This is a genomic window from Acinetobacter lactucae (genome assembly GCF_013344765.1).
GTDB classification, from domain to species: Bacteria; Pseudomonadota; Gammaproteobacteria; order Pseudomonadales; family Moraxellaceae; genus Acinetobacter; species Acinetobacter lactucae_A.
This window is the reverse complement of record NZ_JABVBF010000002.1, coordinates 1-57,671: the sequence shown is the minus strand read 5'-3', so window position 1 is coordinate 57,671 and position 57,671 is coordinate 1. Positions and strand designations below refer to the sequence as shown.

The following is a 57,671-nucleotide window of genomic DNA, read 5'->3' as shown; positions in this document are numbered from 1 at the left end:
GTTTATAATCTCAAAAACGTGGGGTGTACTCTAGCAGCAAATATCTCGAATCTATGTAAGCTTTTTCTTACAAGGGTAAAAATATTAAGTTTGGCTTAACGAACTAACCGATTAACTTTCTGAACTAAACCACTTTTTCGTGTCGTACGAACTGTAAATGACTGTAGTAAAGCTTCGGGATGAACCAAAAGACTCACCACTTTTTTAGCACGTGTAATCGCAGTGTAAATAAGCTCTTGGCTTAATAAATTCTTTGCAGCCTGATCCAGAACGACAGCAGTGTGTGTAAATTCAGACCCTTGCGATTTATGAATTGTTAAAGCGAATGCACTTTGAATACTCTTAGGTAATCGATTTGCAGCAACCCATTTATTCAAACTTGGAAAATATACTTCAAATTGCTGTGGCTGAGTTCTATGTTCAAAACACAAACCAATGTCACCATTTGAAATACCGAGCTGATAGTCGTTATAAGTCATCATTACCGGACGGCCCACATACCATCCTCCGACAGTCACGATTGAAAGTTGCTGCTGTAACCAACGCTGCGCATATTGGTTTAACTGCTGCAAGCCGAACGGGCCATGACGAACAGCCGTTAAAATCCGATAATCATCAAACGCTTTTACTACATTTTGGACCTGTTCAATCGAACGCTCTTCTTTTAAATAATTTTTTAGAGTCTGTACATACCCTTGGAACCCGAGCATTAGCTTTTGATAATAGCTATCTAGGTCTAATTGATTCCCTTCTGGTAAATATTCAAGCTGAACCACATCAGGCATATCTGTTTGTAAAAGTACGGGCTTTAATTCTGAAACTTGAACAATATCAACTTCAAATCGCTGCAAAACTTCTACATGATTTTGTTGATGTGTTTGCGCCTGAATAAATTTAGCCACTTGCCCAATCAGTGCCCCTTCAGCGAAACGGCGACTGGTTTGTAATTGTACTCTGTTGTCAGCCAACGCCTGTATTTGCTGTAAATCTGCAAGAACCGCTCCGACGTCGACGGAAGCGAGCTGATTTGCATCTCCTAATAAAATAATTCGACAAGACTCTGGCACTGCTTCGAACAGAAGAGTTGCCAGATTTAAATCCAGCATGGAAGCCTCATCCACCACAATTACATCGTAAGGAATCGGTTGTTTTTGATGAAACCTTGGTGTCTGGCTATGCCCTATTCCCAATAAACGATGAATCGTTTGTGTTCCCTGATTCCTTAGTTCTTCACTCACTAATCCGGACTCAAGCAACTTAGGGTCATTAAACGAGTTTTGTAAGGCCTCTTGCATTCGCTGTGCTGCTTTACCCGTTGGAGCAGCCATCGCCACACGAATATTTGGAATTGCTTGACTCAGCACAGCAATAATACGTGCAAGTGTATAAGTCTTACCTGTACCCGGCCCTCCCGTAATAATACTCAAGCTCTGCCGAGCAACCATTTGTAAAGCTGCCTGTTGATGAGGATCAGCAAGTAGGTCTAAATAATCATCACAAGAGACAGGTTGAATTAATTGTTGCTTTAATCGACAAATTTGTTCTGCAAGTCGTTGCTCTAGATGCCAATATCGGTATAATGCCAACCCCTGCTCATCATAGACGCACGGCGCAACTTTTGAAGTTGCTTGATCGGCAGATATAACAAGCTGACCAAGTGCTGCAATTTGCTCTGAACTGATATCGATACAACTATCGCCTTGTAAGCTCGCTTCAATAAGCTGCTGCAAGTAAGAAGTGGCTTCTGACACTTGCGATTGCTCAGTAAATGGAGCCTGATTTAAGAAGTTACTCCACGTTGTTAACCAGCTTAAATCAGCTTGTTCAGGGCTATTTAGATTGTCCACACACTTATCCACCTAGTTTTCCACACGCTTGTCCACATGGTTATAGACAGGCTTATCCACATGTCAAGTATTTGTTAATATTGAAATTACATACTTTATCAGCATTTTTCATGCAATTTTATCCTCAGCAAAATACCCCAAAATGGCATCAAGACGCAGAATAAACTCGACACTAGGTTGCCAGTAATAATAGCCCTGCTCCGCTTCACCATTCATGCCACGTAAATAAAGATAGGTCGCCCCACCTAAGTGTTGCTCAATCTTGTAATCCTGCATTTTGACTTGCAAATAACGATGTAATGCAACGAGATATAAACCTGCTTGTAGCCAATAACTTGCTAAAGACATACTTTGGGCAATGCTGTCGCTACGATAATCTGCAAGATCATCGCCTAAGTAATTACTTTTATAATCGGCAATGTGGTAACGCTGCCCATCAAAATAAACCAAATCGATAGAACCATTGAGATAACGGGCCGAACGCGCTTCAAGTAATTCCGGCATATTCAACCCATACTCAGCGAAGAGCTGCTGAATACGTTTCATTGCTAAAACCCGATCTGAGAGTGCCAAATAAAAAGGAAACTCTGACAAATACTGATCTTGTTGGAGCTGATTTAGTTGAAAACCTTGAGAAAGCGGTGTTCGCAAAATATCTTTTAACCACTCTGCAACTGACTGGTAAAGCAGATTTTCGGCATCTTCCTCTTCTGGGAAACTCTCGTTATATTTACTGAGTAAATCTTGCCAAAGGCTACTATAGTCATTTTTAAAGCGACGACGTATTTCTATGACCCAGTCATCTGAACACTGAAAATCAATATGTTCAAATATTTCATGCAAGAAATTACCGGCAAGCGTTCCTCTAGGAAAGTTATTCTTTATCCAGTCAATCGGCTGAGCACTGATTGCTTCAGTAGAGTTGATTAAGTCCAACTCATCTTCTGCTAATACAGCATCATTGCTCTGACTCGCCAATAAATCTGTGCCCGCCTTATGTTTTAAATGCTGTGCCAAGTAACTGAAACTGGTTTTCCCTCTCGAATAAAAACGTTGTTCAGGAAACCGTTTTGCTTGTATTTCAATAACACTGGTTTGCTTGGTTAAATGAATTGCTTGTGGAATCTGTTCCAAAACCATTTCATCCGTACAGCAACGGTGTTGAAAAGGTTCAGCTCTATTTTTCCAGAAAGCTAAGCCTGAAACTGATTTACCATCAAGATCTTGTAAAACAGCATAGACGCGGTGGCTTGCTCGCGTTAAAGCGACATACCAAAGACGATTCTGTTCAGCGAGTGCTCGCTCTTCGTGCTGCTTAAGTTCTATTTCATTCAAATAAGTTTTGTCAGCAATCGCAACGACACGTTGAGTCAAAGTCTGGTTTGAGTCTGGTTTGACAATATCTTGGGTCGAAAAATTGAGTGTTTTATTATTTTCTCGAAAGGGCTTATCTGCACCTAATAAAAATACTATCTTAAATTCCAGTCCTTTTGACTGGTGAATTGTCATGAGCTGAACACCAGCTTCACTCGATAATTTACGTTCTAACTCCCAATCACGATCAAGAGGAGAACGCAACTGTTTGAGATACCAGTGATAGAGATTTTGCGCGCCTGAGTATTTCTCACTGTGCTGACTCAAAATTTCAGTTAAATGACGTAAGTTCACCACAACCCGTTCATTATCTTTACTTTGAGCTGCAACCAAATTTTGCCATATATCAAACTGGATGAGGCATTGTTGCCATGCCACTAAAAAGCCTTGAGCGGACCACAACTCTCTAATCGTGTCAAAACCAGTCATAAACTGGCTTAACCCTTCGGCTGTCTGCTCAAGTTGCAAGAGTTGTTTTAAATCCATGGCAAATAGACGGCTAATTAACGCTCGTTTTACTTTTGCCTCATCGTAAGGATGAAGTATGGCAGTCAACAAAGCACCCACGTCTTGAGCAATCGAGCAATCGAAAACACTTCGTTTTGATGGGCGATTAACCCGAATTCCTAAACGTTCTAGCTCAAATTGAACTTTATCGAGGCCATCATGATTACGAGACAATACCGCAATATCATCTTCATTTAAGGTTTGAGTCTGAGCATCTTTTTGAAAATATAGTTGTCCAGCATGTGACTGGTTAAGTAGATCTCGAATCTTCCATGCAACTTGCTGAGCCTCTGTTTCTTTATCTTTGAGCATGAGCCAGCGTAAAGGATAAGGATTATGATTGTTCTGCTCAATCAATACAGGATGAGGCCGAGTACCTGCTCGAATTGGGTCATATTGAACTTCTTCACCAAAGTCGATTTGCCTTTGAAATAAGGCGTCGACCACTTCAACTAAGTCAGCAACAGAACGATGGTTATGAATTAACTTATATTCACGACCATGCTTGGCTTGAATATCTTTATAAGCATTTAAGAAGGTGAGCATATCCCCACCACGGAAACCGTAAATTGCCTGTTTACGGTCACCGACCATAATCATGCAGCCTTTGTGGTAGCGCTCTGGATGGCGCCAAATGCTCGCCAGCATATCGTCTTGATCTTGGTTGGTGTCCTGAAATTCATCAACCAAGATTAAGGGATATCGAGCCTGCACAAATACAGCAAAACGTTGCCCCTGCTCACCTTTTAAAGCTTCAGAAAGTGTACGAATTTGCTGAGAAAAAGTAGTCTCACCTTTATTTTGCAAAACCTGTGGTAAGCGTTTTTTAACCTCTACACATAAATAGGCTTTTAAATAAATATGAAGCTGGTCGAACTGCTCGGCGTAGTTTTTCAGCACACCGAACAACTTCTGGATTTGCTGAATACAGGGATGCTGATAGAAACCCTCTGAGATTTCAGCAGGACATTTCTTAAAAACTTTTTGATCGGCAAGTTGACCTAAAAACTTAAAAACAAGCTCACGTTGTGCAGTCAAAGACCCATCAAAAACTAGAATACTGTCGCTTTGCGTTAGAACTTGCAAAAGCTGCGGTAAACACTCGCTAAATAATTTGTTAAACGCGCCATTTCGAAATACGGTCCCACTTACATGCTTGTAGTGCTCGCCATCAAGCAAGTAATACGACTCTAAAAGGCTTAAGTCAATTTCTGTTGCTAACTGTTTGAGCTGCGCAAGTTGTTCAAATTGAATAGTTGGTTTTTCGGGAAGTTTAAAATGAGCTGAACTAAAATTAAGTGAGTCTTCGACAAGTTTAACAAAACTATCAACACTCTTAAGCTCACCTGCCAAATACAAAGCATCAATCACGGTTTGAGGTTGAGACTGTATCCATTCACGCAAAACATCATGAATCAGTTGTCGGCTATAGGTTTTGGCATCATCGGTAATTTGAGCGCGTTCAATTTTGCCACTCTCAAAGGCAAACTCACGTAACAGTTTTTGGCTAAAGCTATCAAGTGTCCCGACAAATAACTCGTCTAATTGATCTATAACCAGTTTTAAACGTTCACACGCATAGGCAATACGCGTCGCAAAGCTTTTTAAAATATGTTGGAGTAATAAGTCAGGCTCTTGCTCAGCCTGCGTAAGTAGCTCTTGTTCTGTAAAACTGCGCTTGGTCTCTAAGTAACGGTACGTTTCGACCAGACGGGCGCGAATACGACTTTTTAACTCGGCAGCGGCAGCACGAGTAAACGTGGTTGCAATCACTTGTCTAGGCAAATACTTTTCAAGAAAGATACGGACCATCAAGCTCGATAAGGTATAGGTTTTCCCTGTACCTGCCGAAGCTTCAATTAAGTGTAAACCACTAAATTCAATATCAATAATAGGTTGATAAGACACCTGTACTCTTGAGTTCATGCCTTACTCCGAATGTTGAAATTGAAAAACAGGATGATACAGATCATACGCAAACTCATCACAAGCGTGTTGAAGTAAAGCCTGTGCATCTTGTTCTTGTAAAATAAAGCTCCAGTCTTGATGCAACTTACAAGCTTCATTTTGAGTCATATCCATTGTGGTAAATGACCCTGTTTCATTCCAGTATTTTAGCAGCTCAGCATAGCTCTTCTCATCCAGTTTTGCTTTTTCTGTCTGATTTGTTATTTTCCACTGATATGCTTTAGCTTTTTCTAGCGGCTTTAATAATAAGGCTGCTGGTAGAACCAAAGGTTGTTGCTGTGCATGGCACCAGATTTTAAACCATGGCTGTAAATATTGCCGAGCTTGCTCAGAACTTATGCCACTACAAATCACAGTTTGATCGCTAAAAACCACAATACGGCGTTTTTCAGCCCCTGCACTTCCTTCATTTAAGTAAGCTAACCAAAGTAGATATTCTAACCAGACTTTAGCACGTCTTTTTGCCCGAGCGCTTGAAGGCTCCATACTCACCCAATCCCGAGTTTCAGACTTCGGAACGGTAATATTCATATGCAGCTGTTTAGCAATTCGCCAAATACGCTGAGTCGTTGATGTCACTGCTGGTGCATAATTGTGAAGGCGTTCAAGCAAACATTCTTGCTCAAACACACCTTGTTGCCATGCGCTATATTTGACTTTACCTACAGGCAACTGATCAATTAATACTTCAGGTTGTGCTTGCTGTTCAGATTGTTGTAAAAAATGTCGGATCGTATAGCGCCCTAAACCATCTAATAATAACGGTTCATTTTGGTCTAGCACTCCGACACTTCCTAAGTTTTCTACCCCTAAAGTTTTCAAATATAACCGTGCAGGGAATGTCACATCCTGTATCCACTGCTGACTCTCTAAAACCAGCATGTCCGGTGCTTGTAGCGGATAGGTTGTGTTCGTCCAAGGTTGACGGCTTCCTGAAACTTGCTGAATTTGTGAAGCGACTTTAAACCAGTGGTCTTGGTAGCGAATAACACTTTTTTCTACAGTAAAACCTTTCGGGTCGAAGGGCTGTAAATCATGTAAGTGATAGAGTTGTTTTAACTGTGATGGAATTTCAATCCCTTCAACAACGAAATTTTCAGGTAGATCGCTTTCAGCTTTCACAATTAAAGCAAGATGCTCACGGAACTCTTGAAGAATACTGGAAGGTTCGCGCACCTCGCCATCGTTCACATCAAAGCCGTTATAAAACAGCCATAAATTTTCTTGAGCTAATAATAAAGCATCTAAAAAAGCACCTTGATCATCTTCAAGTCGAGAGCGATCGCCTAACTGTTGGCGCAGTGCATCCATCAAATCAAATGGAACGTGTGTATCACGGTTTGGAAATTGCCCTGCATCAAGATTTAACATGACCATTAAACGATAAGGTAACGGTCGAATGTGTCCAATTTGGGCAAAGGTAATTTGCCCTGTCGGTTCAGCTTGCGCACTTTGACTTTCTAATGTCCGTTGAATTTCTTCAATAATATAAGGCAGAGGCAAGGTAATTTTGCGCAAAGTTCCTGTTTCTGTCTCAGCGTAATAACTTGCGAGCGTTAACATTCGTTCTTGTTTTTTAACAATTTCCCGCACAGCTTTTAAAGCAGCAACACCGACCTGTTCAAACTCAACAATATCTTTGCCCAATACCTGAAGCCAATATTCAACCGTGTAGACTTTTCCTTGTTCATGCAGAGTCAGCCAATCACGGCGCTCATTCAAATCTTGATAAATCTGAATGAGTGTACCCACCAACTCGAAATCGCTCGGTTGAACTTTGGCATAACTCAACACCTGATTAAACGTCGCATGTACAGGCACAGCAATGCCAAGGGCCAATCGCTCTAAGGCAAATTTAAAGCTATATCGGTAATCATCATCGCCTTCACACAAACTGCGCTTGAGATGCTCTGCATCCAGCCCTCGTTTAAAGCCCGCATCGGCAAGTAAATTTAAAATTCGCTCAACCTGAACATACTCAAGTTCGTAACGTTGCTGGGTCGCATGCAAACTTAACCAGTCAGCAAAATCATCAAAGCTAAAACGCCCCTGCATCAGCTGAATACGCCCAATCACGGCACGCCAAGCATTAAGTGCATCGAGTGATGCAACACCTGCGATTTTCACTGGCAAATGTACACCTTGCTCAGTGGCAGTAGCGGGAAATACACTTCGAATTAGAGGCTCTATATCAGCCAAATTAGGAACTAAAACTAAAATATCGTTTGGACGGCGCGGTTGCTCATGTGGTTTAGCCAACCAACAGATTAATTGCTCTTTTAATACTTCAAGCTGACGTAAAGTTGAATGACAAACATGAATCTGAATCGAGTCATCGTCTGGAGCGAGTTCATATTGCTTAGCTTGAGGTTCCACTAAATGCAAAATATCTGACTGAACTTTACCGAGCAGACTTTCAGGAAAATCATCCACAAAAGCATCAACCCACTTACCTTCCTCACCTGTAGATAAATTTGATAATAGCGAAAAGTGGTCGCGGGCTTGTTTCCCTAATCTGGTTAAAAGCGGATGTCTAGACTCACGCGCTTCAGCATTAAAGTTGAGTGTAAATTTATTAAAGAAATCGCTAATTTCAGTGTCTGTAGCCTTTGGATTTTTCGCAATAAAACGCTCTTTTACCCCTAAGTCATAACGCTGTTTCCAGAGTGGATCGACACTATCGGCCCAATATTCTTGTGAAGGGTTATAATGCAAAATCAATACATCAATATATTGGCCTAAACGGCGCAAAAACTGTAATTGGCTTGGTGGTAAATCTAACAACGTAAAGATCACCACTTGATTAGGTAATCTTGAAATAGCACGCTTACTGCGTTCCGGATGATCTAGCTCTTGCCAAAACAACGCATCAATTTGCTGCATCTGCACAAAATCATCATGAAAATGTTGTTGCCACAACCAACGCTGCCAACGTTCCAGCTCTTGCGTTTGATGTAATGCAAAAGCAGTCACTTCTTCATCTTTCTGCACAATATATTTTTCAATATCGAGTGCTCGGCCCTGCCCCCAAGCAGACAACCAGTTTTCAGGACAGGTGCAACTATTTTCACAACCACGCTGGCACTGTCCCCGATAAATCATATAGTTGCTAAATAAATCGGCAACCTGCTCAGCAACCCAGTACAGCATTTTTTGTTTTTTTAATTGTTTATCTATACCTTGTTCGAGTCGATCTGCGCTGTCATAAATACGCTGAACAATAGAATGTAATGGATGCGACGTGTCGATGCTCATCGTTTCAGGTTGAATAAATTCGTGTAAAGCCTGATGCACCCGCCATTTAAAAATTAAACGAGGGATGTTCGCTTTACGGACCTGCTCTTTATGCGCAGTTAAAACTTGCTGATAGGCAAACCATTGGAAACCTCGTACCCGTTGGTGAAACTGGTAATTAGCACTCATGCCTTGCTGTTCTGCAAGTTTTTGTATCAGCCACTGCTCGACCGCAGGACTTGGAACAATAAAATGCTGGGTTTTCAAAACCTGTAATGGATGCGTTGAAGCTTGAGATGTAGACGCCAATACACCTTGCAACAACACATCAATACGTTGACTTTGAATAACATGAATCCCCATTTATTTCATATCCTGCTTGCATAATTTATGCACAAAATCATAAACATTCATTACTATACAACTGAATCTGACTATGTCACGTTGGTTTAAACACAGCATAATTTAACTTTAGGTGTCACTTACACTTGGTTTGAATGACGCCATCAAGAAACTCATACAGGTAGACATTATGAAAATTGACAAGATTCCTGACTATATTGATCCAAGCCTAAATCTGGAACAAATTCGCGATGAGTGCCATGATCTCATCAAAAAAAGAGCTTACGTCTCAGCTGGAGCGGCGATCGTGCCGATTCCTTTTTTTGACGTGGTGGTAGATTTGGGAATTTTGTCGCACCTAATTCCAGATATCAATTCCCGTTTTGGTTTAGCACCTGAACACGTAAGTGTTTACGACCCAAAAACTAAAACAATTCATTGGGATGAACTACGTAAACGCGGTTTTGAATTTTCAGGTTTTGTAGTCGCACGTACTACCGTTAAAAAAACATTTAACGGCTTTTTGGGCAAAATCGTAACGAAACAGGTAACTAAATTTATACCGCTAGGCGGTCAAATTGTAGCAGCAAGTTTAGGCTATTTCATGATGAAAAAAATAGCAGAAACTCATCTGAATGACAGTTACAATCTTGCAAAACGCATTCAGCAAAAAAGTCGTAGTACCATTGTAAATTAATGGTTGATCTTGGCTGAGAGCTTAGTCTGCTCTCAGCTGTTTTAAAATAGCCTTTAATACTTCCAGACGTGCAGTATATTTATCATCAGTTGCGACAATATGCCAAGGTGCATATTCGGTACTTGTTCGCTCAAACATATCAGCAGCGGCTTTTAAATAATCATCCCACTTATCACGATTACGCCAATCCTCTGCTGTAATTTTAAAGCGTTTATGCGGCGTTTCTTCTCTAGCTTTAAAACGCTGCTCTTGTTCATCTTTACTAATCGCTAGCCAAATTTTTACTACAATCGTTTGACTATCAAATAAATCTTTTTCAAAACGATTAATTTCATCATAAGCACGTTGCCACTCTAAAGGCGAAGCAAATCCTTCAACCCGTTCAACGAGTACGCGCCCATACCATGTCCGATCAAAAATCGTGATTTTTTCAGCTTCATTAATGCGGTTCCAAAATCGCCATAGGTAAGGATGTCGAGCTTCAAAGCGTTCAGGTGCACCAATACAATGAATATCATATTCTCGTGGGTCTAGGTTTTTAACAATTCGCTTAATAGCACCGCCTTTACCTGCGGCATCCATACCTTCAAAAGCAATCACGACATTACGTTTATCAAAACGCATGGCATCGGCAATTTTTTTACTCAGTTTATCGAGCTCTTTTTTATAATCGGCTTTTTCAAGTGGCTCATTAGAAGGTTTTAATAAACTCTCTGGAATTTGAGCCTGCTGCCATTTTCCTTTAACTTCGGTTTCATGCTCTGGAAGTTGACGCATGTGTTGTAAAAGGTACTGAGCAAAAAACTGGTCGCGTTGTGTTTCATCTTCGCCATCAATAATGTACCAATCGTCGGTAAAACGGCGGCGTAACTTTTGCAAAGTGTCATATTGTTTTTTATTACGCCAGTCTAGGCCATGAAGCTTATGCCAATGTTGTTCAGATGGATCTATCTTGTCTAAACGTTTTTGTAGTGATTTCCATGAAAGATCAAACCAAACTTTAACCACATCCACATAGTTGTTTTTTAAGTCTTGCTCAAATGCCCGCATATTTTCAACGTATTCATCAAAGCGCGCCTCATCTAAAGGTTCGGAAACATGCGTTGCTGTGACGAGCAAATCGCTATACCAGTTGCCGAACATCACCACAATTTGTCCTTCAGTCGGAATAAACTCCGAGTAAGATTGCCAAAATGCTTCTGTATCTGTCAGTACACGCGGTGCGTCTGCTTTGACTCGTAAATATCTTGGGTCTAGCCACTCACGAAGCTGCTTAACCGCTTCCCCCTTTCCAGCCAGTTCAATACCACTCATTAATATCAGTGTGCTTTTAGCGTTAGGTTTGCCCCGACTTTCTTTTAACGCATATTGTGCTTCAATCAAATCGACTGAAAGCTGTTCTTCATCACGAATCTCAAATTTTGGTTGTTGTTCACTCATAGTCCACGACTCTAATCTTTTATTGTTTAATTTCGATAATCTTTAACTTATGCGGTTAAATGATGAATTGCTATACAAATTATGTCATTGCGACAAAATTATGTTTAAAAATTGACGCATGAATCATTTTTTTTACATCTACTCGCCATAGTACAAGGTTACAATGCCTTTTATGATTTTTTGCAAATAGCCCAATATTAGAGTCTTACATGTCTAAACTCGCTGCTTTTGATGATCTTTTACAACAATATAAAACATTTAATTATCACGATAATCCAGTACTTGCCCAACGTTTGCAAGATGTACAAACATGGCTAAAAGAGCGGATGAAAGATACGCATCAAGACTTTTTTAATTTGCCAGCGCACAAGCTCATGTCAGAGTATTTTTTAAATCGTTTATATGGTGGCCCAGAGTTTGATGCTCTGGCAGCTCAAATCGAACGCCTCTTGAAATATGCGCATAAAGCCGAAAAAGTCTTACCTGAAAATGCAATTAAAACGGGTACTAAATCGGTAAGTTTGGCTGTACTTGCCACTCGACTTGATGAGCAAGTAGCAATGCAACTTCTTGAAGACTATCCGACAGATACAGTACTCACTGATGAGATTATGCGTTTAACCTTAATCAAGCTGGATCAGGCTGAGGCTCGTTACCAGCAGCTTGCTCTTCTTGATGATTTAGGAGCAGCGCTCGATAAGTACATGCGCTCATTTATGATGTTTACTGCTTTTAAAATGTGTAAAGGTATTGCACAAAAATATCACTTCGAATTGATGTATGATTTCATTCAAGATGGTTTTAGTGCGATGAAACCGTTAAAATCAGCCGAGACCTTTATTAAGACTTTTACTGAAAAAGAACGCCAGATTATTGAAAATGTACATTCAGGGCATCCGAATCCGTTTAGAGTGTGATAAGGTCGGCACATAGAAAAACTCAACCTCGCGAAGTTGAGATTTTATTCATTATATTTGCATGATGATGCCTGTAAAAATAGACAAAATCTGTCATCATGCAGAACTTATTCCGTTTCACTTGAGTTTGAGTCTAGGAGAGACAATATGTCTAACGAAAACCAAAAGCCAACATCTCCAACTGAGCAGGCACAAAGTTCAGACAAAGTTAGCCCATTCCTAAGCTCACCTTTACCGCAAGGTACCCCTCAAGGGCAACAACAATCTTTACAGCAAACCTTAACAGATACGCCTGTGAATGGTTCTGTACCAAAATATAATTTACCACGCGGTGCAGGTAACACTGGCAACGTTGGTGAAACAACACACTTTGGTTACTCAACAGTTCGCACTGAAGATAAAGCACAAAAAGTTGCAGAAGTTTTCCACTCGGTTGCAAGCAAATATGACTTGATGAATGACTTAATGTCATTTGGTATCCACCGTTTGTGGAAGCGTTTCGCAATTAACATGTCTGGTGTTCGCCGTGGTCAACACGTGTTGGATATTGCGGGTGGTACAGGCGACTTAGCAAAAGTATTTAGCCGTGAAGTTGGTCCGCAAGGCCATGTCGTACTTTCAGACATTAACGAATCTATGCTTAATGTTGGTCGCGACCGCCTCATTGACGCAGGCTGTACCAATGTTGATTTCGTTCTTGCCAATGCAGAAACTTTAGAACCTTTTGCAGACAACAGCTTTGATCTTGTCACCATTAGCTTTGGTTTACGTAACGTGACAGATAAAGATGCAGCACTTGCGTCTATGTTCCGTGTGTTGAAGCCAGGTGGCCGTTTACTGATTCTTGAGTTTTCTAAACCTGTATTTGAGCCATTTTCAAAACTTTATGACCTCTACTCATTCACCGCTTTACCGATTATGGGTAAATTGGTTGCCAATGATTCAGAAAGTTATAAATATTTAGCTGAATCAATACGTATGCATCCAGACCAACGTACTTTAAAAGGTATGATGGAAAATGCTGGCTTCCAGAACTGTGACTATCACAACCTTACTGCTGGTATCGTTGCCGTTCACCGTGGCTTTAAACTGTAAGGGATAACGATATGTGGTCGATTCTGGCACTCGGTGCAGTCGAACGTATCATTCATCATCTGATCGATCTGGATGCGGTTACACGCATTCAGCTTAATCAGTTACAGGGCAAAATGTTGCGTGTAGTGATTGATAGCCCGCAGCTTTCTGTCGATGTATTCTTTGACCAAGAAAAAGTACGTCTTGAACCTACTGCAACAGGACACAGCGAAAAGCCTTCTATTTTTGAACAGCGCCCTTTTGATGCCCAATTCAAAATTTCTGAAGCAACTGCCACTTTGCATGTTAAAGATGTCGTTGAACTTATTAAATTATTAGTCAGCGATCCAGATCAGATTGGCAATATCCCGCTCCAAGGTGATTATCACCTATTACAGGATATTCAAAAGATTATGCAGCAAGCTGAACCAGATTTAGCTGCGCATTTATCTAGATGGGTAGGTCCTCAACTCGCACACGAGATTGGCAAGATTCAACTTGCACCAACACATTTAAAACGCTCTCTTCAAAGTCATCTATTTTTTGCAGAAGACGCATTAAAAGAAGATAGCGGCCTATTTGCCCCTCGCTGGGAAATGGACGACTTAACTCAAGCCACTCGCAAGCTTAATCAAGACATTGACCGTCTAGAAGCAAGATTGCAGCAACTCAATGCACAACTACAACCCTCTCAAGACTAGGTAAGACTGTATATGATTCCGCACGTTTCACGTTTACTCGAACTTTGGCGTATTGCAGCGCACTATAGACTCGATACGTTGTTCCCTGCGGATGAATTACCAGTTAAAGCTCAGCATGCATTAAATATTATTAAAATGCATCCAGCTGCATGGTCGAGCCGTGAACGTAAAAATCCTTTAAAGCTCAAAGAAGCTTTAGAAGATATGGGACCACTTGCAATCAAGCTTGGTCAATTACTCTCTACTCGTCGTGACTTGATTCCACCTGAGGTGCTCGCTCAGCTGGTTCTACTTCAAGATCAGGTTAAGCCTTTTGATGGAGATGTTGCCAAACAACGTATTCAAGATTCGTTAAAAGCTGACGTAAATACATTGTTTGCTCGCTTTGATGATCAGCCATTAGCTGCCGCATCAATTGCCCAAGTGCATACTGCTGCATTGCATGATGGTCGCGAAGTCGTTGTTAAGGTCACTCGCCCTGATATTCGCAATCAAATTTTGCAAGACTTTGAAATTTTGGCATGGCTAGGAAATACATTAGAAAGCCGCCTTGAAGCTGCTCGTGCGTTGCATCTCACCGAAATTATTCAAGACTACCGCCAGATCATTTTAAATGAGCTAGACTTGAGTATTGAGGCAGATAACACCCGCCGTATGCGCCATTACTTTACTGGCTCAACCATGATGTATGTGCCTGAAGTGTACATGGACACAAAAGATGTCATGGTGGCTGAGCGTATTACAGGTGTGCCTATTTCAGATACGGCAACCTTTGACCGATTAGGCATGGATCGTGCACAACTTGCAGAAAAAGGATTAACTATTTTCTTTACGCAAGTCTTCCGCGATAACTTTTTCCATGCCGACATGCACCCTGGTAACGTCTTTGTCGAAACCATCAACCCAAACAATCCACGCTTTATTGCGCTGGACTGCGCGATTATGGGTGAGCTATCTAAACATGACCAAATGACGGTTGCCCGCATGTTGCTTGCTGTCATGAACAGCAACTTTATGCAGCTTATTCAAATTGTGCATCAAGCTGGCTGGATTCCACCGGGTACAGACCAAGACTCGTTAGCACGTGAAATGCGCCGTACTATTGGGCCAATGGTGTCTAAACCAATGGATCAACTTGATTTTGCTGGCATCTTAATTCAAGTCATGGACATTGCTCGTCGCTTTCATTTAGAAATTCCGCCACAACTCATGCTGCTACTCAAAACTTTAGTGCATGTAGAAGGCTTAGGGACTGACCTTTATCCGCAGCTCGACATCTGGAAATTGGCAAAACCAATTTTGACGGAATGGGTCAAATCCAACATGAACCCAGTCAAAAATGTAAAAGAGCTCGGCCAGCAGTTACCTGACCTACTTTTAGGCGCTCAAGATTTCCCAAGTTTAATTATTGACAGCCTAAATGGTTTAAAAAATCAATCTGCTTGGCAAGACCGCCAATTACGCGAAATTCAGCAACTTCGTTTGCAAATGGAACATCAGCAACGCCGTAGTTGGATGTTCGGTAGTAGCATGCTGATTTTACTGACCATTGCGATTATTAGCCCTTGGTTTGTTTCGATTATTCTAATTGTGCTGAGTACTTTATTAGCACTTTGGCGTATCTTGAAATAAATTCAAAATCCCTTGCAGTGCAAGGGATTTTTTTATGGAAAAACTCTAATATTTAAAAAAATTTATAGCTCAACTATTCGTTCATTGCTAAATTGAATCTATAAATGCTTCAAAAGAACAAACAATGAAAACACCTCATTTTGCCATTATCGGTGCTGGTACGGCAGGTTTAGCCACTGCGATTTTACTTGCCCGTGAAGGCAATAACGTTACGATTTTCGAACAAGTTGATGAGTTATCTCCGGTCGGTGCTGGTTTATTACTACAACCCGCGGGCTTAGCCGTATTTGAACACTTAGGTGTGCTCGACAAAGCCTTAACCTTAGGTGCGAAAGTCACAGGCTTAGAAGGACAACTTCCAGATAAGCGTCTTTTAGTGAACAGTCATTATCATGAAGCATCAGCAAATCTCTATGGTTTAGGTATACACCGTGCCACTTTATGTCATGTGCTTACTCAAAAGCTTAGTGAATATTCAAGCCAAGTTACTTGGCGTATGAACCACTCTGTTGAAAAATTTGAAGAATATAACGATGAAATTCGGCTATTCGGCATGTATCAAAACCAAAATTTTGATGCTCGTTTTGATGCCGTACTTATTGCCAACGGTGCGCGTAGTCAATTAAGGCCTAAAGCATGGGTAAAAGTCGATCAAGCCTACCCTTGGGGTGCGGCGTGGAGTATCGTGCCTGAGTGCCAAGTGCTCGATTCTGAAATTCTGCATCAATTTTATGATCGCTCGAAAATTATGATGGGAATTCTACCTACAGGAGCTATTCCAACCGAACCTCAACAGCACCTTTCAAGTATTTTTTGGAGCTTACCTACGCCACAATTACAAAGATTTTTGCAAGATGAGCACGCTAAACAAGCTTGGTTAAAGCAAGTCTCAGAACGCTGGCCCAAGGTTGCAGACTGGCTGAAAGAGATTTTGTATAACAGTCAAACTCAGCCCAAATGGTTATCTGCAAACTATCGTGATGTAGTGATGACCCAATTTGGTCAAGGTCGAATTGGTGTCATTGGAGATGCAGCTCATGCAATGAGCCCTCAGTTAGGTCAAGGGGCCAATATGGCATTATTGGATGCTTGGGCTTTCTCTCAATCATTGCAACATGCCCAAAAGAACCAGAATATTGATTGGTCTCTACTCTGGCAGCACTACCATCAGCTTCGGCGCTCATCCACCCAGTTTTATCAATTTCTTAGTCGTTTACTAACACCACTTTATCAATCTGACCATTGGTGGGCTGGTGGTTTAAGAGATTTAGTTTTCCCTTGGATGTATCAAATCCCCTATTTTCGAAAAGAAATGGCGATCACAATTTCAGGCTTAAAGACTGGCCCATTTCAACAACTTGATTATGATCGAGTAGCTCAATTACCTAAAGAAAACAGTACTTTTAATTTAAAAAGTGAATCTCTGTCTGACTTTTAAAAGTAATCGTATTCAAGCTACTCATTGGGCTGACAAAGACAAAAAGGACAAAGAATTTTTCCTAAAACTGACGTTGATACCGTACACTATACAAGCTATTTTTTAGCATCTGATTGAAATCAATTTATAGTTCATATTTCTTTGGTGATTCCTCATGAATAACACGCAATGGCTCGATGAAGTAAAATTTAACGAACAAGGTCTTATCCCTGCCATTGCTCAACATCATCAAACCGGACGTATTTTGATGGTGGCGTGGATGAACCGTGAATCACTTGCGCTCACAGCAGAAAAAAATCAGGCAGTTTATTTCTCTCGCTCTCGTCAAAAACTCTGGCACAAGGGTGAAGAATCAGGTCACTTCCAAACGGTTTATGAAATTCGTTTAGACTGCGATGCCGACGTCATTATATTACAGGTTGAGCAACACGGCGGGATCGCGTGCCATACAGGTCGTGAGTCTTGTTTCTACCGTAAACTTACCCCACAGGGCTGGGAAATTGTCGATGCACAATTAAAAGACCCTACTGCAATTTATGGTGACAAAGCTAAAACTGAAGCACACGATCATGCTCACACCACAGAACAAGTCGATGTACTTGCTCACCTAGGGCAATTGATGCAAGAGCGTAAGCAAGCTGAAGCAGATACTTCATATGTTGCAAGCCTCTACAAAAAAGGCATCAATAAAATCTTAGAAAAAGTGGGTGAAGAAAGTGTAGAAGCAATTATTGCTGCTAAAGACTTTGCCGCACAGGATTCAGAAGCTCACTTAAACGATCTTGTTTATGAAACAGCAGATTTGTGGTTCCATACTATTGTGATGTTGGGTTATTTCGATCTTAATCCACAACTTATTATTGACGAATTAGCTCGTCGTCAGGGTTTATCTGGTTTAGTTGAAAAAGCTAACCGCAACAAGGTTTAAAATCACTCAGTGTCGAATATCGAAAAACCTAAAGCCACCTATGAGCAAGCCATTGCCATAGATAACGGACGTCTTGGGCAATCATTTAAAGTGATTGCCTATGCGGGTACAGGTAAAACTACTACGTTACAAATGATTAGTGATGCCATGCCTGAACGGCGCGGTATGTATTTGGCTTTTAACAAAGCCATTGCGGGTGAAGCACAAAACAAATTTCATCGTAATGTAGATTGTCGTACTTTTCACTCACTCGCCTTTCGCAGTGTGCCACGAGGTGTGACCGATAAATTACGTTTACCTCGCTTAAGTCCAAGTTTTATCGCAAAAGAATATCGACTAGAGCCAATTACCTTACGGCGCATGATGGGTGGACGTTATGAAAAATACGTCTTGATGCCAAGTCGCCTAGCGAGCCTTGTCGCCAATGCAGTGAGCTATTTCTGTTCGACCAGTTCGCAATATCCCGCGCCTCGACATATTCAGGCGCCAAACTGGTTACATCCAGATGATATTACTGCACTTCAAACCCATCTTTACCCTGCTGTTGAACGCCGTTGGTTAGAATCAATCGATCCAAACCACCAAGCTGGTATTGGTCACGATATTTACCTCAAACTTTGGGCATTATCTGAACCTAACATCCCAGCCGATTATGTACTATTTGATGAAGCACAAGATGCTGACCCTTTAATGTTGGGTATTTTACTTCGTCAGAAAAATACTCAGGTCATCTATGTAGGTGATGCACATCAGCAAATCTATGCGTGGCGTGGTGCGATTAATGCCATGCAACAATTGCCCTTGCCAGAATCTCGATTAACCACTTCTTTTCGTTTTGGCGAAACGATTGCCGATGTAGCCAATGCACTGCTTGGCGGTTTAAATGAAACTGTTCCCTTGCTTGGTAATCCAAACCAGAAATCAAGTGTAGTGAATAAACCGCATACCAAAATGCGTGATGCGATTTTATGCCGTACCAATGCTCGTGCAATGGAACTTTTATTGGCAGGCTTAGTTCACGGCGATAAAGTAAGTTTGCAGGCGGATCATCAAAAACTAAACCGTTTTGTAGATGCCGCAAGCCTCTTAAAGCAAGGAAAACGGGTTACGGATGTTCCGGAACTGGCATGGTTCAATTCATGGCATGATGTCCATGAATACTGTGAAACTAATGAAGGTAGCGACATTAAGCCATTAGTAAAACTGGTTGATGATCATGGCACAGACCCACTAAAAAAAGCACTTGCAAAGATTACACCACTTGAGCAGGCTGACTATGTCATCTCAACCGCCCATAAAGCGAAAGGGCTAGAATGGAACCGTGTTCATATTGAAGATGACTATCAATTTAAAATTAATGGGTTAGAGCACAAGATTACCGATGAAGAATTAAGACTACTGTACGTTGCCTGTACTCGTGCTAAAGTAAGTCTAAATATCCATCATCTTTATGATCTGATACAACAATTAAAACTAAGGGCGCCTTTAAGTCTTCGTCAGTCGGTTGGTTGAAGCGCTCATATTTAGGTGAGCCTATGAAACTTGAATCTGTCCAATTTAAACATATTGCTCTGTTTCACGACCTTAAAATACATTTTCACTATGAAAAACAGCCAATCACCTTAATTTTAGGTGAACAGGCAACTGGTAAAAGTATGTTGCTCAAACATACTTACCATGCTTTAACTTGGTTGCCTGCTCGTCTTAAAGATTTACGCAGTCCGGGAATTGTCACTCCTGATCAGGACATTACTCAGTCGCGTCTCCAATCAAAAATTGAAGTGACCATCCAAGTTCCTTCTGAAATTGGCCATTTACCAGAAAGTACCTCTGCTCAACAGGTAGACTCTTCACTGTGTAGCTGGAAACTTTTTAAAACTTTAAATGCAAGTGGTATCGGAGTGAGCCAAGTTGAAACTCAGCAACTTGATCAAACCATAGCGCTTTATCAACAAGTCACAAAAAAAGATCCATTGCAAGGACTTCCCCTAATCGCTTACTACCCAGCCGAGCGATTTGTAAATGACATTAATCTGCTCAATAAAAATTTACCTGGTATTACTCAAGCTATTTCAGCCTATGACATTAGCCTAATCCCGTTTACAACTTTTACGCGCTTTTTTGAATGGTTACGAGAAATTAGTGATATCGAAAATGCTCAAGCTGCATATCTAGTACAACGAATTAGATCTAAACAATCAGATCAACAAGATCAAACAGAATTATTAAATGAGCTCCAAAAAGAGTTATCTAGTCAACCTAAACAACTCACTTCACCCAATCTCTACGCCCTCAAGAATGCATTAAATATAGTTTTGCCTGAGCTTAAAGACTTATATCTACAATATCAGCCTCGACTGCAACTTATGGTTGATTATGAAGGTCAGACCTTACCTTTTCAGCAGCTTTCAAATACAACAAAAACCTGGATTGCTTTAGTAGGCGATATAGCCCGTAGACTCTGTTTACTCAACCCTTTAAGCTTAAACCCTTGTCTTGAGGGCGACGGCGTTTTACTCATTGATCAGATTGATGCACAGCTCGACTCGATGCATTGCTCTGAAATTTTAAATCGACTTCATCAAGCATTCCCACGACTACAAATTATTGCAACAGGAAGTCGTGAAGAGCTACTCGAACATGCTTCGACCTATCAATGTCTAAAATTAGAGCATGGTAAAATTAGCCATCTTGACCTAAATACGACCAAGCAACAGCTTGAACATATCTATACCTTACTTCAAAGAAGTGAACCATTAACACCACCTATAGAAGCACAACCTCTAAGTTTAATAGACCCGACTCCAACGCCGGCACAGATTGAGGTTTTATTTCAGCAGATTCAGGGTTTAAATGAACAACAAAAAAATGAATTGCTACGCATGATCCATGCAGGAGACACACCAGAAGAAAGCCCTTCTGTTTGAATTTTATAATCCTTAGTCTCTCTTTTTATAATTAAAAACCTGACTCACAAAATATATGGTGGAGTGAGGTTTTTTAAGCACTAAAATAACTAGATGTTGTTACTACATGTAATAACATCAGATTTTTAATGCTTTTTTAGTGTACAATAAATTTCATTTTGCGTTTTTATTCTTCAAGTTGCGCAATACAACTTGTTTCTCGCTTTATTTTCTAATTTGGTTGGGTTTTCGGAATAATAAGCTTTGGAACTCTCTTTGAATTCCTATCTATTCTGAAATTAAAATTTCACTTTTAGGTTTCGGCCTAAATCACATATGGATACGAGTGTGCTACCGATAATTATCTTATTACCGTTAATATTAGGCACCACCCTTGTTTCATTGCTTCAACGGTTCTCGCGTGGAGTAACGGCTTTAGGGGCAATTGGAGTCAGTTTAACCAGTTTTGGTTTATTACTGACTCAAGCTAAAACTGTGCTTGGTGGTGCAAGCATTCAACAAAGCTGGGATTGGCTACCTCAATTAGGGATTAATCTAAGCTTCAGACTTGATGCGCTTGGTTTATTATTCTCTTTGCTTATTACCGGTATCGGTACACTCATTTATATATACGCCTATTATTATCTCGGCCCTAAAAACTCTTTAAGTAAACTCTATACTTTACTCATGCTGTTTATGGCAGCAATGCTGGGTATTTCGCTCTCTAATAATCTTATTATTTTATTAATCTTTTGGGAGCTCACTAGTATTTCATCTTTCTTATTAGTGGGTTATTGGAGTCATTATGAGGCTGCTCAACGTGGCTCTCGGATGGCACTCACTATTACAGGGATGGGCGGTTTAGCAATGCTAGGTGGATTTGTTCTATTAGGACAAATCACTGGGACCTATGAAATTAGCGAAATCATGGGCATGAAAGATGTGATCCAAGCCCACACTCTTTTTATTCCAATGTTATTACTGATTTTGCTTGGCGCATTTACGAAGAGTGCTCAGTTTCCATTTCATTTTTGGTTACCCAATGCAATGGCTGCACCAACGCCAGTGTCTGCTTACCTACACTCGGCGACCATGGTAAAAGCTGGGATTTTTCTACTTGCCCGCTTACTTCCAATTTTTATAGGCGCTGCGATTTATCACAATATCGTTACATTTGTCGGCCTATTTACGCTCTGTATGGCAGCATGTTTTGCCATTTTCAAAGAAGATTTAAAAGGACTTTTAGCCTATTCAACCATTAGTCATTTAGGGCTTATTGTTTGTTTATTAGGTATCGGTTCTCCTTTAGCGGTTGCCGCTGCTATTTTCCATATTATTAACCATGCAACATTTAAAGCAGCGCTGTTTATGCTTGCAGGGATTATTGATCACGAAACTGGCACACGCGATCTTCGAAAACTCAGTGGTATTTGGCAATTACTCCCTTTCACTGCCACACTGACTATGATCACTGCTGCCTCTATGGCTGGGGTACCACTCACTAATGGCTTTATTTCAAAAGAGATGTTCTTTACCGAGCTATTGGCGAATCTTTCAGGCTCAACGGTTATCTTTGCCAGCATTATTGCCACTCTGGCTGGTATCTTCGCAGTAAGTTATTCAATTCGCTTAGTACATGGTGTGTTCTTTGATGGTCCAATTGGTAAACAAGTTCCAAATAAAGATGCACATGAACCACCGATCGGAATGCGTGCTCCAGCCATTCTTCTTGCTGTGCTCTGTATCTTGGTCGGCGTTCTACCTTCTCTATTGGTAGAGCCACTGGTCAATAGCGTAACGAGAGCAAGCTTAATGCAACCAGAATTTGCAGGTACACACCTTGCAATTTGGCACGGATTTAACGCTCCTCTGGTGATGAGTATTATTGCTTTGGTTGGCGGTACACTCTTCTATTTTTCTTTAGCAAAAGACGGCATGATTCGTAAAATTGACCTTGACCCGCGTCTAGGCAGATTACAAGGCCGCATCTTATTTGATTTATTTTTAAAACATCTGTTGCTTAATAGCCGAAAAATCAAACAAAAAACGGAAAATGGTTCATTGCAAAGTTATTTGTTCTGGATTATTGCTTTTAGCATCATCATGGTCACCATGCCTTTACTCAATCAAGGGCTGACTACAGGTACACGTGAACTCACCCATGCCCCATGGATTGCTGTCGTTCTTTGGCTAACCCTGTTCTCAGGTTGCTGGATGATGCTTTGGTTCCACCATGAGCGTATTAAAGCTGTACTTATTAGTGGTGCAATTGGTCTAGTGGTAACCATGGTCTTCGTCACCATGTCAGCACCAGATTTAGCGCTAACTCAAATTACAGTAGATGTAGTAACCACTGTTCTTTTATTAATGAGTTTATCTTTACTTCCACAACTCACACCGTATGAATCTCGTCGCTCTAGACGTTTGAGAGATGCTGCCTTAGCAATTATTGGAGGTTTAGGAGTAGGTTGGATTACATGGCTCATTTTAACTCGTGATCATAATTCGATTTCTTGGTTCTTTGTCCAACAGTCTTTACCACTGGGCGGTGGCTCAAATATTGTAAATGTCATTTTAGTTGACTTCCGTGGCTTCGATACTTTTGGTGAAATTACAGTATTAGGAATCGCTGCAATTGGTGCCCTATGTCTAATGGATGGTATGCGTGTACATGGTACAACCATGACGCAAGGTCTCACCTACCGTTTTAATCCGTCTCCACTTATGTTTCGTATTACGGCCTCTTGGGTATTACCACTAGCGCTTGTCGTCAGTGTTTATATCTTTATGCGAGGACATAACTATCCAGGTGGTGGCTTCATTGCAGGCCTAATCACCTCAATGGCATTAATCATCCAATATATTGCACTAGGTCAAGATCAAGCAGAGCAGCTGTTAAAAGCAAAGTCAGGACGCCTTTACGAAGTCTGGATTGGCACAGGATTAACCATCGCAGGGTTGACTGGTGTAGCAGCATGGTTCTGGCTACGCCCATTCCTCACTAGCGCTCATGTCTATGTTGAATTACCAATTCTAGGCAAACTACACCTAGCTTCAGCTGCAAGTTTTGACTTGGGTGTTTATATTACCGTTGTAGGCGCAACAATGTTGCTCATCTCTGTATTAGGCGACTCTCGTCATTCGAGTATGTCTGGTCCTGTACCACATCGGGAGGAATCATCATGATCAGTTTAGAGTTCTTATTGGCGTCTGCTATTGGTTTACTTGTTGCCACAGGTATTTATCTGATTTTACGTGCTCGTACTTTCCCTGTTGTACTTGGCTTAGCTGTAATCGGTTATGCAGTAAACCTATTTTTATTTGCTATGGGTCGATTACAAATCAGCTCACCAGCAATTTTAACTGAAACAACAAAAGTAACCGATCCACTTCCTCAAGCACTGGTGTTAACTGCTATCGTGATCGGTTTTGCAACTACAGCGTTTATTGTACAACTGGCGCTACGTAGCCGTTATGAATCAGGTAGTGATCATGTTGATGCTAAAGAAGATATGTCCCCAACATACGACCCACGCGAGGATGAGCCGTAATGTTTGATTTTTTATCTTTTTGGCAACAACACACGCCTATTTTTAGCATTCTCATCCCAGCATTTACTGGTTTTATCTTATTACTCTTAGGCAATCCCGGGGCAGGCGCCTTAAAAGATGACTGGCGTCAGCCTTGGCGGCGTGGCATTAGCCTTGTCTCCGCAATTGCTGGATTAATTACTGCAATTGTTTATCTAAGTTACGCTAGTACTGGTCAAATTACGGTTTACCAATTAAGTGAATGGTCAGCACCATTTGGTATTGTCCTTGTACTTGATCGTCTTTCTGCTTTTATGCTGGCACTGACCTACGCATTAACGGTACCAGTTTTATGGTATGCAAGTGATAACTGGGACACCCGTGGTCGCTATTTCCATGCCATGGTACATTTCCTATTAATGGGGCTCTGTGGAGCATTTCTAACAGGCGACTTATTTAACCTTTTCGTCTTTTTTGAAATTCTGCTGATGGCTTCCTATGTTTTGCTTTTACATGGGCAAGGTAAACCTCGTTTTCAGCTTGGCGTTCACTATGTCATTATCAATCTTTTAGCCTCTGCCCTCTTCTTAATTGGGCTTGGTATGATTTATGGCAGTGTAGGTAGCCTCAACATGGCGGATGTATCACGTCTTATACCAACACTTGAAGCAGATCAACACAAATTAGCAGTCGCTGGTGCTTTACTTCTTTTTGTAGTTTTCGGTATTAAAGCAGCAATGCTTCCTGTCGGTTTTTGGTTACCAAAAACTTATGCCGTTGCAAGTACGCCTGTAGCTGCTATTTTCACTATTATGACCAAGGTCGGTATTTATTCTATTTTACGTGTAAATGGAACAGTATTTGACGATGCACTTAGTCAAGAAATCTTAAAAGACTGGTTATTGCCTATTGGCTTAATTACTTCACTCTACGGTGTGATTGCAGCAATTGGGGCAGATCGTTTACGTCGCTTTGTCGGCTTTATGGTGCTTTCTTCAATTGGTACCTTGCTTACAGCAATAGCCATGTCCAATACACAGGCATGGTCTGGCGCTTTATATTACTTGGTGCACAGTACATTGATCGGAGCAGCTTTTTATCTATTTTGTGGATGGATCACTTCACAACGTGGAGATTTTAAAGATCATTTAAAAGTTGCCCCAAAAATCAAACAAGAAAAAGCGGCAATGCTGACTTATTTCATCATTGCGATGATGATGGCCGGATTACCTCCTTTTAGTGGTTTCCTCGGCAAAGTATTCATTTTGCAAGCTACAGTTGAAACTGCTTATCAAGGCTGGATCATTGGTGTTGTGCTTGTGGTGAGTCTATTAAGTATTATTGCACTCACACGTGTTGGTTTTATCTTATTCTGGCGAGCAACTTCTCCAGAGCAAGATCCTCTCCATCCAGCTTATATAATTTATAGTGCCTTACCGGAACGAGCACCGCCACGTAATGATCAAGTCATTTATCTATTACTGGCTAGTTTAATCGCTTATGTCATCTTTGCTGCACCAATTCAGCATTACACATTAAGCACTGCACAACAGATCCAAGACCATGCACTTTACCAACACTCTATTCTTAAAGTAGATCAAAATGGTGAATTCATCAGTGTGCAGCCATATGATCCCTCTTACTTACCAGAAACCAAATACGGTGGTGAGGTAGAAGACCATAATGCTTATCTTGTTCCAGATATTATTTCGAAAGAGACCTTTAACGGTGAGCATATTTCTGAATATAAACATCGGCAAATTCAACAACAGAACAAACTCCAATCGCCTACGATTGTTGATGAAAGTCAACTGAAACCTATGGAGCCATAACAATGCAGTTATCTCATTTGCTTGAACGCTGGTTTCCACATCCATTTGTTTCTGTTCTCATTATTTTATTTTGGTTGATGCTGGCGCATGGCCTTGATGCTAGTGATCTTTTGACTGCTATGCTTCTGGGTTTAATTATTCCTCGTTTAGTCAAACCATTTATTACCCGTACACCGCATATTCATTGGAAACCCGCAGTTAAACTGTGCTTTGTAGTTCTTTGGGATATTGTCATTTCCAACTTTAAAGTTGCGAAACTTGTTTTGGGGCCTGCTAAAAATTTACACCCTAAATGGTACCGTGTACCGTTAGAAACAGAACATGAGCAGGTCAATACCTTACTGGCAATGATCATTACCACAACACCAGGTACAGTTTCTGCAGGTATCGATCAGGAACGCGGGGATATTCTGGTTCACGCTTTAAGCACAGATAATGCCGAATCTGATATTCAAGACATCAAACAACGTTATGAAATTCCACTTATGGAAATTTTTGATGTGAAAAGTAAAACGGAGGCAAGTGCATGACAATCTTACCCTATGCTCTAGGTATTAGCTTGATTGCCATTACAATCTCGATGCTACTTTGCCTTTTCAGAATGGTCATGGGTCCATCAATTGTAGACCGCCTTTTAGCACTCGATACGCTTTTCCTAAATGCAACTTGCCTTATTGTTGTGTTAGGCATTTATTGGATGACGACCTCTCTATTTGAAGGAGCATTACTCGTTGCCATGTTAGGTTTCGTATCTACAGCCGCCTTAGCACGTTACTTCACAACTGGTCACGTTATCGATTAAGGAGAGGTCAAATGCAATTTGCAATGGAAATTATTGTTTCGGTCTTTCTGGTTTTTGGTGCCTTTTTCATGTTAGTTGGCTCAATCGGTATGGTCCGTTTACCTGACTTATTCATGCGTTTACATGCACCAACTAAATCAAGTACGCTCGGCTTAGGAAGCTTCCTGATTGCTTCAATGATCTTTTTTGCTTTCCAAGGTCGCTTTGGTTTTGCCGAACTACTCATTACCCTTTTAGCTTTTATTACTGCACCAGTTTCAGCTAATTTGATTGCTCAAGCTGCGCTACACCTACGTTTACGTTCACTCAGTGGAGAAGTACCCGAAGCAATTGAACGCCCGCTCCCTTGGGACCGTTACAAAATTGGTCAGCGCTTTTCACAAAACAAACCGCCAATGGAACCTCCTAAAGAATAAAAATTGAACCAATAAAAAAGCCACCCCAAGGTGGCTTTTTTATTTTGAGTTTTAATTACTCTTGTTCATCTGACTTACGTTCTGGTAAATCTTGTACCGCTTTTTCGATTAGACCAAACATATAGTTACCATATGCATTCGTCTTATCATAATGGAAACGTAAGCGCGGCGTGATACGAGTCTTGATGCGACGGCTTAACTCATGACGCAAGAAACCAGAAGCTTTATTTAGTACATCTAAAGTTTCTTTATTTGCAACTTCACTTTGCTCATCACCTAGTTCACGTCCCATAACGGTGACATAAACTTCAGCATAACCCATATCCGCACTGACTTTCACCGCAGAGATGGTCACTAGACCACCTAAGCGAGGATCTTTAAGCTCTTGACGGATCAGCTCAGACAACTCACGTTGTACTGAATCCGCCATGCGCTTTAAGCGTTGGCTACCCGCCATTAAAGACTCCGTTTAATCAATTGAACATCATACACTTCGATCTTATCTTGTGGTTTGATGTCTTTATAACCTTTCACTGCAAGGCCACATTCCATACCTGCACGAACTTCATCAACAACGTCTTTATAACGACGAAGAGATTCAAGCTCACCTTGGAAAATTACAACATCATCACGTAATACGCGAATCGGTTTATTACGATGTAATGTGCCTTCAAGTACCATACAGCCTGCTGCTGCACCAAACTTACTTGAGTGGAATACTTCACGTACTTCCGCAACACCCAAGATTGTTTCACGATGTTCAGGAGCAAGTTTACCGCTCATGGCATCTTTCACATCATCAATCAATTCATAGATGATGCTGTAGTAACGAATATCAATACCGTCTTGGTCACTTCTCTGACGCGCAGTCGTATCGGCACGAACGTTAAAGCCCAACAATACAGCTTCTGAAGATTCAGCAAGAATGACATCAGACTCTGTAATCGCACCAACACCTGAACTAATTACACGAACTTTCACTTCATCAGTAGATAATTCATGTAGAGCTGCATTCAATGCTTCTAAAGTACCACGTACGTCTGTTCTTAAAACAACGTTCACTGTAGGAACATCTTTTTTGCCCATTGACGACATGATATTTTCAAGGCGCATTGCACTTTGACGATCAATACGCTTTTGACGTTCACGGTCAGCACGAGCATCAGCAACTTCACGTGCTTTCTTCTCGTCATTTACAACAAGAACTTCATCACCTGCCATTGGAGCATCTGGAAGACCCAGAATTTCTACTGGAATAGATGGTCCTGCTGATTTAATTGGCTTACCGTTTTCATCAGACATTGCACGGACACGGCCATAAGACGAACCTGCAAGAACAAGGTCACCAATGTTCAATGTACCGTTTTGAACAAGAATAGAAGTTACCGCACCACGGCCTTTATCAACACGTGCTTCAATAACAACACCTTGCGCAGCACCTTCAGCAGATGCTTTTAATTCCATCAATTCAGATTGAATAAGAATTAAGTCAAGGAGTTCATCAATACCTTGTCCGCTGTGTGCAGAAACCTTAGCAATCGGAACATCACCACCCCATTCCTCTGGAACGATTTGTTTCGTTGTTAATTCATTTAACACACGGTCTGGATCAGCAGATTCTTTATCCATTTTGTTGATTGCAACAATAATTGGAGTACCTGCTGCACGAGCATGGTCAATTGCTTCCGCAGTTTGTGGCATTACACCGTCATCTGCTGCAACAACCAATACAACGATATCCGTTGCTTTAGCACCACGTGCACGCATTGAAGTAAATGCTGCATGTCCCGGTGTATCAAGGAATGTAATAATCCCTTTGTCTGTTTCAACGTGATATGCACCAATATGCTGGGTAATACCACCTGCTTCACCAGCCGCCACTTTCGAACGACGAATACGGTCAAGCAATGATGTTTTACCATGGTCAACGTGACCCATAATGGTAACAACTGGCGGACGAGTTGTTTGCTCACCACGAGCTTCTTCAGCCGCTTCAAGCAAGTTATCTTCCGCTTGTGTATCAGAAACTAGAACAGGGTTATGGCCCATTTCTTCTACAACAAGTGCCGCCGTGTCTTGATCAATAGCTTGATCTTGATTAACCAATTCACCCATTTTCATAAGTGTCTTGATAACTTCACGTACTTTAATTGCCATTTTTTGAGCAAGATCGGCAACAACAATACTTGAACCGATTTCTACATCATAAACTTGCTTTTTAACTGGCTTTTCAAATCCATGCTTATTCGCTTGGCTTGATTTTAAACCACGTTTGTTATGGTTAACAAAGCTTTGCTCTTCTTGACCACGACGACCACCTTTCTTCCCAGCACGTGGGTTAGTGGTTGCGCCACCGCGTTTAATTTCACGGTCTTCTTGCTTAAATGAATCTTCATAAGCTTGGCCAACTAGACCTGAAGCAAGTGGAGAATCATCAATCACACGAATTGTTGTAGTAGCATCGTCATTTGAATACTTAGACGCCATTTTGCGCATTTGTTCAAGTGTACGTTGCTGAGCTTCTTCTGCCGCTTTACGACGTGCAGCTTCTTCAGTTGCTTTTAACTGAGCTGACTGCTCTTCACGAGCTCTTTTCTGTTCTGGAGTTTCAGCTGGTTTTGGTGCAGGTTTTACTGTACCACCACCACGCTTTTTCACTACAACAGCAGCTTTTGGAGCTGTCTGTGCAGCAGTATCTTGTTGATGAGCAGCACGCATAGCATCTAAAGTTGCTTTTGCTTTTTGCTCTGTTTGAAGACGCGCTTTTTGCTCGGCAGTTTCACGCGTTTGCTGTTCTACACGTGCTTTCGCTTCTGCTTCTGCACGTGCTTTAGCTTCTGCTGCAATTTGTTCAGGGTTTGGTTTAGCAAAAACCTGTTTTTTACGTACTTCTACGTTAATTGTTTTTGCTTTACCTGAAGTACTTGCAACTTTAGCGGTACTGGTTGTTTTACGTTTCAACGCAATTTTTCCTGTGTTACCACTTTCCTGACCATGAACTTTTTTCAAATGATTGACCAAAGTATCCTGTTGTTCAGTGGTAATAATGTCGTCTGCTGTACGTTGAGGCAAACCTGCTTCACGAGCCTGTTCTAGGAGCTTCTCAACAGGACGTCCTACACTGAGAGCTAACTCTTTAATCGACTTGTCCGTCATATTTCATCTCCTAGTTAAACCATGATTCGCGAGCTTTCATGATCAATTGACCTGCTTTTTCATGACCAAGTCCTTCAATATCAGAGATATCGTCAGTAGCCTGATCTGCTAAATCGTCGACAGTAATAATACCGCGAGCGGCAAGCGAGTAAGCGATCTCAGAAGTCATGCCTTCCATAGTGAGAAGGTCTGCGCTCGGTTCTTGAATATTTTCTTGCTGTTTCAAAGCATCAGTAAGGGCTGCTTCTTTTGCACGACTTTGCAATAACTCAACCAATTCAGCATCAAGCTCAATTTCGTCAAAAGTTTCTGCAGGAACATAAGCAATCTCTTCTAAAGAAGTGAAGCCCATTTCCACCAATGCCATTGCTAAATCTTCTTCAATATCGAGACGTGATACAAACATATCAAGATATTGCTGAGCTTCATTTTGCTGACGAGCACGATACTCTTCTTCAAGCATCATGTCGAGTTTGTAGCCAGTTAAATCAGAAGCTAAACGAACGTTTTGACCTTGAGAGCCAATCGCACGAGCTAATTGATCGCTGGTTGCAAAAATAATGTCGGCACTTCTTGCATCTTCATCAAGCACGATGCCGGAAACATCAGCTGGTTCTAATGCACTAGCAATGTATTGAGCCGGATCATCAGACCAGACCACTACATCAATACGCTCACCATTTAACTCTTGCTGTACAGCTTGAATACGCGTACCACGCATACCAATACATGCACCTACAGGATCAATACGGTGATCATTTGTTTTCACTGCAATTTTAGCACGAACGCCCGGTTGACGTGCTGCCGCTTTAATTTCAATGATTTCTTCAGAAATTTCTGGAATTTCTTTTTTCATTAAAGCAATTAACATTTCAGGCTTAGCGCGTGATAATAACAACTGAGCGCCACGACCTTCACGGTTAACATTATATAAAATAGCGTTTACACGTTGTTTTGGACGAAGAATTTCTTTTGGAATCATCTCTTCGCGTGCAAGATAAGCTTCTGCGTTGTCGCCTAAGTCAATAATAAAGCCATCTTTGGTTTGTTTTTTCACTTCACCGTAAATTAACTCACCAACTTTAGACTCGTATGCATCAGCAACTAAAGCACGCTCAGCTTCACGAATTTTTTGTACGATAACTTGTTTTGCAATTTGTGCAGCGATACGACCAAACTCAATAGATTCTACTTCGAGTTCACGCACGTCACCAATTGACCATTTAGCTGGATCAACGTCAGAAATTGCATCTTGGCAAGCCGGCATTTCATGATCTTCATCTGCCACAACAGTCCATTGACGGAACGTACGGTAATCACCAGTTTTACGATCAATTTCTACACGAAGCTGAGCTTCTTCAGCATGCGTCCCTTCGTAAAATCTTTTCTTCGTTGCAGCAACTAGAGCTTGTTCTAAAGCCTCGAAGATCGCTTCACGACTAACACCTTTTTCATTACTAACCGTTTCAACAACGGTAAGAATTTCGCGGCCCATAAGTCACCTACCGATTTCTTATAAAATTTAAATAAATTTAATCTTGATAGATCAAGTTTGCTTTATCGATATTGTTGCTGTCGATCACAAGCACATGCTTCCCATCAACTTCAACCTGAATTTCTTCATTTTCAAGGTCTACTGCGATAAGTTTTGCTTGAAATTTACGACGGTTTTCTACTGCTGCAATTAAACGCAAAGCAATTTGTTGCCCGATGTAGCCTTGTAACTGTTCTAGTTGAAAAAATGGACGATCCCAACCTGGTGAAGAAACTTCTAATGAATACTCACCTGAAATTGGATCATGAACATCCAATATTGCGCCAACTTGTTGTGTTACACGCACACAATCTTGCACACCGATACCACGGCCTTGTTCTACTTCGCCATCTTCATTAAGTACTGGCTCAGCATCTTCACTTACCGCTTTATCGATATAAATACGCAATAATGAACGTTTACCTTGTGGGAGAAACTCGATTCCCCAAAGGTCAACACCACATGCTTCCACTGCAGGAACAATTAAGTCATGCAATGCTTGGGATTTATTTGATAATTTCATTTACTCTCGTCATTCTCGTGCGATTCAATCGGTTGTTTTAACCGACACAGACCTACTATAGTGAAGCATGACTATTTGACCAATTGATGTCGACACTACACGATAGCGATACGATAACCAATAAAAAAGGGCGTTAATCGCCCCTATTTAGCACAGAAAACAATAGTCCACTGTGCAAAAAGGCCCACCTGTCTGTGAGCCTCTTTTAAGAAACTTGGTAGCGGGAGCTGGATTTGAACCAACGACCTTCGGGTTATGAGCCCGACGAGCTACCAGACTGCTCCATCCCGCATCAACGTGCAAAAATTATATACAAATATCAAATAAAGTCAATGTAAACTCATTAGATATTGGTCTGATTAAGTTGCACCTTAATCAATTTGGTAGCGGGAGCTGGATTTGAACCAACGACCTTCGGGTTATGAGCCCGACGAGCTACCAGACTGCTCCATCCCGCATCAAAAAACTGCTTGCACTCAACTTTCTGGTTCAAAGTTGGTGCGGAAGGGGGGACTTGAACCCCCACGCCCGAAGGCACTACCACCTCAAGGTAGCGTGTCTACCAATTCCACCACCACCGCAGCTTGTGGGACGCATTCTAGTCCTTCCCACTACAAAAGGAAAGCCCTATTTCGAATTATTGACTCGATTTTGGTGCATTTGGTGAAGTTTCAGGCGATGTTGTTTGAACTGGTGCTGTAGTTTGTATAGTTTTCAAACTATATGCATCAGTAGTCTGTTTTTTTGCAAAAACAGCGAGAGTTAAACTCGTCACAAAAAACAATGCCGTTAAAACAGCAGTAAGGCGAGTAAGGAAGTTACCTGAACCTGATGCACCAAATACAGTTGCTGCTCCACCACCACCGAAAGAAGCGCCAGCATCCGCACCTTTACCGTGTTGCACTAGAATCAAGGCAATCATCAGTACCGCTAAAATAATATGTACGATCAGTACAAAAGAGTGCATACCCTATCCTCGTTATTTACTTTGTGCAAAGGCTTGTACAATTTGATAAAAAGATGCTGCATTTAATGAAGCACCGCCTACCAACGCACCATTAATATCTGGACATGCTGCCAACTCGACTGCATTTTCAGCTTTTACACTACCGCCATATAAAATCGCAATGTCTGAACCCGCTGGGGTAATCTGACTTAAACCTTCACGAATCTTAGCATGCATTGCCTGTGCATCTTGTGGAGAAGCAGTTTTACCTGTCCCAATTGCCCAGATTGGTTCATAGGCAATTACAATTTGTTTTTGCCACTGCTCAGCAGTAACTACAGGAGCAATATCACAAATTTGTTGCAATACAACTTGTTCTGCCAAATCTTTTTCACGTTGTTCGAGGCTTTCACCAACACAATAAATGACAGTCAAGCCAGCATTTAAAGCATTTTGGAGTTTCGCCTTCAAAATTTCAACGTTGTCACCAAAAATATCACGGCGTTCAGAATGCCCCACCAATACAAAATTAATTTGGCTATCTTTTAATAATTCTGCACTGACTTCGCCAGTATATGCGCCTGTACCTGCTACACGTGATACGTCTTGTGCAACTGTATATACTGTTCTTGCAGCATCTTGCAATTGTGTTTGTACCATTGCAAGTGCAATAGAAACCGGAGCAACCCCGACATGACAGCTTTCGTCTGCAATTTGGTCTTGTTGCAATAGTTGTTTAAATTCTTCTATAAGTTGTTTGGCATTGGCACGCATTGGGTTCATTTTCCAGTTGCCAACTACCCAAGGCGTAATCGTCGAACCCGACATACGGCTCACCTTTCATCAAAAATGCAGCACATTCTACACGCATTTATGCAAATTTCAGATACTTTTCTTTAACGGCTTTGGTCATATCTTTTCTAGTCATTGAAAACAGTTATAAAACTTTATTGAATCTAAAGAATCATCTTTCAAAAATTAATAGATAAAAACTTCGACCAGTTCAAGCTTTGGCGAGTAGATCAAGACCAGAGCATCATTTTCTCAGGTAGTAATTTTAGATAACAAAAGTATAATTTTTTATATACCAATTATAAACATATGAGTACAGGTAGGCAGATGTCAGTCATACATACATCTCCAAAATTTTCGGGGTTTTTTCGGCGATTAGTCGAAGAAAAACATGTGTCGGCAGCGACCATGCAAACAGCATTAGATGCAGCAAAAAGAGCTAAGCGGGATACTGTTGCGTACCTGATTGAAGAGGTTCATCTCTCCCCTTCTTTATTAGCTGAAACAATTTCTATTGAATTTGCTGAACCATACTTTGATCTGGATGTTTACGATACCAGCCAAATTCCTAAAGATTTGGTCGACCAGAAACTGATTTTAAAACATCGGGTCTTACCTCTTATACAAAGAGGACAGATTTTATATGTAGCAACCAGTAACCCGAGCAATATTGAAGCAATTGATGCCATTCGCTTCAATAGCAAGTTAATGGTTGAACCAGTTATTGTCGAGCACCATAAGCTTGAGAAAATTCTGACGCAGCAATTTACTGAAGAAAGTAACTTCGAGTTTAGTGATGAAGAGTTTGATCTTGAGGTAGACCTGGAAGCTCCATCCTCACAAGAGGAGGATGAGGACACACCTCAAGGCGATGAAGCACCTATTGTTAAATATATTAATAAATTACTCATTGATGCGATTCGTATGGGAGCTTCAGATTTACATTTTGAACCCTATGAGAAATCATATCGGGTTCGTTATCGAGTCGATGGTGTGTTACGCCAGATTGCAAATCCACCTTTGCAATTGGCCAACCGCTTAGCCTCACGTTTGAAAGTCATGTCTCAAATGGATATTTCTGAAAAACGGGTGCCTCAAGATGGTCGTATCAAGCTTAAGCTCTCAAAAACTAAAGCCATTGATTTCCGTGTGAACTCGCTTCCAACATTATTTGGCGAAAAATTGGTTCTGCGTATTCTAGATCCATCGAGCGCGATGCTTGGAATCGATGCTTTAGGATATGAAGAAGACCAGAAAGCTCTTTTTTTAGAAGCATTAGATAAGCCACAAGGCATGCTTTTAATTACCGGTCCTACAGGTTCAGGTAAAACAGTATCCTTATATACAGGCTTAAATATTTTAAACACTGAAAGTTCGAATATTTCCACTGCCGAAGATCCGGTCGAAATCAATCTTGAAGGCATTAATCAGGTTAACGTGAACCCCAAAGTAGGTCTTACTTTTTCAGCCGCACTTAAATCATTTTTACGTCAAGACCCTGACATTATTATGGTCGGTGAGATTCGTGACTTAGAAACGGCTGAAATCGCGATTAAGGCTGCACAAACTGGGCACATGGTCATGTCCACACTACATACTAATAGTGCTCCAGAAACACTAACTCGCCTACGTAATATGGGTGTTCCATCCTTTAATATCGCAACATCCGTCAATCTGGTGATTGCTCAACGTTTGGCGCGTCGATTATGTCCACAGTGTAAAATACCTGCTGATATTCCTAAACAAAGCCTATTAGAAATGGGTTTTACCGAACAAGATCTAACCCATCCTAACTTTCAAGTTTTTCAACCAGTGGGTTGTACTGAGTGTCGTGAGGGTTACAAAGGTCGAGTTGGTATTTATGAGGTGATGAAAGTTACATCTGAGATTTCCAAGATTATTATGGAAGATGGCAACGCTTTAGAAATCGCTGCTGCTTCTGAAAAACTGGGGTTTAATAATCTTCGACGCTCAGGATTAAAAAAGGTTATGCAAGGTGTGACATCTTTACAGGAAGTCAATCGCGTGACCAGTGAATAAAAGACAATTTAAAATAAGGATAATGTCATGACTGTCAAAAAGGCACAGATGATGCCGACTTTTGCTTATGATGGGGTTGACCGTAAGGGTGTCAAAATTAAGGGAGAACTTCCGGCTAAGAATATGGCTTTAGCCAAAGTCACCCTACGCAAACAAGGGGTAACTGTCCGCAATATTCGGGAAAAGCGTAAAAATATTCTTGAAGGTTTATTCAAGAAGAAAGTATCAACACTTGATATCACGATTTTTACCCGACAACTTGCAACGATGATGAAAGCAGGTGTACCACTGGTACAAGGCTTTGAAATTGTAGCAGAGGGTCTAGAAAATCCTGCCATGCGTGAAGTAGTACTTGGCATTAAAGGTGAAGTTGAAGGTGGTAGTACTTTTGCTTCAGCTTTAAGAAAGTATCCTCAACACTTCGATAACTTGTTTTGCTCTCTTGTAGAATCTGGCGAACAATCTGGTGCGCTTGAAACCATGTTAGACCGCGTGGCAATTTATAAAGAAAAAAGTGAATTGCTTAAGCAGAAAATTAAGAAGGCTATGAAGTATCCAGCAACGGTTATCGTGGTTGCTGTGGTTGTTACCATTATTTTGATGGTTAAAGTCGTTCCAGTTTTCCAAGACCTGTTTTCTTCTTTTGGTGCAGATTTACCTGCATTCACCCAAATGGTCGTGAATATGTCGAAATGGATGCAGGAATACTGGTTCATTATGATTATCGTGATTGGAGCAATTATTGCCGCATTTCTGGAAGCCAAGAAGCGGAGTAAAAAGTTCCGTGATGGTTTAGACAAACTTACCCTGAAATTACCTATTTTTGGTGATCTGGTTTACAAGGCAATTATTGCCCGTTATAGCCGCACTTTAGCCACCACGTTTGCAGCTGGTGTTCCGCTCATTGATGCACTTGAGTCAACGGCTGGTGCAACCAATAATGTTATTTATGAACAAGCCGTCATGAAAATTCGTGAAGATGTTGCTACAGGCCAACAACTCCAATTTGCAATGCGTGTTTCAAATCGTTTTCCATCTATGGCTATACAAATGGTCGCAATTGGTGAAGAATCTGGGGCACTAGACAGCATGCTCGATAAAGTTGCCACTTATTATGAGAATGAAGTTGATAATGCCGTTGATGGTTTAACCTCAATGATGGAACCTTTAATCATGGCAATTTTAGGGGTACTCGTAGGCGGTCTGGTTGTTGCTATGTATCTTCCAATTTTCCAAATGGGCTCAGTCATATAATGCAAGAAATTATTGCTTATTTTATTCAAAACTTAACTGCACTTTATATTGCAGTTGCGCTATTGAGCCTATGTATTGGTAGCTTTCTGAATGTGGTAATTTATCGCACCCCAAGAATGATGGAACAAGATTGGCAGCAAGAATGTCAAATGTTGCTTAATCCCGAACAACCAATCATTGATCATGAAAAACTGACATTAAGTAAGCCTGCTTCATCATGCCCCCAATGTCACCAGCCCATTCGCTGGTATCAAAATATTCCTGTCATAAGTTGGTTGGTTTTAAAAGGTAAATGTGGGCATTGTGAGCATGCAATTAGCATGCGCTACCCAGCCATCGAACTATTAACAATGGCATGTTCGTTGGTCGTGGTCTTGGTGCTTGGCCCAACCCTACAAATGCTTTGGGGACTAGTCCTTACTTGGATTTTAATTGCTTTAACATTTATAGACTTTGATACTCAGCTGCTACCTGACCGCTTTACCCTACCTTTGGCTGCGCTTGGTTTAGGCATTAACACCTTTAATATTTATACTTCGCCTAACTCAGCTATTTGGGGATATTTAATCGGCTTTTTATGCCTTTGGATTGTGTATTACTTATTTAAAGTGATTACAGGCAAAGAAGGTATGGGCTACGGCGACTTTAAATTGCTTGCCGCATTGGGCGCGTGGATGGGACCATTGATGCTGCCATTAATTGTGCTATTGTCATCTTTACTTGGTGCAATCATTGGCATCATTTTACTAAAATTGCGTAATGATAATCAGCCCTTTGCCTTTGGGCCATATATTGCCATTGCGGGTTGGGTTGCCTTTTTATGGGGTGATCAGATTATGAAAATTTACTTGGGAGGTTAAGATGGCTTTTATTCTGGGAATCACAGGTGGTATTGGCAGTGGAAAATCTGCTGCAACACAATGGTTTGAATCCCAAGGAATCCAAGTCGTCGATGCCGATATTGTTGCTCGCGAAGTGGTTGAGAAAGGCCAACCTGCCCTGCAAAAAATCCAACAAACTTTTGGAGACTGGGTGCTTCAATCCGACGGCAATCTAGACCGTCGTGCCCTACGTGAATATATTTTTCAAAATCCTGAAGCAAGACAAACACTCGAAAAAATCACGCATCCAGCCATTCGCCAATCTATTATTCAACAGCTACAAAATCCCAAAAGTCCATATGTGATTTTAGTTTCACCTCTACTTTTTGAAACCAATCAGCATGAATTGGTTAATCACACTCTATTAGTTGATGCGAGTGAACAAACTCAAATTCAGCGTGCAAGCCAACGTGATGGGCAAAATCAAGAACAAATCCAGAAAATTATTGCAGCACAAATGCCACGCGAGCGTAAACGTGAACTTGCCAATGACATTGTGTTTAATGACGGATTACTCGAACATTTATATCAGCAATTAGAGCCTTTACATCAAAGCTATTTGAAACGTGCAAACTAATCTTGCTTGTTTTGCTGCTGAATCTTTTGTGCCAAGCTATCTTGTCGAAACCAGCGCCAAGGTTGTAAGGCACCGATTCCCATTCCAACCAAGCCCACTATAATTGATGGACTTAATGACTCACCGAGTAAAGGGACAGCTACAATGGCGGCAATAAACGGCGCCAAAGTGACAATACTTCCCGTTTTAAAAGCACCAAGTCGCTGAATCGCTGCTACATAAGTCAAAGTTGCAATAATAACGACAAACACACCGTGGAAAATGCCCTGCACTGCCAGATGGACAGGACTAACGTTCATGAAGTGCTTAGGCAAAAATAAAGCATAGATGGGTAAATAAATAATTGCAGACCAAATCGCAACACTTGCCATAGAGTGCCATGCGGAAAGCTTCCACTGTTTAAGTAATACAGTGAAAATGCCCCACCAAATCGCGCTAATAAAAAGAAGTAAATCACCCACGCCAAAAGCAGAAGCATTGCCTTGCAACATCAAAACACTCATGAGAGCCAAGGCAGCGATCATTATTGCCAAACTCACCCATGTATGCTTATCAAATGGTTGTCTAAATAAAATGTATGCTGCAATAGCAGTACAAATGGGAATACAACCATTTAAAAAAATAGCAGCATGTGCAGCGGGAGCATAGAGAAACGCGGTGTAGACGGTAAGACAATAAATGACCCCGCCAATAAGCGCCAAAATAACCGCATGCTTACTCCATAAAAAAGCGAGATCTTTTTTATAGATTAAAATGGGCATTAAAATTAGAAAGGCGATAGCAAAACGCAGGGCAGCAATGTCCCAAGCACTGATATGCCACTGTGCATTTAAACGGGCAAAAAGTGTAAACCCGCCCCAAATGCACATGGTCACCAATACAAAGAAATAACCTTGCTTACGGGGAGACATATCAAGACTGCTTAAAAACTAGAAAGGCAGCTAGATTATACCTCAGAACGCTGACGGCAAGCCTCATAAAGGGCCATACCTGTTGCCACACTTACGTTTAGGCTCTGTAAATTTCCAGACATCGGAATATACACTTTATGATCACATTGTGCCTGTGTAATTGGGCGTAAACCTGTATCTTCGGCTCCCATCACAATCACGACTGGACCAGAGAAATCACATTTTTGAATTGGCATTGCACTTTCATCAAGCATAGTGCCAATCACACGTGTATGAGTCGTTTCTTTCAGATGGGCTAATGTACGAGCTAAATTTGTGACTTGAATAAATTTAACTTTCTCGGCCCCACCCGCTGCAACTTTACGAGCAGTTGGCGTTAAACTTGCCGAACGATCACGAGGCACAATCACTGCTTGTACACCCATTGCAGCAGCTGTACGGATGCAAGCCCCTAAGTTATGCGGGTCTGTCACCTGATCTAATGCCAACAATAAAGCATCTGGCGTTTCAGCCAAGATCTGATCTAGATCTTTTTCATTTAAAGTCGGATGCGGACGTACTGCTGCAACCACACCTTGATGAAATGGTAGACCAGCAAGCTTTTCGAGACTATCACGGCTTGCTTTTTGTACACTAATTCCAAAAGGCTCTGCTAATTGCAAAATCTTTTGCAAACGCTGGTCATCCCGTCCTTTTAAAGTAAACAGGGTTAGCACACGTTCCGGCTCAAGTTCTAACAATGACTCCACTGAATGAACGCCATAATAATATTCCGGTTTTGCCATGCATGACCTCTAACAACGTTTGAGCAAAAAATAAAAATCCTGCAAAGCCAACTTCACAGGATTTCTTTGGGCATAGTGTACCCGATTTAAACAGGAATTTCTTAGCCTTCTAAATGGCACACGTAATCGAGCACTTCATCAGTTTCGATTTTAAAAAGACTGTTGCCAGGCACATAAAATGATTGACCTGCACGGAACAACTCACTTTCATTACTGTCCGCAATTGTTACACGGCATTCACCTGAAATAATTTCCATACGTTCAGGAACATGGGTTTCAAAAGTTAAAGCTTGCTCAGTCGGCAAAATAACACCTAGTGTTTTTTTCGTTCCATCTTCAAATTGCACGGTATGGCTGATACATGCTCCACCAAAATAAACATTTGATTTTTTGATGACCGTTACATGATCAAATTGGGTTGAACTCATGCACACTCTCCAGATAATGCCGTATTTATATAAATTATGTTGAATGTAGTTTAATTGTGCCTAAATAACTAATCAATCAGTTTTCATACGGATAGACTTGTAATTTCCACTGCTGTGCCTGAATTTTTTTGGCAAAAGCATAAGGTAAGTTAATCTCAATATTTCGACTATTCGACACAATTGCATCATATCTGCAAACTTCGACCTGATTTTCATCTAAGAGCACCCAACAAACTCTCTGTGCAGTTGGATGGGCAACTGCTGTCGCAATTATTGGTGAACCGTCATTCATTCCTACATGAAAATTTTCACTGTCATTTTGCATTAACGCCAGATCGTAAGCTGGAAAATTGATAGCCTCTGAGTCAAATTGCTGACTGTCATGTATAAGCACACTTTGTTTTAAAGTCGGCCAAATACAGTAGCGCAAATAATGTTGATCCATCACCCGATTATCCAAATAACGTCCAGTGGCAACATAATCCCTGATATGTGCTTCAATATTATGAAAAATCCCCGTACATCCACCCCACATACCCGCCAAAATTAGCTCAGTATGAGAATAATTATCGCGCATTAAATGAAACCATTTATCACTCTTGAGCCAAGCATCTACAGCTGCTTTTTCACGATGCGAGACAATGGAGTCGGCATCACGTATCAGAAAACGCTTAATTGTCGGATCATCCATCACCAAAAAGCGCCAAAACAGACCAGATAGCTGTTTTTGAGAGTCTGTAACCTGAATAACTTGCGCGCCCTTCTCTTTTAAACGCTGTTGCACCAGTACTGGCACAGTATCATCGACATAAAATCGACACGTCCATTCTGGGTAAATCTGTTTGGCTAGCTGAATATTTAAAATAGAGGTCTCACAATAGCGGGGGTTTGCCCCAAACAATGAAAAAGCAATAATATTTTCTTCAGGGTTTGCACTAAATGCTGATGGTGCTTGATCTGGAATTGCCAAAACAGGTTCGCTCTTCGCTAATTCTTTTTTGGTTGAAATTGCCAAGCGTCCAAATTTGATTGTTTCTTCTTTTTTCTTTAAATGATGACAAACTTCTGTAAGACCATCATATAAGTTTGTATTTACGTTAGATCCACTTGCCCGAATCGCTTGTAAATAATGCTGATAGGCTTCGTTATAACGACCTAAGCGTAATTCGGTATAAGCCAAGTCAGATAAAGCTCCCGGATGCTTAGGAACTAAGCTAACAGCTTGTTTAACATGTTGATAAGCTTTGGCATAATTCCCTTGTGCTGCCGCTTGTTTAAATGCATTAAAATGTTGATTTAAAATTTTATTCATTTCCGCAGGATTGTTTTTTTTATGGCGGCTAATCATTCCTATTGGTGGTTTCGGTAAGCTTAATGTTTTTTTCATTGTAAATATCCGTAATCTTGCTGTTCTATAATTTCAGTTAGAATAATAGATCACTTGTAGCAAATTCAAAACTTCTCTATCTTTAACCCATAATTTGGCGCGTTGGATGCGTTTATGCTCACACATTTAACTTTAATTAATTTTGCATTAGCTGATCATTTGGCTATTGATATAGAACAAGGATTTAATGTTCTAACAGGCGAAACAGGTGCCGGAAAATCATTATTATTGGATGCACTCTCTGCCTGCCTAGGGGAACGTACAGATACAAATTATGTCCGTTATGGTTCGGACAAAGCGGATATTACCGCTGTTTTTACCTATCAAAATAATAGTCCTGAAGCAAAATGGCTCCAAGACCACGAGCTAGATGATGATTCTGGGGAAATTCATTTACGTCGGGTTATTTTTGCAACTGGCCGTAGTAAAGCATGGGTCAATGGACGCCCAAGTAGTCTATCTGAACTCAAAGAATTAGGCCGTTTGCTGGTTCAGCTCTATAGTCAGCACAGCCAGCAGCAGCTGCTTGAACCACCTTATCCAAAGCATTGGCTAGATCGTTATAACAATTTTTATGCTGAAGCAAATGATGTACGTGAAGCCTATAGCACATGGCAACGTACTATTCGTTTGCATCAAGCAGCCTTAGATGCACAAGCAACCCGACTGCAACGTATTGGTACTTTAGAGCATCAAATTGAAGAGCTCGAAGAGGTCATTCAAACTGACTATAAAGAAATTGAGCAAGAGTTCGATCGCCTTAGTCATCATGAACATATCATGCAAGATTGTAGCTATAGCCTAAATGTGCTTGATGAAGCTGAGCAAAACATTACTCAAGAAATGTCTTCGATTATTCGTAGATTAGAATCCCACGCGGGCCGTAGCGAACAACTTTCCGAGATTTATAATTCTTTACTGAATGCTCAAAGTGAAATAGATGATGCAACAGCAAACTTGCGTCAATTTATTGATCGTCAAAGTTTTGATCCAGAGCGAATGGAAGAACTAAATTCCAAGTTGGAAGTTTTCCACCGTCTGGCACGTAAATACCGCACTCAACCAGAAACACTTAAAGAAGAATATGAAGCTTGGCAAAGTGAGCTTGAGCAATTACATCAACTTGAAGACCCAGAAACATTGGCAGAACAAGTTGAAAAGTCGCATGAGGAGTTCTTAGAAAAAGCTCAGCATTTAGACAATATTCGTCGTGAAGCTGCCGCTCCTCTTGCGAAGCAATTAACTGAACAAGTGAAGCCTTTAGCGTTACCAGAGGCACACTTTGAGTTTAAGTTTGAACCATTAGAGCAACCTACCGCTGAAGGTTTGAGTTTTATTCAACTATTATTTACTGCCAATAAGGGTATTCCTCCTCAACCATTAGCACGAGTAGCCTCAGGTGGTGAACTTTCACGTATTGCGTTAGTTATGCAAGTCATGAACGCTGAAAAAACCGAAGCAGAAGTGTTAGTGTTTGATGAAATTGATGTCGGGATTAGTGGTGGAACCGCAGAAGTTGTGGGACGTTTACTTGCCGACTTAGCCCAACATGTTCAACTTTTATGTATTACCCATCAGGCACAAGTTGCTGCACAATCAGATCAGCATTTATTAGTTAAAAAGCAACAAACTGATCCGGCAAGCAGTACAATTGTGGAACTAGACGAAAATCAAATCATTTTTGAGTTAGCTCGCATGTCAGGCGGTGTTGAAATTAATGAAACAACCTTGCAACACGCAAAACAATTACGCCAACTTAAATTTCAGGCTTCTTCAAATTAATAAAAAATGAGAGAAAAAGATTGGCGAAATCCGATTAACTCTTGTATGTTGATAAAAAGAACCTATATAGATAAAAGGGTCGAGAGACCCTCTAGTGACATTTTTTGAGGGAGAACCGCTTAGGTGACCAAACAATATCTGACTCACCGTTGTCTGATTGCCCCGCCAGAAATGGCAGATGACTTTTTCGCAAACACTGTAATTTATCTTGCTCGTCATGATGAAGAAGGTGCTCAAGGCATTATTATTAACCGCCCTTCCGGCATTCAAATTAAAGAATTACTCAATGATCTCGACATTGAAGCAGACAATGTAAATCCACATGTGGTTTTACAAGGTGGGCCATTACGTCCCGAGGCTGGATTCGTTCTTCATACTGGACAACCGACATGGCATTCATCTATTGCTGTAGGTGAAAATGTTTGTATTACTACCAGTAAAGATATTCTTGATGCGATTGCCCACAATGAAGGTGTCGGTCGATATCAAATTGCTTTAGGTTATGCGAGCTGGGGTAAAAACCAGTTAGAAGATGAAATTACGCGCGGTGACTGGCTCATTTGTGATGCCGATATGGATCTGATTTTTAACCTGCCTTATGACGATCGTTGGGATGCAGCCTATAAAAAAATCGGTGTAGATCGTGCATGGTTAGCATCTGAAATCGGACATGCTTAATGACCGAAACACAATCAAAATCGATTATGGCTTTTGACTTTGGTACTCAAAAAATGGGAATGGCGATTGGTCAGTCTTCAATTGAAAGTGCCAATCCCCTCCCTCTATTTGTGATGAAAGATGGTATTCCAAACTGGGATCAGCTCTTAAAAATCGTGAAAGAATGGCAACCTGATCTATTTTTGGTTGGTTTGCCTTTGAATATGGATGATAGCGAGTCAGAACTTTCTACACGTGCCCGCAAATTTGCGAGACGTTTACGCCATCAAACCAATATTGAAACATTAATGGTAGATGAGCGTCTAACTACACGTGAAGCACGAGAAGAACTCGGTTTCTACCAAGAGCAAGGTCGAGCAAAAAAACTTTCTGCAGATAGTTTTGCAGCAGCCTTACTCATTCAAAGTTGGTATCGAAATCCGGTCGGTTTAACCCCGTAATATTAAAAAGGAAGGCTAAAGCCTTCCTTTTTAGTTCTCGTTTTATTTCTCGATAATATGCACAGTTGCCGTACGTCCAGAGACGAAAGCAAGCTGGTTCTTTGGTGTTTCATCCAATACGATTTTTACAGGCACACGCTGCGCTAAACGAACCCAACTGAACGTTGGATTTACATTGGCAAGAAGTTTAGAACTGCTTGAGCGTTCACGATCTTCGATACCCGATGCAATACCTTGTACATGGCCTTTAATTTTTTGGCTATCACCCATTAACTGTACACTGGCCTGATCGCCGACATGAATACGGTTTAATTTAGTCTCTTCAAAATAACCCACAACATAGAGTTGTTTACGGTCAAGTAATGCTGCAACCGCCTGCCCGACTTGTACATAATTACCCGGGCGCATATCAAAGTTAGATAAAGTACCATCAGCTGGGGCAACCACCGCAGCACGATGCATATTAAGCTCGGCCAAATGCAAATTGCTCGTTGCCGCTTCAATGAGAGCCTGTTGTTGCTTAACAGTTGCTTCCGCTTGTTGAATAGCAGCTTGGAGTTGCTCATGTTCAGCGTGAGATTGATCACGTGTTGCGAAAACTTGATCTTGTTCTTGTTTAGAGATGGCACCATCCATGAGGTTTGAATAGCGGCTTGCGTTTTTCTCGGCTAACTTAATATTCGTATCTGATTTAATCAGGTTCGCTTTTGCTTGTGCCAAACCAGCTTGTGCTTGGGCAAAGGCTGCTTTTGCTTTTGCTAAATCAGATTTTGCCTGTTCTACGTCTAAAGCTCGGCGAGAAACATCAATTTTAAAGAGCACCTGACCTTTTTTCACAGTCTGGTTATCTTGAACCAATACTTCTGTGACAAGGCCCGCAACATCCGAAGATACTTGGATAACGTCACCACGAACGCGCCCATCGCGGGTCCACGGCGCCGCATTATAGTAGTTCCACAAATGCACAATGGTATAGACCGCCACCATTAATGCGACAATCAAAATTACTGGACGGATGACTTTTTTCAAATCCACCTGATTCATTTCACTCACCTAACTCAATCTTTAATTTCGCAAACATCTCTACACACCAACCCCAACAAAAATTTGATGTATTACCAAAAGTAGTAACAGGTAAAAACACAAATTGAAAATACTAGGTAAAGCAATCCAGCCTTTTGCAATTAACTTGTTTGTCAAAGGGGTTAACCCACGAAAACAGATATATGCCAAGAGTGCTTGAACGAGCAAAGAAGGCACGTAAATACCATAAACATTAAACTCACCCATTTGCTGTGGCTCCTCTCAGAGTGCTGCTTTCATTCATTTGCTCTGATGAAACATGGCACATGCTATAAGCAATATTGTTCAGTGAAATGAGTAGTCTTTGTCGCATCGTCATATCTTCAACATTTGAAGCAAGCTGTTTTAATTCAAATAACGCTCGGTAGATTTGCTCTACTAAAGCTGTCGTATCATTTCCATCATTTTCTTTGGCTCTAAACAGCTCATCCAGATTTTGTTGCAAATGACCAATATGCTGAGTAAGTTCGGATGATTGAGGGAACTGATTGGCTAACTCTTGTAATCGGCTTAAATCGACAATACTACTCGACTCAATCAGGGCCTGATGAATTGAAGTTTTAATCTCGTCAGACTGCACCATTTTGCTGTTTAGAATCCCAATCCGATCTAGCATACTGCGTAGATGAACTTTAAAATCAAGTCCATATGGCAGATAGATCGCTTGTCGCATGGCACGATAATGCAAGGCTAAAATACGGCTTGCACTTGTATCCGGTGACATGGCACGAACAACGTCAATGACAATCAAGGACACTAAAACACCCAAGATCATGGCGAATGAACTATCAAGATAAGACACCGCATCCATGCTATAAGCATTGTGCAGGTTTAGCCCCATCATGGTATTAATACCCAACACCATACCTACCGGCATAAGCATTTGATTGGCCATCATAGATACAGCAAACAGGAACATCGGCAATAAAACCAGTCCAAGTTCCCAGAATGTGGTGACATGAGGGAAAATACCAAATGCATAAACGAAGACTAAAACTGCTGAAGCAATACTGCCCCAGATAAAAATACGCAAAACCGGAACAGGGTTATCTAAGGCCGTTAAAATACAGGCTGTTACTGCACCCATTTGTGCCATCATAAATCCAGCTTTCCAGCCTGAAATAATCCAGACCCCAGTCACAATAAATGTAATCAGGACTGCACTAATGCCCCCTCGAATAGCCACACCATGATCACGGTGTAAACTTGGATATTTGGTCGTCATTGGGGTAATGTTGTCGGGAATTTCTTTATTACCTTGCTGAATTCGCTGCCACAAGACTTTAACCGCTAAAACATTGCTAATGAAATGGCGCACATCCATTTTCATGGCTGCAACCAAAACTTGTTGATGTGTAGAAGCCGATTCCATCAAACTTGCAAAATCACTTTCAAACTCATCAGGCAACTGCAAAATATTTTCATCAACAATCAGATCTTTTTGCTCTAAAAACTGAACAACATGAGCTGAAAGCTGTTGCAATTTTTCCGCATGTGTCTCGATAAACCGAAGTTCTTGAAGCTGCTTAATACGCTCAGATAAAGCGACCAGATTAGCCACCACCATTGATATTTGATGGAGCATTTCTTGCAAGGGTTTGGTCATGCCATGCAGTTCGCCCTTTTCATAGCTCAAATGTACTGCCAAGGCATGAATGTCTGTAGTGTCGCGAGTAATGGCAGCCAAAAGCTGAGTATTGTTCTGCTGCGAATCTGTATTTAATAAATTAGCAAACAGATTTTCTGTATCTTTTAGGGTTTTGATCACCCGCTGTTTAATTGCCGAGCCAATATGCATTGGAAGAATCGTGGCAGAAACCACAGCACTTGAAATCACGCCAATTGAGATTTCTATGACTCGAGCTAAAGCAATATCAAATATATTGTATTGATCAATATAAGTAATTGCATTGAAGACGATCATGGCTGTCGAATAACCCGCCAGCATAAAAGCATAACTACGTGGAGTACGATCAAGTAACGACACATAAAGCGCAAAACCCACCCACAACGACAACACCACGGTAAATATCCAAGGTGTATTAATTAGATGTGGCGTTAGGGTTAAGGCAATCACAGCTCCGCCAATTGTCCCTACCACTCGATAGACACATTTAGAGGACACCATTCCTGAATATGGATTAGCAATAATCAGAACCGTGCCAATCGACCACATCGGATTAATTAGATCTAATTCAAAAGAAACAAATAGTGCCAACATTCCGGCAATAAATGTTTTTAAGGCAAAGATCAGATCAAGCCTACTCGGGCGGAACGCCAGTATTTGCTTTAATAACATGAACTCATCTCAAATACAGATTTGAACTGATGAGCATGCCCTTCAATGTTTGATTGCCTTTCTAAAGACAACACAACTTTGCCATTTGCTTATAAGCAAATGATATGAGGAGCATCCTTCAATACAATGATTTTTCCACATCTCGCCTGATTGGCAGAGATGATTTCAGTTTGGGCGCCATTTAAACGGCCAAGCTTTGGAAAGAAGAGGTATCAAGAAATCAATCTGGAACCGACCAATTTCTCGATTAGATATTTTGTTTGGCAATTTTTTCAAAATAAAGCGATTTAGTCAACTAAAATATCTCTATTTGATAATTTGATATATTTTTTAATTATCGTATATGATGTATAAGCCAAGAGAAGTTTTCTCTTTGTCAGAGTAAAATACTCAAATCAGGCATTTATTTTAGAATTGCGACAAATCTTCTTTTTTTCTGTTATAAAAACTCAAAGATGACTCGTTGTTAAAGGATACGAACAAGACATTATGGCAATTTCAAGTTTTGGCAAAATTTTAACCGTACTGGACCTATTTTCAGTTTCGCGTCCAATCATTAACGTCGATATTATTTGCGAAGAACTTGGCTTGTCCAAACCAACGAGTTACCGTTACCTCAAAGAGCTAGTATCAGCCGATCTATTAAAACGTATTAATGGAACCTCTGGCGATTATACCTTAGGCTCAAAAATTGCAGTTCTTGACTATATCTCTAGAACAACCGACCCACTGGTTCAGATCAGCACACCGTTTATGCGAAATATTGTAGAACGTACCGAACTGTGCTGTTTACTTACTTATTTAAATGATGACTATTGTATTGATATACATCATGAAATATTTAAAGACACCGAATTACTTTCATATGGCCGAGGTTGCCCAAGACCGATTTACGTTGGATCATCTCCAAAAACAATGGTTTCGCATTTAAGTAAACAAAGGATGCAGGACTACTACCACCGTTACCAACAAGAATTAAAGCAATCAGGTTTTGCTGAAGATGAACCGAGTTTTATTCAGCGTATGCGTAAAATCAAAAAACAAGGGTTTTATTTCTCACAAGGTGAGATTGATCCGAATGTTTCAGGCCTTGCTGTTCCTGTTCGATTTTCAACCAAAGAAGTACCTTTAGCTTTGACCTTAGTTGCCTCTAAAAATCGTTTTGATTTTTTAAACGTTGAAAAGCTCATTGAAATTTTGCAAGAAAATGCTGCACTTATTGAACAACGTTTTATGGAGTTATCTGAAAAAGGTGAAATCTAAAACCCCTCCTTATGATAATTTAAACTTTTCTTACACTTTAAAACATTGAATATCTCAGAATATTCTCATATTATGATTTTATCTCCTATTGATGATTCTTTTCATCAGCAGCTCATCAATAGAAGTATCCCCCTCAGAGGAATAAGCTCATGTTGCCATCATGGGCTTTTTTCTTGCCCAATTTTTAATGAAAGTCATGAAAACTGAAACTGCCTAAAAGTAAGATTAATACGCGGCTGTAAAATCTTTGTTGAGCGATTTAAACGATGTTGCCAATGTTGTTGCGTTTCACCACGCATCACGATGAGTTGGCCAGGTTGTAGCCACAATTCAACTTTCTCTTTACTTTGAATGTGTTTAAAAGAAAATTTACGGGTAGCTCCAAAACTTAAAGATGCAATCGTTGTGGTTTTTGCTAAAGAAACATCCGAATCACTATGCCAAGCCATCCCTTGTGTTCCATCTTCATAAAGGTTTGCCAAGCAGGAGTTAAATTTTTCTGAAAGCTGCTGTTCTACCAATTGTTTGAGTTTGGCAAGCGCTCGATCCCAAGGCAAAGAATCACGAATGACACCCGAATATTTATATTGATAATAATTATCTCCATACCATGCAACTTTTCGGGCTGTAATAAAGTGTTTGCCATACAACTTAGCCTCGTCATGTTTCCATGCGAGGTGTTGATAAAGATAGTGAAAATATTGTTCAGCTTCTTCAGGGCTTAAAATACAACCATAGTCCTGAACTTCACCATCGTAGGGTAATAAATTCTCACAAGGCTCTGGAGAAAATAAATCCAAGGTCATACGGTCTCTCCATGTTGCTTTGACATCTCCCAAGCTAACAATGCCAATTTACGCCCTTTTTGCCAATGGTATTCTCCGACCATCCCTGTGGCACGGATCACTCGATGGCAAGGAATCAAATATGCAATCGGATTTTGCCCAATTGCTGTAGCTACGGCTCTGACTGCTTTAGGTTTGCCAATTTGCTCTGCAATATCTTGGTAAGTCCGAAGTTGCCCTTCTGGAATGGTGAGCAAGGCTTCCCATACTTGTAGCTGAAATGGGGTTCCAGCCAAATTAAGTGGAAGTTTTTGCTGTAAATGTTCTGAAAAATCTTGCTTGAACCACTTTGCAATTTGTTGATGCCAAATCGGTGAGTGATTTTTCAATTGAGCTTTTGGAAAACACTGCTTAATTAGTTGTTCAATATTCTCGTGAGTTTCGATAAATCGAATAGAGCATATGCCTTTTTCACTACTGACCACTAACAACTCACCAAATGGGCTTGTCTCAACCGAATAATTAAGAATAACGCCTTCGCCCTGCTGTTTATATTCACCGGGTGTCATCCCTTCAAGCTGAATAAACAGGTCGTGTAAACGGCCAGTACCAGATAAACCCGTATTTAACGCAGTTTCCAATAGACTCCGTTGTTGCAACAGATAATATTTAGCCTGCTGCAAACTCATATATTGAACGAATTTTTTCGGACTGATCCCTACCCATTCTTGAAACTGACGTTGGATGTAACCTGAACTTAAATTCATATGGCTCGCAACATCGTCTAGACTGGGTTGCTGGTCCAGATGTTCATATAAATATTCAATTACAGTGGCAATTACAGCAAATTGCCGAGAAGAAAGCATTTGCATATGTCACCTCCTTAGCACTTATATCTTACATTAAAGCAACCAAAGCCCTATGACGACCCGATTCTTGCACTCTTCAAAAATAAAAAAGCCTTTCATTGTAGAAAGGCTTCATCATTCAATTTGAGCTTAAGGCTGCTTTAAATAAGGCCAAGCTGCTTTGAGGTAAATAAACATAGACCATAAAGTTAAAATGACCGCTGTATATAACAAAGCATAGGCAAGCATTTCTAAAGGCTGCCAATTGAGTAAGAACACACTAATGGCAATCATCTGAAAGGCTGTTTTATATTTACCTACAGTTGATACGGCTACACTGGTTCGTGCGCCAAGTTCTGCCATCCATTCACGTAAAGCAGAAACCGTAATTTCTCGCGAAATAATCACAATTGCTGCAAAAGCCATTGAAATGGTTGGATTCCACTGTACTAAAACAATCAGTGCGGCCGCCACCATGAGCTTATCTGCAACTGGATCTAAGAAACGGCCAAATGCTGAAGTCTGGTTTAAAGTTCGTGCCAAATAGCCATCAAACCAATCGGTAATAGCAGCAAACACAAAAATAGCCGTCAAGATAATATGACGACTCATACTTCCTTCATGCTCACCAATACCCATTGCAGGCGGCCAATACGCAATCACCAAAAATACAGGAATAAGCGCGATACGCGCCAACGTTAGGATATTTGGGATATTCAGGATTCGCCCTGTGGTCATAAACACCGCCAATTAAGTCTTCAAGCATCTTGTAACAGACAAAAATACTTTCTTCAATATTGTATCTATCTGTAACAGCCACTTTATACGAAATATATGAATCGAGGAAGTAGACTGCTTAAGTAAATACCGTAACAGTTTGCCGTAAAATTGCAATTAAATGATCATTTTGGTCCCAAAGATGGGCATATTCCGTGGAATAACCTTCACCCGCATATTCAGTTATCACTTTATATTTAAACCAGTCACACAATTGATGTTGGAACGGATGGACATAGGTAATGTGCCAAGTTAAAGAACTTGCAGGAGCAACTTGCTTAAACATCGGCAATACACCAGGTGGCCAAATATCCATCAAAACAATTAAATCTGGCAAAGTCATTTGACGATTTTCATGCTTCTCTGGAGAAAACCTTGACCATCCTCCAAAGTCAGCATACTGACTTCCTGTAACAGGATAGTGACCTTCTGCCCAGCATACATCAAAATGTTGATAGCATTCTGGCATTTGTCTAGCAAAAGGAATAGGTTGTAAATCTTCTGGTGGTGCATAAACTGGAACGATAGGCTCATGTCGCACTTCAATATTCGATGCACGAGGCACACCAAAGCTCGCAACCAAAATGGTCTGTACCGCCCCATCTTGCCATAAACGCGTTTCAAGCGTAGTGACCGACTTCCCTTCTCTTAAAATTTCGATAGTCAATTGAGCAGGTCCCTGCTGTACAGGGCCCACAAAAGTAATACTACAGCTTAGTAATCTTTTATTTGGATCTTGAATATTGCAGCAGGCCTTTTGCATGAGTAATCCAGCGACAAGACCACCAAAAACGGTTCGCCCCTGTAACCACCCTTCAGGTATTTCAATACATTCCTTTTGTTTTATTTCTTCAAATAATTGCAGTAATGACATTCACTTCCCTAAAGCACTCTGACTCTTGATGAAACATCTTTCATCATTTTAAAGAGAATGTGAATGATCATTCTTGTACTTATATGCCAACTATTTGGTCACTCGGCATAAAAAGGTACCTTTATTCATGCAGAATTTTATAAATCGTTCTCGCCATCATCTCACCAAAACCAGGCACAAGAGTGAGCTCTTTTTCAGATGCTTTTAAAACACCTTGGATCCCACCAAAATGAGTTAATAAATCTCGACGGCGCTTTGGTCCCAGGCCCGGAATTGCTTCCAAAACTGAGGTACTTCGGCGTTTATCACGTTTAGCACGATGTTTGGTAATCGCAAAACGATGGGCTTCATCACGCACCTGCTGAATCAAATGCAATGCCTTATGGTCTTCCGGTAACTGGATTTTTGTGCCATCGGTAAAATGCAGGGTTTCAAGTCCGGGTTTACGCCCTTCACCTTTAGATACACCCACCATAAAAGCGTCTAATCCAAGCTCTTGCATGACCTCCATCGCCATATGGAGCTGGCCTTTACCACCATCAATCAACAGCAAATCAGGCAATATGGCCTTTTTATAACGGCGTGTTAAGGCTTGACGCATAGCAGCATAGTCATCGCCTGCAGTAATGTCTTGAATCGCAAACTGGCGATAGTCACGCTTACGAGCGCCTCCTTGGTCAAACACAACACATGAGGCAATTGGAGCTTCCCCCATGGTGTGACTAATATCAAAACATTCAATACGATCGACAGGTCTTCCCACCACTTGCTCTAACTGATGGAAACGTTCATTAAGTTCTAAATGATTACTCAATTGCCCCTTAATGGCATGTTGAACATTCATTTCAGCTAACTCTAGCCACTCGGCACGAGTTTCTCGAACATTACTCTTAATCTGAACTTTTTTGCCAAACTGTTGTGCCAGTGCTTCTTCTAATTCTTTACCGTCAGGCAAAGCAATATTTACGATGAGCTCATTGGGAACTTCATCTGCAACCTGAAAGTAAAAGTTCGCCATAAAATCACTGAGCATTTGCCCAAGATCATCACCGAGCATGTCTGGGAAGTAACTTTTTCCACCTAGCATTCGCCCATTGCGTACATACATAATTTGCACGCATATCACACCTGCCTGATATGCGATTGCCAGAATATCCGCTTCACCTTTGACTTTAAACACGGCTTGTTGCGCTTGAACTTCACGCAGTAAAGATAAACGATCACGGTAAAAAACAGCTTTTTCAAATTCGAGCTCAGCCGCTGCTTGTTCCATTTTGGCAATGAGCTCTTGGTTAAGCTCTTTGGTATCACCTTGCAAAAAGCGAATACTATTATTAACGTCTTCTTTATAATCTTCGGGTGAAATTAAACCTACACAAGGGGCCGAACAACGCTTGATTTGATATTGCAGACATGGACGCTTGCGCTGTGAGAAATAGCTATTTTCACACTGACGCACATTAAAAAGTTTTTGTAAAACCAGTAATGTATCGCGTGCACTATAGGCACTTGGGTACGGGCCAAAAAACTTACCAATTTGGTGCTTACCTTTACCACGCCCACTGGCAAGCCGAGGATAAGGCTTATCAGCCGAAACAAAAATATAGACATATGATTTATCGTCCCGCAGCATAATGTTATAAGGCGGACGATGTTGTTTAATTAAGTTTTGTTCTAAGAGTAAAGCTTCAGTTTCTGAACGAGTAACCAAAGTTTCAATATCATAAATTCGCGCAACTAAAGCTTGTGTTTTAGGATGCTCAATCTTTTTAACAAAATAACTCGACACCCGATTTTTTAGATTTTTTGCTTTGCCAACATATAGCAATTCACCCTCCTTCCCTAGCATTTTGTAAACACCTGGAAGTTGGGTCATGTTGGCTAAAATTTTTTCAATATGAGGACGAGCGTTTTGATTCACTATTGGCATGCATGGCTTAATACTGAATACCTAATGTGATGTTTTCACTCCTACTTTTCAAGTGCTTTACTGTGCCAGAACATAAATTTGGAAACAGATTTAGATATGGCCCGACAAATTGTGTCGTACTTGCTTAAGAGTCTAGACGATAGTAACTATATTTAACGTCTTTTTCTTTATACACCGCATAGGTTTTTTGACGAAAATCCGAGAACCAACCATTGCCTGTATAGCCTGCAATATGACCATAAGTGTGGCCACTTGTTCGCTCAATAATATAAATATCGCCTTCTTGTGGACGGTTGAAAGCAGGTTTAATTTTCTTATAACCATTCTTTTCCAGTGTTTGCCCCCAATCAGAAGCAGCTACAGGATGCTTAGAAACATCTGCTCCAGCCGCTTGTAGAGCAATACGGATATTTTTCGCGCATTTCTCTTTACTATGGTTGGCAGATATACTTTCAAGCTTACTTGAGAACTTGTGCAAATTAATATTTTGATCTTCAGATTGATGACTTTTCACATCAGTTTTTTTATGTTTTTCAGTCGACGAAGCTGCTTGTCTTAACATCACTTTCATTTTTAAATCATCTTGAGAGCTTTCTTCTTTTCTCTCTTCGATATGATGAACATGTGCATGAACTGCGTGATGAGCATGAGCCATTTTAAAACCTACTTCCGCTAACCAGTCTTCGAAAAAACCGCGCCATTGTAGAATCAAAATTGCCTATTGGCTTTTAATAGTTGTAACAAATTGCCAGCACTGTGAAGTGAGTCACAAAATATATTAAGTACTGTACAGCATAAAAAACGCCCTTTCGGGCGTAATAAAACTATTCATTTATCTATAATTACTGGGTTAAAGCTCTCACTCATAAAGTCAGAGTAATTACCTATAATTGGTCAATCCCATCCATTTTAAAACACGATTGACCAAGTATTTATAGAGAGTTCCAGATTAATTTAAATTATTTAAATAAACTGTACGCTCTACAGTTTTTTGAATAAAGCACTGAGTATATTGCATCTCTTGGTTTTGCTTACGCATATCAGCAGTCCAATAATCGGATTGCTTTTGGTAAGTTTCTAAGTCTTTTTCAGGAATTTCATCTACAGTCTTTTGTGCCAGCACCTTACATTCAACATCACGTTTTTTAAACCAATCCGATTGATCTTGTTTAAATTGAGTTTTTTTCTCAGCACTCAATTTGTCCCAAGTCTGATTTAAGCGTCCCACTTGCTTCGCTTTGTCACTATCCAATTCTTTTTTACGAACATCCATCGCTTCCTGAGCCAAAGCAGTCTGCTCTTCATTATTTTGTTCAGATATTTGCTGATTTTCTTCAATATTTTCTTCAATCAACTCATTTTCTTTAACATAGGCTGCATATTGCACAGCTTTAGTGGCAACAAAAACCAATCCTTCAATCACACTATTTTGAGTTGGCAAGTCAAACACCAAACCCTCTTTATCTGTTTTTGTGATGTTATAGAAAAAGTCACCTTTCAATTGGTCATTTTCAAGAGTCAAAGATGATTCATTATCCGAAAAATAGTCATTGAGCGTCTGCGATTCTTCATCAGAATGACGCAGCTCTTCAATATATGCATTTTCCGCACGTTTTTGTAAACCTTTCGGCAGTGAAATGACCAATTGGCTTTCACAACTTAATTGTGTATTTTTTTGGCTTTCGTCTTCTAATGGTAAAGTGCGGATATTTTTAATTTCAAACTTCAAACCTTGATTAATTTTATTAAGAATATCTGCATCAACCTGATATTGACTTTGTCTTAAGCTACGCTCAATTTGCTTCAAATATTCTTTTTTCAAAGAAGTTTGAATCTGATTTAAATTCTCAGGGTGTGTACAACTCCAATCCGAAACTACCTCAACTTTTTCTGTTTTTGATTTTGGCTCTGGCTTAGATTTACCACATCCAGTCAATATTACTGCTGCACTGAATGTAGTTATTACTAAAGCTTGTTTCATCACCGTATTCATTTATATTCCACGCAAATTTTTAAATTTATTAAGTACAATAAAGGTATATATTTACCAGTTGTATTATCATCCCAATAATTAATATAAAATTCACCTAAAATTTTAAATAAAGTACTATTC

Annotated in this window: 48 protein-coding genes, 3 tRNA genes and 1 pseudogene; 23 read left to right on the top strand and 29 right to left on the bottom strand. The window is 40.6% G+C overall.

The window, feature by feature from the left end; genetic code table 11:
* Window positions 1-95 precede the first annotated feature (95 nt).
* The 3 genes from recD to HUN22_RS00620 all read right to left on the bottom strand — a co-directional run bounded on the left by recD (window position 96) and on the right by HUN22_RS00620 (window position 9,293).
* Window positions 96-1,847 carry an exodeoxyribonuclease V subunit alpha gene (gene recD, locus HUN22_RS00630; RefSeq protein WP_174726128.1) on the bottom strand — a complete coding sequence of 584 codons (1,752 nt, stop codon included), beginning with the start codon at window positions 1,845-1,847 and terminating at the stop codon, window positions 96-98.
* Between the two features lie 108 nt (window positions 1,848-1,955).
* Window positions 1,956-5,654, bottom strand: a complete 3,699-nt coding sequence (locus HUN22_RS00625; protein ID WP_174726127.1) for a UvrD-helicase domain-containing protein — start codon at window positions 5,652-5,654, stop codon at window positions 1,956-1,958.
* 3 nt (window positions 5,655-5,657) lie between these two features.
* Window positions 5,658-9,293, bottom strand: coding sequence for an exodeoxyribonuclease V subunit gamma (locus HUN22_RS00620; protein WP_174726126.1), 3,636 nt, complete (start codon window positions 9,291-9,293; stop codon window positions 5,658-5,660).
* Between the two features lie 169 nt (window positions 9,294-9,462).
* On the opposite strand from HUN22_RS00620, the gene HUN22_RS00615 reads away from it, so the two are divergent.
* Window positions 9,463-9,969, top strand: a complete 507-nt coding sequence (locus HUN22_RS00615; RefSeq protein WP_174726125.1) for a hypothetical protein — start codon at window positions 9,463-9,465, stop codon at window positions 9,967-9,969.
* Between the two features lie 21 nt (window positions 9,970-9,990).
* Here HUN22_RS00615 and pap read toward each other — a convergent pair whose 3' ends face one another.
* On the bottom strand, window positions 9,991-11,409 hold the full coding sequence (gene pap, locus HUN22_RS00610; protein ID WP_174726124.1) for a polyphosphate:AMP phosphotransferase: 1,419 nt from the start codon (window positions 11,407-11,409) through the stop codon (window positions 9,991-9,993).
* 209 nt (window positions 11,410-11,618) lie between these two features.
* Between pap and HUN22_RS00605 the strand changes: the two genes are divergently transcribed.
* From HUN22_RS00605 to HUN22_RS00540, 14 genes are all read left to right on the top strand, one after another.
* A complete protein-coding gene (locus tag HUN22_RS00605; protein WP_174726123.1) occupies window positions 11,619-12,326 on the top strand; it encodes an FFLEELY motif protein in 708 nt (235 codons plus the stop codon).
* 147 nt (window positions 12,327-12,473) lie between these two features.
* Entirely contained in the window at window positions 12,474-13,421 is a 948-nt protein-coding gene (ubiE, locus tag HUN22_RS00600; protein ID WP_069036494.1) for a bifunctional demethylmenaquinone methyltransferase/2-methoxy-6-polyprenyl-1,4-benzoquinol methylase UbiE, read from the top strand.
* An 11-nt stretch (window positions 13,422-13,432) separates the two neighbouring features.
* Window positions 13,433-14,101, top strand: a complete 669-nt coding sequence (locus tag HUN22_RS00595; protein ID WP_057104874.1) for a ubiquinone biosynthesis accessory factor UbiJ — start codon at window positions 13,433-13,435, stop codon at window positions 14,099-14,101.
* Window positions 14,102-14,113: 12 nt separating this feature from the next.
* A complete protein-coding gene (locus HUN22_RS00590) occupies window positions 14,114-15,733 on the top strand; it encodes an ABC1 kinase family protein (RefSeq protein ID WP_174726122.1) in 1,620 nt (539 codons plus the stop codon).
* A 124-nt stretch (window positions 15,734-15,857) separates the two neighbouring features.
* Complete coding sequence (locus tag HUN22_RS00585; RefSeq protein ID WP_174726121.1) at window positions 15,858-17,171, top strand: FAD-dependent oxidoreductase; 1,314 nt, start codon at window positions 15,858-15,860, stop codon at window positions 17,169-17,171.
* Between the two features lie 154 nt (window positions 17,172-17,325).
* The gene (gene hisIE / locus HUN22_RS00580; protein WP_174726120.1) at window positions 17,326-18,099 is read left to right on the top strand and encodes a bifunctional phosphoribosyl-AMP cyclohydrolase/phosphoribosyl-ATP diphosphatase HisIE; all 774 of its coding nucleotides are present in this window, start codon (window positions 17,326-17,328) and stop codon (window positions 18,097-18,099) included.
* Window positions 18,100-18,108: 9 nt separating this feature from the next.
* Window positions 18,109-19,611 (top strand): UvrD-helicase domain-containing protein, encoded by a 1,503-nt coding sequence (locus HUN22_RS00575; protein WP_174726119.1) that lies wholly within the window; start codon window positions 18,109-18,111, stop codon window positions 19,609-19,611.
* Window positions 19,612-19,634: 23 nt separating this feature from the next.
* Entirely contained in the window at window positions 19,635-21,026 is a 1,392-nt protein-coding gene (locus HUN22_RS00570) for an AAA family ATPase (protein ID WP_174726118.1), read from the top strand.
* A 315-nt stretch (window positions 21,027-21,341) separates the two neighbouring features.
* Complete coding sequence (locus HUN22_RS00565; RefSeq protein ID WP_174726117.1) at window positions 21,342-24,191, top strand: monovalent cation/H+ antiporter subunit A; 2,850 nt, start codon at window positions 21,342-21,344, stop codon at window positions 24,189-24,191.
* Window positions 24,188-24,556 (top strand): Na+/H+ antiporter subunit C, encoded by a 369-nt coding sequence (locus tag HUN22_RS00560; protein ID WP_174726116.1) that lies wholly within the window; start codon window positions 24,188-24,190, stop codon window positions 24,554-24,556. The genes HUN22_RS00565 and HUN22_RS00560 overlap by 4 nt, the downstream gene beginning before the upstream one ends.
* Window positions 24,556-26,367: a monovalent cation/H+ antiporter subunit D gene (locus HUN22_RS00555; RefSeq protein WP_174726115.1), complete on the top strand. Its 1,812-nt coding sequence runs from the start codon at window positions 24,556-24,558 to the stop codon at window positions 26,365-26,367. Before HUN22_RS00560 ends, HUN22_RS00555 begins: the two co-directional genes overlap by 1 nt.
* A 2-nt stretch (window positions 26,368-26,369) precedes the next feature.
* Entirely contained in the window at window positions 26,370-26,897 is a 528-nt protein-coding gene (locus tag HUN22_RS00550) for a Na+/H+ antiporter subunit E (protein WP_174726114.1), read from the top strand.
* Window positions 26,894-27,169, top strand: coding sequence for a monovalent cation/H+ antiporter subunit F (locus HUN22_RS00545; protein WP_174726113.1), 276 nt, complete (start codon window positions 26,894-26,896; stop codon window positions 27,167-27,169). The genes HUN22_RS00550 and HUN22_RS00545 overlap by 4 nt, the downstream gene beginning before the upstream one ends.
* A gap of 11 nt (window positions 27,170-27,180) precedes the next feature.
* The gene (locus HUN22_RS00540) at window positions 27,181-27,585 is read left to right on the top strand and encodes a Na+/H+ antiporter subunit G (protein WP_014208229.1); all 405 of its coding nucleotides are present in this window, start codon (window positions 27,181-27,183) and stop codon (window positions 27,583-27,585) included.
* 55 nt (window positions 27,586-27,640) lie between these two features.
* On the opposite strand, the gene HUN22_RS00535 is transcribed toward HUN22_RS00540, so the two are convergent.
* The 9 genes from HUN22_RS00535 to tpiA all read right to left on the bottom strand — a co-directional run bounded on the left by HUN22_RS00535 (window position 27,641) and on the right by tpiA (window position 34,572).
* A complete protein-coding gene (locus HUN22_RS00535; RefSeq protein ID WP_174726112.1) occupies window positions 27,641-28,042 on the bottom strand; it encodes a ribosome-binding factor A in 402 nt (133 codons plus the stop codon).
* Complete coding sequence (infB, locus tag HUN22_RS00530; RefSeq protein ID WP_174726111.1) at window positions 28,042-30,741, bottom strand: translation initiation factor IF-2; 2,700 nt, start codon at window positions 30,739-30,741, stop codon at window positions 28,042-28,044. Before infB ends, HUN22_RS00535 begins: the two co-directional genes overlap by 1 nt.
* A gap of 10 nt (window positions 30,742-30,751) precedes the next feature.
* Window positions 30,752-32,236 (bottom strand): transcription termination factor NusA, encoded by a 1,485-nt coding sequence (nusA, locus tag HUN22_RS00525; RefSeq protein ID WP_002115134.1) that lies wholly within the window; start codon window positions 32,234-32,236, stop codon window positions 30,752-30,754.
* Window positions 32,237-32,273: 37 nt separating this feature from the next.
* Window positions 32,274-32,798 (bottom strand): ribosome maturation factor RimP, encoded by a 525-nt coding sequence (gene rimP / locus HUN22_RS00520; protein WP_174726110.1) that lies wholly within the window; start codon window positions 32,796-32,798, stop codon window positions 32,274-32,276.
* A gap of 215 nt (window positions 32,799-33,013) precedes the next feature.
* Window positions 33,014-33,090, bottom strand: a tRNA-Met gene (locus HUN22_RS00515).
* 89 nt (window positions 33,091-33,179) lie between these two features.
* Window positions 33,180-33,256: transfer RNA gene (locus tag HUN22_RS00510), tRNA-Met, on the bottom strand.
* A 38-nt stretch (window positions 33,257-33,294) separates the two neighbouring features.
* A tRNA-Leu gene (locus HUN22_RS00505) sits at window positions 33,295-33,379 on the bottom strand.
* A 56-nt stretch (window positions 33,380-33,435) separates the two neighbouring features.
* Window positions 33,436-33,765 (bottom strand): preprotein translocase subunit SecG, encoded by a 330-nt coding sequence (gene secG, locus HUN22_RS00500; protein ID WP_174726109.1) that lies wholly within the window; start codon window positions 33,763-33,765, stop codon window positions 33,436-33,438.
* Window positions 33,766-33,777: 12 nt separating this feature from the next.
* Window positions 33,778-34,572 carry a triose-phosphate isomerase gene (gene tpiA, locus HUN22_RS00495; RefSeq protein WP_174726108.1) on the bottom strand — a complete coding sequence of 265 codons (795 nt, stop codon included), beginning with the start codon at window positions 34,570-34,572 and terminating at the stop codon, window positions 33,778-33,780.
* A gap of 291 nt (window positions 34,573-34,863) precedes the next feature.
* On the opposite strand from tpiA, the gene pilB reads away from it, so the two are divergent.
* Genes pilB through coaE form a run of 4 tightly spaced genes read left to right on the top strand, consistent with a single transcriptional unit; the run spans window position 34,864 to window position 39,288 of the window.
* Window positions 34,864-36,576, top strand: coding sequence for a type IV-A pilus assembly ATPase PilB (gene pilB / locus HUN22_RS00490; protein WP_174726107.1), 1,713 nt, complete (start codon window positions 34,864-34,866; stop codon window positions 36,574-36,576).
* Between the two features lie 27 nt (window positions 36,577-36,603).
* Entirely contained in the window at window positions 36,604-37,830 is a 1,227-nt protein-coding gene (locus HUN22_RS00485; protein WP_174726106.1) for a type II secretion system F family protein, read from the top strand.
* Complete coding sequence (locus HUN22_RS00480) at window positions 37,830-38,690, top strand: prepilin peptidase (RefSeq protein ID WP_174726105.1); 861 nt, start codon at window positions 37,830-37,832, stop codon at window positions 38,688-38,690. The genes HUN22_RS00485 and HUN22_RS00480 overlap by 1 nt, the downstream gene beginning before the upstream one ends.
* Window position 38,691: 1 nt before the next feature.
* Window positions 38,692-39,288, top strand: coding sequence for a dephospho-CoA kinase (gene coaE, locus HUN22_RS00475; protein WP_174726104.1), 597 nt, complete (start codon window positions 38,692-38,694; stop codon window positions 39,286-39,288).
* Here coaE and HUN22_RS00470 read toward each other — a convergent pair.
* From HUN22_RS00470 to HUN22_RS00455, 4 genes are all read right to left on the bottom strand, one after another.
* Entirely contained in the window at window positions 39,285-40,199 is a 915-nt protein-coding gene (locus HUN22_RS00470; protein WP_174726103.1) for a DMT family transporter, read from the bottom strand. The genes coaE and HUN22_RS00470 overlap by 4 nt on opposite strands.
* A gap of 35 nt (window positions 40,200-40,234) precedes the next feature.
* Complete coding sequence (gene rlmB, locus HUN22_RS00465; RefSeq protein WP_005079348.1) at window positions 40,235-40,984, bottom strand: 23S rRNA (guanosine(2251)-2'-O)-methyltransferase RlmB; 750 nt, start codon at window positions 40,982-40,984, stop codon at window positions 40,235-40,237.
* 101 nt (window positions 40,985-41,085) lie between these two features.
* Complete coding sequence (locus HUN22_RS00460; RefSeq protein WP_002115102.1) at window positions 41,086-41,412, bottom strand: pyrimidine/purine nucleoside phosphorylase; 327 nt, start codon at window positions 41,410-41,412, stop codon at window positions 41,086-41,088.
* Between the two features lie 76 nt (window positions 41,413-41,488).
* A complete protein-coding gene (locus tag HUN22_RS00455; protein WP_174726102.1) occupies window positions 41,489-42,799 on the bottom strand; it encodes a tetratricopeptide repeat protein in 1,311 nt (436 codons plus the stop codon).
* Window positions 42,800-42,913: 114 nt separating this feature from the next.
* On the opposite strand from HUN22_RS00455, the gene recN reads away from it, so the two are divergent.
* From recN to ruvX, 3 genes are all read left to right on the top strand, one after another.
* Window positions 42,914-44,581, top strand: coding sequence for a DNA repair protein RecN (gene recN / locus HUN22_RS00450; RefSeq protein ID WP_002115135.1), 1,668 nt, complete (start codon window positions 42,914-42,916; stop codon window positions 44,579-44,581).
* A gap of 123 nt (window positions 44,582-44,704) precedes the next feature.
* Window positions 44,705-45,259, top strand: a complete 555-nt coding sequence (locus HUN22_RS00445) for a YqgE/AlgH family protein (protein WP_002114753.1) — start codon at window positions 44,705-44,707, stop codon at window positions 45,257-45,259.
* The gene (gene ruvX, locus HUN22_RS00440) at window positions 45,259-45,699 is read left to right on the top strand and encodes a Holliday junction resolvase RuvX (RefSeq protein ID WP_002115066.1); all 441 of its coding nucleotides are present in this window, start codon (window positions 45,259-45,261) and stop codon (window positions 45,697-45,699) included. Before HUN22_RS00445 ends, ruvX begins: the two co-directional genes overlap by 1 nt.
* A 42-nt stretch (window positions 45,700-45,741) precedes the next feature.
* Here ruvX and HUN22_RS00435 read toward each other — a convergent pair whose 3' ends face one another.
* The 4 genes and pseudogenes from HUN22_RS00435 to HUN22_RS00420 form a co-directional block, all read right to left on the bottom strand.
* Entirely contained in the window at window positions 45,742-46,743 is a 1,002-nt protein-coding gene (locus HUN22_RS00435; protein ID WP_016144157.1) for an HlyD family secretion protein, read from the bottom strand.
* 39 nt (window positions 46,744-46,782) lie between these two features.
* Window positions 46,783-46,989 (bottom strand): DUF1656 domain-containing protein, encoded by a 207-nt coding sequence (locus tag HUN22_RS00430; protein ID WP_174726101.1) that lies wholly within the window; start codon window positions 46,987-46,989, stop codon window positions 46,783-46,785.
* The gene (locus HUN22_RS00425; RefSeq protein WP_174726100.1) at window positions 46,982-49,081 is read right to left on the bottom strand and encodes an FUSC family protein; all 2,100 of its coding nucleotides are present in this window, start codon (window positions 49,079-49,081) and stop codon (window positions 46,982-46,984) included. Before HUN22_RS00425 ends, HUN22_RS00430 begins: the two co-directional genes overlap by 8 nt.
* Window positions 49,072-49,203, bottom strand: a pseudogene (locus tag HUN22_RS00420) (hypothetical protein). The gene HUN22_RS00425 and the pseudogene HUN22_RS00420 overlap by 10 nt, the downstream one beginning before the upstream one ends.
* A 367-nt stretch (window positions 49,204-49,570) precedes the next feature.
* Between HUN22_RS00420 and HUN22_RS00415 the strand changes: the two are divergent.
* A complete protein-coding gene (locus HUN22_RS00415; protein ID WP_016142387.1) occupies window positions 49,571-50,344 on the top strand; it encodes an IclR family transcriptional regulator in 774 nt (257 codons plus the stop codon).
* Window positions 50,345-50,538: 194 nt separating this feature from the next.
* On the opposite strand, the gene HUN22_RS00410 is transcribed toward HUN22_RS00415, so the two are convergent.
* The 8 genes from HUN22_RS00410 to HUN22_RS00375 all read right to left on the bottom strand — a co-directional run.
* Window positions 50,539-51,150 carry an alpha-ketoglutarate-dependent dioxygenase AlkB family protein gene (locus HUN22_RS00410; RefSeq protein ID WP_174726099.1) on the bottom strand — a complete coding sequence of 204 codons (612 nt, stop codon included), beginning with the start codon at window positions 51,148-51,150 and terminating at the stop codon, window positions 50,539-50,541.
* Window positions 51,147-52,001: a methylated-DNA--[protein]-cysteine S-methyltransferase gene (locus HUN22_RS00405; RefSeq protein ID WP_174726098.1), complete on the bottom strand. Its 855-nt coding sequence runs from the start codon at window positions 51,999-52,001 to the stop codon at window positions 51,147-51,149. The genes HUN22_RS00410 and HUN22_RS00405 overlap by 4 nt, the downstream gene beginning before the upstream one ends.
* A 126-nt stretch (window positions 52,002-52,127) precedes the next feature.
* Entirely contained in the window at window positions 52,128-52,715 is a 588-nt protein-coding gene (gene pgsA, locus HUN22_RS00400; RefSeq protein WP_002114808.1) for a CDP-diacylglycerol--glycerol-3-phosphate 3-phosphatidyltransferase, read from the bottom strand.
* Window positions 52,716-52,833: 118 nt separating this feature from the next.
* A complete protein-coding gene (locus tag HUN22_RS00395) occupies window positions 52,834-53,628 on the bottom strand; it encodes a thioesterase family protein (RefSeq protein ID WP_174726097.1) in 795 nt (264 codons plus the stop codon).
* A 121-nt stretch (window positions 53,629-53,749) separates the two neighbouring features.
* Window positions 53,750-55,549, bottom strand: a complete 1,800-nt coding sequence (gene uvrC, locus HUN22_RS00390) for an excinuclease ABC subunit UvrC (protein WP_174726096.1) — start codon at window positions 55,547-55,549, stop codon at window positions 53,750-53,752.
* A 133-nt stretch (window positions 55,550-55,682) separates the two neighbouring features.
* Complete coding sequence (locus HUN22_RS00385) at window positions 55,683-56,213, bottom strand: CHAP domain-containing protein (RefSeq protein ID WP_174726139.1); 531 nt, start codon at window positions 56,211-56,213, stop codon at window positions 55,683-55,685.
* Window positions 56,214-56,507: 294 nt separating this feature from the next.
* Window positions 56,508-57,551: a lysozyme inhibitor LprI family protein gene (locus tag HUN22_RS00380; protein WP_174726095.1), complete on the bottom strand. Its 1,044-nt coding sequence runs from the start codon at window positions 57,549-57,551 to the stop codon at window positions 56,508-56,510.
* Window positions 57,548-57,671: hypothetical protein (locus tag HUN22_RS00375; protein WP_174726094.1), on the bottom strand; the 124-nt coding region annotated here is incomplete at its 5' end. The genes HUN22_RS00375 and HUN22_RS00380, both read right to left, overlap by 4 nt.

Excerpts from the sequence above, each read along its gene's own strand:
- HUN22_RS00625 (WP_174726127.1), bottom strand. The coding sequence starts at position 5,654 with ATGAACTCAAGAGTACAGGTGTCTTATCAACCTATTATTGATATTGAA.
- HUN22_RS00620 (WP_174726126.1), bottom strand. The coding sequence starts at position 9,293 with ATGGGGATTCATGTTATTCAAAGTCAACGTATTGATGTGTTGTTGCAA.
- HUN22_RS00615 (WP_174726125.1), top strand. The coding sequence starts at position 9,463 with ATGAAAATTGACAAGATTCCTGACTATATTGATCCAAGCCTAAATCTG.
- pap (WP_174726124.1), bottom strand. The coding sequence starts at position 11,409 with ATGAGTGAACAACAACCAAAATTTGAGATTCGTGATGAAGAACAGCTT.
- HUN22_RS00605 (WP_174726123.1), top strand. The coding sequence starts at position 11,619 with ATGTCTAAACTCGCTGCTTTTGATGATCTTTTACAACAATATAAAACA.
- ubiE (WP_069036494.1), top strand. The coding sequence starts at position 12,474 with ATGTCTAACGAAAACCAAAAGCCAACATCTCCAACTGAGCAGGCACAA.
- HUN22_RS00595 (WP_057104874.1), top strand. The coding sequence starts at position 13,433 with ATGTGGTCGATTCTGGCACTCGGTGCAGTCGAACGTATCATTCATCAT.
- HUN22_RS00590 (WP_174726122.1), top strand. The coding sequence starts at position 14,114 with ATGATTCCGCACGTTTCACGTTTACTCGAACTTTGGCGTATTGCAGCG.
- HUN22_RS00585 (WP_174726121.1), top strand. The coding sequence starts at position 15,858 with ATGAAAACACCTCATTTTGCCATTATCGGTGCTGGTACGGCAGGTTTA.
- hisIE (WP_174726120.1), top strand. The coding sequence starts at position 17,326 with ATGAATAACACGCAATGGCTCGATGAAGTAAAATTTAACGAACAAGGT.
- HUN22_RS00570 (WP_174726118.1), top strand. The coding sequence starts at position 19,635 with ATGAAACTTGAATCTGTCCAATTTAAACATATTGCTCTGTTTCACGAC.
- HUN22_RS00565 (WP_174726117.1), top strand. The coding sequence starts at position 21,342 with ATGGATACGAGTGTGCTACCGATAATTATCTTATTACCGTTAATATTA.
- HUN22_RS00560 (WP_174726116.1), top strand. The coding sequence starts at position 24,188 with ATGATCAGTTTAGAGTTCTTATTGGCGTCTGCTATTGGTTTACTTGTT.
- HUN22_RS00555 (WP_174726115.1), top strand. The coding sequence starts at position 24,556 with ATGTTTGATTTTTTATCTTTTTGGCAACAACACACGCCTATTTTTAGC.
- HUN22_RS00550 (WP_174726114.1), top strand. The coding sequence starts at position 26,370 with ATGCAGTTATCTCATTTGCTTGAACGCTGGTTTCCACATCCATTTGTT.
- HUN22_RS00545 (WP_174726113.1), top strand. The coding sequence starts at position 26,894 with ATGACAATCTTACCCTATGCTCTAGGTATTAGCTTGATTGCCATTACA.
- HUN22_RS00540 (WP_014208229.1), top strand. The coding sequence starts at position 27,181 with ATGCAATTTGCAATGGAAATTATTGTTTCGGTCTTTCTGGTTTTTGGT.
- HUN22_RS00535 (WP_174726112.1), bottom strand. The coding sequence starts at position 28,042 with ATGGCGGGTAGCCAACGCTTAAAGCGCATGGCGGATTCAGTACAACGT.
- infB (WP_174726111.1), bottom strand. The coding sequence starts at position 30,741 with ATGACGGACAAGTCGATTAAAGAGTTAGCTCTCAGTGTAGGACGTCCT.
- nusA (WP_002115134.1), bottom strand. The coding sequence starts at position 32,236 with ATGGGCCGCGAAATTCTTACCGTTGTTGAAACGGTTAGTAATGAAAAA.
- rimP (WP_174726110.1), bottom strand. The coding sequence starts at position 32,798 with ATGAAATTATCAAATAAATCCCAAGCATTGCATGACTTAATTGTTCCT.
- secG (WP_174726109.1), bottom strand. The coding sequence starts at position 33,765 with ATGCACTCTTTTGTACTGATCGTACATATTATTTTAGCGGTACTGATG.
- tpiA (WP_174726108.1), bottom strand. The coding sequence starts at position 34,572 with ATGTCGGGTTCGACGATTACGCCTTGGGTAGTTGGCAACTGGAAAATG.
- pilB (WP_174726107.1), top strand. The coding sequence starts at position 34,864 with ATGTCAGTCATACATACATCTCCAAAATTTTCGGGGTTTTTTCGGCGA.
- HUN22_RS00485 (WP_174726106.1), top strand. The coding sequence starts at position 36,604 with ATGACTGTCAAAAAGGCACAGATGATGCCGACTTTTGCTTATGATGGG.
- HUN22_RS00480 (WP_174726105.1), top strand. The coding sequence starts at position 37,830 with ATGCAAGAAATTATTGCTTATTTTATTCAAAACTTAACTGCACTTTAT.
- coaE (WP_174726104.1), top strand. The coding sequence starts at position 38,692 with ATGGCTTTTATTCTGGGAATCACAGGTGGTATTGGCAGTGGAAAATCT.
- HUN22_RS00470 (WP_174726103.1), bottom strand. The coding sequence starts at position 40,199 with ATGTCTCCCCGTAAGCAAGGTTATTTCTTTGTATTGGTGACCATGTGC.
- rlmB (WP_005079348.1), bottom strand. The coding sequence starts at position 40,984 with ATGGCAAAACCGGAATATTATTATGGCGTTCATTCAGTGGAGTCATTG.
- HUN22_RS00460 (WP_002115102.1), bottom strand. The coding sequence starts at position 41,412 with ATGAGTTCAACCCAATTTGATCATGTAACGGTCATCAAAAAATCAAAT.
- HUN22_RS00455 (WP_174726102.1), bottom strand. The coding sequence starts at position 42,799 with ATGAAAAAAACATTAAGCTTACCGAAACCACCAATAGGAATGATTAGC.
- recN (WP_002115135.1), top strand. The coding sequence starts at position 42,914 with ATGCTCACACATTTAACTTTAATTAATTTTGCATTAGCTGATCATTTG.
- ruvX (WP_002115066.1), top strand. The coding sequence starts at position 45,259 with ATGACCGAAACACAATCAAAATCGATTATGGCTTTTGACTTTGGTACT.
- HUN22_RS00435 (WP_016144157.1), bottom strand. The coding sequence starts at position 46,743 with ATGAATCAGGTGGATTTGAAAAAAGTCATCCGTCCAGTAATTTTGATT.
- HUN22_RS00430 (WP_174726101.1), bottom strand. The coding sequence starts at position 46,989 with ATGGGTGAGTTTAATGTTTATGGTATTTACGTGCCTTCTTTGCTCGTT.
- HUN22_RS00425 (WP_174726100.1), bottom strand. The coding sequence starts at position 49,081 with ATGTTATTAAAGCAAATACTGGCGTTCCGCCCGAGTAGGCTTGATCTG.
- HUN22_RS00415 (WP_016142387.1), top strand. The coding sequence starts at position 49,571 with ATGGCAATTTCAAGTTTTGGCAAAATTTTAACCGTACTGGACCTATTT.
- HUN22_RS00410 (WP_174726099.1), bottom strand. The coding sequence starts at position 51,150 with ATGACCTTGGATTTATTTTCTCCAGAGCCTTGTGAGAATTTATTACCC.
- HUN22_RS00405 (WP_174726098.1), bottom strand. The coding sequence starts at position 52,001 with ATGCAAATGCTTTCTTCTCGGCAATTTGCTGTAATTGCCACTGTAATT.
- pgsA (WP_002114808.1), bottom strand. The coding sequence starts at position 52,715 with ATGACCACAGGGCGAATCCTGAATATCCCAAATATCCTAACGTTGGCG.
- HUN22_RS00395 (WP_174726097.1), bottom strand. The coding sequence starts at position 53,628 with ATGTCATTACTGCAATTATTTGAAGAAATAAAACAAAAGGAATGTATT.
- HUN22_RS00385 (WP_174726139.1), bottom strand. The coding sequence starts at position 56,213 with ATGGCTCATGCTCATCACGCAGTTCATGCACATGTTCATCATATCGAA.
- HUN22_RS00380 (WP_174726095.1), bottom strand. The coding sequence starts at position 57,551 with ATGAATACGGTGATGAAACAAGCTTTAGTAATAACTACATTCAGTGCA.